Here is a 57,671-nt window from a genome sequence, read left to right as displayed (position 1 = left end):
GACCTCGCGTTGCTCTCACTGACTTCACTGCCGTTCCTTATTCATGACTCGGTTATATACAAGAACATTGAAGTTGCAGCGACCAAGCAAATTTTGCGAATTCTGGCAGCAGTGAAGAAGAAACAAATATTCCTTGCGTTCGACGAAGCTTCAAAATATGGATCAGACACCGCGGGCATTTTATTCAAACACACCGCTATAAAACTTAGCCACAATGATCTTCTTTACACTAAAGACTGGCGAGATAAAAAATAGCTAACCGATTGCATGTAGCCTTAGACCATTCTACTTAGACCCAGCTAGATCTCACTCAAGGATTTGTATATGGATGACTTCGAACCAACATTAGACTTCGCTGCACTTTCCATAGACAGCAGTATCTTAAGAGGCCAGCGATACAATTTCGACGGAGGCATACTAAAGCAACTCGAACAATTCGATGGTAGCATTATCCCCATTATCCAACCTGACGTCGTTCATCGGGAGGGGCTAAGACATTTAACTGCAGAAATTGATCAAAATCTAAGATCTGCACGAAGCAGCCTCAAGGCCTTATCTAAATATATGCCCAGTGCAGCCACATCGGATCATTTCTCAGAAAAGCTGAGTTCTACAGTTGTCGCATCTCAGATGGCCACCGAGCGATTTCAGAGCTTCTATTCAAATATCAATGCACAAGTCATTTCGGCGTCTAAAGTTAATGTCAACGAGTTAATGGACCTATATTTCAACACACTACCTCCATTCGAGAATAAGGCTGAGAAAAAAAGCGAATTTCCTGATGCAATAGCTTTACTATCGCTGGAGTGCTGGGCTAGTGAAAATGATAAGGTCATGGTTGTAGTAAGTAAAGATAAAGGGTGGCACTCCTATGCTAAAGATTCTCAGTGGCTCCACGTAGTCAGCGAATTGCCGCATGCACTTTCCTTGTTCCAGCCTCATACCAAAATCACTAAGATAATTGAGCGGCTACGAAAAGACGGAACTCTGGAGAACAGCGGACCATTATATGAAAAAATAATTATTGCATTATCCAACGCCACTGCAAATATGGAGCCCGAAATACAAGCCAATTCTTTTCACCATTATGAGTACGACGATCTCCAACTCGAATATGTTGATCATCAGTTAGCGCTAGCATCTGACACGGACGAGCTTTTAGTCAATATCGTTTCTATCGAAGACAATTCCGCTGTAATAGGGATTAAAGCACTTGTTACAGTGCACGCCACTGCATCATTCAACTTCTCCCAATACGATTCGATAGATAAAGACTACGTAAGCTTGGGCGGAGTAGAGGCCTCGATTGAAACCACATACGAGACCGACGTACTAATCTATTTTGGGGGTAATTGGACTGACTATGAAAGAAGCGTCACTCACGAAGAAATAGAAGTAATTGGTGAGCTAGAGTTCCTTGATTTCGGTGAAGTGTCACCCGACTACTCTAGCGACCGAGATGAAGAGCATTTATGGGAGTGGGAGCAACATAAGAAGGAGGAGGCAAAAGCGGCTACTGACTATAAGCCTTCGAGTTAAAATGCATTGCCCTCCGGACAGGATCGTTTTAGATTGTCATAAACACTTCAGAAATGGGAGAGATTTATTCCTTAAGTGGCGGAAAACAAAAATCCACGCATGAATCAATGCGGGACCTTTCATTTTCCGATCGGAGACAGACGGACGGTTGTGAGCCATGAGGGCCCGGTTTCCGTGGGGTTGGGATTTAGCGGATTTTTTGATGTACCTCATAGGGGATCTATGAACAAATCAGCTAGTTATGGACTTCCTTGGAATCGAATTGGGAATTTTTGCGCTCCCAGGGGTGCTTTCAGCCCATTGCAGCCGTTCACGGGAATGATGGGAGTTTGTATTTAATAGGTATCCCAATGATCGACTCAACATGCGGGGCTGGGTCCGGTATTTTTGGACCCAGCCCTCCATTATCACCGCGGGTAGATCTCGAGCATTGAGTTTCAGAAATGTAGAACCCTATTTTTGGCAAACTTAAGAAATTCCACGTTCCATCCTGCGGAGCAGATATTGTAGGGACACGAAGCACAGCTTCGGAAGAACTCCGAATTTTCAGTCAGCGTCCCCGTCCTTTATAACCGGCGGGTGCAGTTTTTACCTGTTTTGGTGATCGCCCAGGCTTTGTGGATTTGAACCGGGCTGGATCTATTTCAAAAACACTGACCGCAACTTGATTGTTACCATGGATGTGGGCTACTAAGCGTTCATGCTTAGGCAGCGGAACTTGCGCTGTAGAACCACCAAACTCACCTGAGTTTGCTAGCACTACTGGTTGATACATGTGGAAATGTAGTGCCGCCACCATATTGTCGAATGTTTGCACGTCCTGATTCAACGCTGAAACTAGGAATACATCTGAACGGTCTCGTAAATCGGCTACCAGATCAAGATCAGTTGCATCGTAGCAGATCGCTGCCGCTAAGCGTGTTGGCGAAGTTGTACCTATTGGAAGCTCTACCAGCGTTACATGAGGGCGATGCCCTTTAACCCCCATCTGTTGTTCAAGTTTCATGGGATGCAGTTTACCCTGCCACACGTATTGAATATTCCGACCCTGGTCTGGAGCGTCTGTCCGGATTAGCCATAGCCCCTGATTAATTGGACCTCCGCATTTGCTTGAATGCATGAATGTAAGTCCAGTGAAGATATTGGCCTTAAGCATGTCTGAAAGGCGCCGTAGAAAAAAAACGTGCTCTGGATGTACTGCTAATTCAGGGAAAATAATAACATCGATATTCGAGTCCTCATCCTCTCCATCTTTTAGCGGTCGAGATGATACCCAAGCTCGCAGTTTAGCGTGAGCTAGCCGACAAACCTGAGCCAAGTGACGTCGATGCTGTGACAACATCGCTGGAGTCCAGTGGGTAGGGTCCTTAGTATCGAAATCTTCCATCCTAGGACGAAGCGTCTGGACAATCGCAACCCGCAACGGCCGGTCCACAAGGGTGGTACCGTCGCTGGTAGGGATCACGTAGAAAGGGGTTTTACTACGTACCCCATATAATTCCCGCTGTTCTGAAATACGTTTTTCAAGTATTGCTAACAGCTCACCTGGTGTGCGGACGTTGGAAACTGGAGCCGCATCATTGGCTTTAAATTCGATACCAGGCCATTGGAGGAGTATTGAAATAAATCCAGAAAGCCATGGCGAAACCGGCGCAGGTTCGTCCAGCATGCCGCCGCCAGAATTAAGCATTCCAAAGCGACGTTTATACCAACTGCTCCGTATGCCTCTGTAGCGCCCAACCTCCTCTGTTACTAAGAATCTCCGTGCGGTGTAGTCAAAATCACCTGTTAAGGCTGATCTCAGAATTCGACCCAATCCGTACATCCAGGTCCTATCATTGCTAACCCATTCTGGGCTTTCATATAGCGGGTTATTCTCATCTGACTCATCAGACAAATTAACCTTCAAGAACTCAGGATCGCTCGGGAGTGATTGCAACAGATTCCAGTCTGAACATGTAACTGTAATATCAACAGGGCTAAGTCTATCTGAGAGTCTCGCCTCGATGCCCGGCATAACAAGAAGAGCTCTAGCAAGCATTAAAAGCCCATTTTCTTGGCCAAAAGCATTTAATGGATCTTGCATAACTCGAAGCAACTGCCGCGTTGCTACTGCTTTGTTGTCTTTTTGCCTGCTGGCACTGATACGGCCAATTTCAACTATAGATTGCGGGACAAATTTTTTCCATTTTGGTAATGTGGTGCCCCGCTTGCCATTCGCTTCCAGAAGTAAATCAGGCCTTTCAAGAGCTACTAAATTCACAATTTTTTGTATCTGAATAACTGACGTGGTGGAACTAAGACCTTCAGCTAACCAAGCGGCAAAGCGCCGAGGATTTGGATGCATCTGTTGAGCAACAAGTGCATACGGTATTGCCTCTAATAGTTCAACGGAACTGGAACGCTCAAATAAAAGTGCGCTTCGTAGTCTTTGATATGACTCCTCAATCTCAGGCTCTTCGATATCATCAAGGCCTACACTATTATCCCCGATCGAAGCCAAATATAGTAGCGCCTGCTGCACCAAGTACCAAGGCGAACTATTTCGCTCTACGACGATAGCTCTTGCGAAGCTTCCAAGATCCTCTCTGTAACCTTGAATGTCGATATTTTCGGGATAGCTCTCATCGTCCCGGAAGCCGGTTTCCACAATTCCGGCACGTAGTAAGTCTGCGGCGATGTATTCAGCACTTTTAATTTGACGCTGTTCATTTTGACTTGGTTCGCCGGGAGTTTCGAATAGCTTCGCACTCAGTGCCTCAAGTACTGGCGATAGCAATTTGGGGTGTGGGAACAAATCTAGTCCACATCGGAGCAATAATACTAGGGCGGGGTTTTCTGCCCAGCATTTAATTAATTTACGCGCTGTGGATTCGAACTCATGGGAGAGAGCCTCTCCGCCATTCATCCGATCTCCTAAGGACTCGCCTGTATCATCGGGAGCGCTGAGATCAGTCATGGCTAGACGCTGTCTCATTAACTCTACGAGACGAGTTGCAACAAAGCGTTTGACTGTGTCGTCTCGAACGTCTGTTGCGGGGGCAGCGATCGTTGCTAGCCTTAGTTTAGACCTCGGCGGCTCTTGTGATCCTTCAATCTGATCCGATATCCAGAGCAAGCCCTCTAGGCCTCCAGCAGCTTGTGCTAATGAATCGATATCAAATGTTCCGCTCAACTCAGCCCCAAGCACGCTCATCAAGGTTGAAACATTATTCTGAGACGACATTGATCGATAAGGAGTTATAGAACACTTATCTTCTGACAGGACAATCTCTTTTTGGGCGCCGATGACCTTACAATGTTCCTGGAGCCTTTTAGTTACGTAGCTTTTAACTTGATTCAGTGGGGAGCTGTGGCTTGGTGCTTCAATCACAATCCTGATATCATCTACGTAACGGCAATAATCAAGAATTTTTATTTCACTGTCTTCAACTAGCAAATTCTCACGAGTATCTTTGTCGACTATTTTATCAAAGCCGATTAAATATGAATTTGCTAAAAAACCTGATGCTACGAGACCCTGCGGAAGCCCTAGATCGAGGGTTTTACATCCCAATTCATTGAACAGTTCAGCTTGTTCATTATCGCTGTCCCGCCAGCGCCATTTCAATATTTTTTCCGTTTTATCCCAAAACTCTTGGTCGGCTCCGTTGTCTACCTGCACATGAAATTCCCGATTAAACTCGGCCTCAAGGCGTTGCAGCTCATTTATTAATGCCCGACGATCCACACGATCATAAAACGACTTTAAATCAAGAGAAACTACGAACAGCTCTTTTCCTTTAGGTATCCGTTGAGATGACTCGGCACAGATTTGCCGTGGGCGAGATAGGAACGCGCGATAGTCTTGGTAGTACTTACGATACGTCTGGCTATTACCCCAAGAGAAATTGGCTTTAGCGCGGTTTCCAGCACTTTCTGACCATCGGCAGTGAAGCCGATTCCCGTAACTTGTAAGACCACTTGAGCGTGCTTTAACCGCATCAACTTCGTCCGGATTCCCTTGGATTGTCTCTATGGATTCAGCAAGACACATCATGACGGCAGTCGCTAGAGATTGATCACGAATTCCTATATGAGCGAGAGGTCGTAATTTTTGAAGACTAGGGCGATCAAAATGATCATCTTCTTTTTCTGAATCCGGCCCCCAGGCGTGAAATAAAGAGCTGCTAATAGTGGTATCTAAGAAATTGTCCTCTCCCGACTCAAGGTCCTTCTTGAACACCCACCTACCATTTTTTGGGGCAGGCACCAGCATCATTTCCTTAGTTTGAAACCGAGGTCTCTGAATGTCCTTGGCCCACACGATCAATTGCCGTTCTAAGTTTACGGTAGATCTATCGAGCTCAAGGACGTCAGCATACGAGTTGTGGCGACGGATGAAGCCTTGGGTCTTTTTCCAAGCTTGGGCAAGGATGACAATGTCTATGAGCGCCTCGCCACGTGGGTGTAAGACCAGATATTTCGTTTTGATGATGGACATCATCTCTCTCGTGTAGAGCAGTGCGCAGCAGTTTTCAGCTGGCGTGCGTTTGGCTGGTAGCACCGAGAGAGACGAAAGGAGGCATCAAGCCTTCTAGTGAAGGAACCTTCCTTGGTAACGCCCGCATGCCATGATTTCACGGTAACATCATCGTGTTTAATAGCGAAGTCGGCAAGGGTTGGCGTTAGGAGTAGAGTGACTTTATGAAGCCCTTTAGACGCTACGGAGCACAATCTGCTTACTCCTGAATCGCACCGGATTTCTTAGATTGCAAGCGAGCGCCTCTGTCTGGTAGCAGTCCTGCGTGAAGGGTAGCTACGGGTCGATTGCTGGCAGTCGAACCTTTCAAAATCAGATCCTCGCTCAGCAGTTGAACACCCATGTTTTTTGTAAACGACGGGTGAGTAACCGCACAGTAAGAAAATAGTAATACCGCGTCATCTCACTGCGTCGATCTAGGCGATGCTCAAGAAACCAAACCAAATGCTTTCTCTGCCAGGCCCAAGGTGTCTTTCGCTGCCAGCGATTTGCAATTTCAGCTTGGATAAGCGTCGCCTGCCGCAAATGGCGTTGCCGCGTCGTGTGCGACCCGATCAGCACGCCAGCCAAGAACAATTCCATATCGAATGACTTGCTCATGTCCGTCCTCCAATGTAGGCAGCGACCACGTCAATCCGGCCGTGCCCAAGCTCATAGCTGATTCTCCTCCGGGCCTCGCGATCAAGCTTCCTATCTACCTGGCAACATTTGTCACCATTGATTGGCGCGGGGTGCTGGGTGATCTGCTCGTAGCGCTCACATGCGTACGCCGCTCGTAGCTCATGGAAGCCTTTGAGGTTGTGTGCATGCAGGATGTCCCGTGCAGGGCGGATGATTTGTTGCAGAAGATTTAGATAGCTTTCATGTGGCGCGATCAGGTTGCGGCTACCCGCAGGCGACACATGCCTTGCAAACTCAAGTGCACCTCGAACATGGTCGTCCACCGCGATCCAGCGTGGCGCTGAAGCCCCGGCGCGGCCGCCTTTGGTGCCGTCCTGGATGTTAATCCTGCCTAGGTCGTTAACCTCACGGCTCAGCCGTGGCAGGTCAGCCAAGATAGCCTCACGCAAGCGCATGCCAGTGGCTCGCGCCAACAGGACGATCGCGGCGGCCCGTCTCTGGTCACGACTGCAAAGCGCATCGACGATCTGCTTAATCTGTTCGCGGTCCTGGCCCTGCGGAACCGAGTGTCGAACCCCGGTGCGCTGCATACCCAGCGCCTTGCTCGGACTTGGCAATTTCACATACTGATCACCGCGAAGCGCTGCCATGGTCATGTTAACGCTGCTTAGCCGATTTTGTGCGGTGCTGACGGCTAGATCACCGCGCCCAACTATGTCGTGCAGATATGCCGCATAGCCCGCCAATACCTTCCGATCAATTTGCCGCGCATCATTGATACCGGGCCCCTGTTCGGAGCGGCACCATTTGACGAATGCCTGCCACCGATCACTGTGCGCCTTGACCGTGCCGTAGTGGCCGCCGCCGAACATGTCTTTCAGCGCCTGCGGCCCTGCATAGCTCAATTGCCTGCCGTAGCCGAAATTGCGGCCATCGCGTTTACCCACCAATGCCATGTCGCTCACCTCATCTTTCGATCTCCGATCCTCGCCCCACGTCATCCCGCCAAGAATGCTGAGTGTTATCAGGGATCAAGGCCCCTGCGACCTGTGGGGGTGTCCATTACGCAGGACTGGCGGCTCCTTACGACCGGGAGCAAGGGCATCTCATGATCTGGCCTCCTGAGCACCGTTACCGGTGGGCGGGTGGAGGCTGCACTGGCTGACGAGTCCAGTGCCGCGAGATCCTGAGCCGGGTGAACGCAGCAATGCGATGACCGGGGCATGCCTAACTGTCAGTCAGGTGCAGTCCATTCCGTGGTCTGCGGCACCATCATCTGCAGCGCTGTTGCTGGTGACATCGGCGCTTGTCACGCCGATTGTCACAAGGGAAGTTGCCGCAAAGCCAAGTGCGATTAGGGCTGCAGCAGTGCTAGAAGCGCCCGTCTCTTTCCAGGAGAAAGAGACGGGCGCAGGTTGGCGCAAAATTCAGCCAAGCGGATAGGTTGCTGCAGGGCAGCTAAGTAGGAGGTTTGTCTGGCATACGAGGGCCATGATCTGAAGTAGGCGTCCATCACCGGGGAGGTGACCGGGCGAGCTGCCGGACGCGAATCGCCATTTGGGGGAGAACCACCGCGAGAGCGGCGTGACCTTGAAGGTTCGGGTCACCTGGGGTGCTGTCATCGACAGCGCTTGCACGGCCAGTTCTACGCCTGTGGATAAACCCGGTCAAGGGTCGAAACTCAGCGCTACTTGGGAGGTGAAAAGCGGTTATCCACCGATGGAAATGAGTGGTAAATCCCGGACAACGTCTTGGCTTTTAGCTTTTCAAAGTGAGGTCCATCCAAACAGGGCGGCTTTGCAGCCCTGTTTGGATGGACCCGCGTGAAAGAGCAGCCAGCGCCGATCTTGCAGACTCACCCGCGATTAAATGCGCCATGACCATTTAGCAAGGCTGTGACGTTGTCGCCTACCGGATGGGCAAACTCATGCGGAGTGACATGGTCCGATCTGTTGGCATCGATGTAATTACTCCACCAAGCCATGATCAACCGACGCTGCTCCAAAAATTGGGCCTTGTGGATATACGCGGCGCGCACGCGGTTACGCTCCTGATGGCTCATCTGCCGCTCAATCGCCGCGTCCGTCCACAGCCCTGATTCGAGCAAGGCGCTACAAGCCATGGTCCTGAAACCATGCCCGCACACGTCCTTGGTGGTGTCGTACCCCATATTGCGCAGCACCTGGTTAACCGTATTCTCCGACAAGGGTTTCCAGTACCTGTGGTCACCGGGCAACACGAGTTCAGAGAAGCGATTCAAGCTGCGCAGCCGTTCAAGGATCTCGATGACTTGAGACGACAGCGGCACTATCTGAATGTCCCCACTCATCTTGGTCCCGCGTGTGGAATAGCGGACGCCTTCAATCGGCTTGCGGCTATCGGGGATCTCCCACATTGCCCGTTGCAGGTCGAATTCATCCCAACGTGCAAAGCGCAGTTCGCTGGAGCGCACGAACACATGCAGCGTCAGTAGCACTGCGAGCCGGGTCAGCTCGCGACCGGTGTAGTTGTCGATTCGGCTCAATAATTCAGGAAGGCGGTTAAGCGAGAGCGCAGGACGGTGCACGGTACGCGGCGCTTGAATCGAGCCGGCCAGATCGAGCGCTGGATTTTGAGTGATCTGCCGCGCCCGCTTCGCTCCTCGCATGATCGTGGATAGATAGTTCTGCACACGCAGCGCAACATCCATCGTGCCGCGATCCTTGATCCGCTGAGTGACCTCAAGGAGATCATGGGTGTCGAGTTCAGCAATAGGCCGCTGGCCAATCAGTGGAAACACGTGGGTGCGTAACCTGCTCAGCACCGTCTTGGCGTGTCCCTCAGTCCAACGCCGAGACATTTCGATGTGCCACTCCAGGGCAACGGTTTCAAAGAGAAGGCTCGCCCGCTGGGCTGCGATCTTGGCCTTCTGCTTTTCTTCCATCGGATCAAGGTTGTCGAGCAACAGTGCTTTGGCCTCATCGCGCTTGGTCCTCGCAACGGCCAACGAAACGATGGGGTACTTGCCGATAATCAGCGTGCCTTCCTTGCCGTTGGGTTTGAAATACCGCAGCCGCCAAGTCTTCGAGCCACTGGGCGCGACGTACAGGTACATACCCCCGCCGTCGAACAGTTTGTAGGCGCGATCACGCGGTTTTGCCGTGCGGCATTTGAGGTCGCTGAGCGGAATGGCTAGGCGTGGCATAGGGGTACGTTCTCCATTCAGGAAAGACGCTGTACCCCAAAAATACCCCCGGTTATTGGGGATCTAGTTGGTTCCCGACGGAGGGTCGTGGAAACGAAAAACCGGCCAGAAGGCCGGTTTAGAGGGCTTCCAAGGCATTCAGCGGAATGCAGTGGAGCTGGATGTGGTGCCGGAGACAGGAATCAAACAGTGGACGATATGACCAGTATCTACTGGGAAATCTAGCTAATCGCATGAATCCGTATCCCTAAACGTATCCCCAAACCAAAAGTCACCTCACCGGAGTCGAAGCCGGGAGACCGTCTAGGATTAGCTGAACCCAACCCAGAGCACTGCCATATGACTACCACGCCCCAAAATCTCAACACCATGCTGCGCACACTGCTGAAGATGCATGAGGAAGGCCAGGAACTCGAGAGGACATTCATCGAGTCCAATGCGGAAATTTTTGAGCAACTGTGGGCGAAAGGTTACGGATGCTACCGAATCACGAGGATGCAGGCCGGTAACATCAGGCCTCGTAGGGAGTATGCCGGCCTGCTAACCCCACGCGGCATTGAGGCGGCTCGAGCCCTTGGCGGTTAATGCACTGCAACACTCCTGCTGGGATCAATGAGCTGACTGCAAGCGAAGCCTCATTCTTGCAGTTGGCAAGATAATTCGAGGGTTAACCAATCATTTGGGTGGGTTCACCCAGTGAAGCAGTTCACTAAGCTGTGAACGCTCCCGCTAACAAGAAAGCGCGGGTTTCCTGCCCCGTATCTTGCCCCATCTCTCAGGGTCCCCCGGCGACTAGAAACAGGAGTAGCGAGGTCCGTTTTCTACCGCTGAAGGCGCGAACGAATAGGGGATTGGGGATTCGTAGTTAATCGATGCTAAAGCGGTGTAACAGGTGGAACATGTGTAACACACCTGATAACTCATTGATTTTAAAGGTTAATATTGAGTTACACCTCGGATTTCCTTCTGTGGTTTAGCCGTGTAACGGCAGAGGCCGGTGTAACCGAGACTAATGAGCTTTTGTGGCTACGATTGACAAAGGCCTAGGGCACAGCAGGTGGGCTTTTTGACTGGCAGCCATCAACATAGCGATAGCTGGCGGGGGCACTACAGGGCTGCGTCAGAGGTGCCGGGCTGAAAAAGCTCACGGTTGCCCAGCGGGAAAGCAATTCGTTGCCCGTAGCTTCACACCTACCCGCGAAATGGCGTTATTGCATGTTGACGGTGTGATGGCCTAACATAAGAGGTGTAAGCCCCATTGTGACGTCCCACACCAAGCTATTAGAGCTGAAATGTCGTGTCACTTGGGGCTTTGTTTTTTTCAGCGTTCCCACAGTAACAGCCCCGCCGCTTTCCACTTAGCCTCCGGGTTAGGCCCTTCCTTCGCGTACATGCTCGCCACTTCGTTGTAGAACCGTCCACGTCCAATCTGCTTCCTTGCATGCACTGGCACTATCAGGGGATAGCCCCGGTGGGTCTCAAACGTCATCACAACAATGCTTTCGCCACCTTGTACGGTTTGATTGGCTGAGCGATAGATTGCCCGGGGCGCATTCAGGATCTGCGGGAGCCGTTCGATCACCCCTCGCGGTATACCATGGTCGAAGTGCATTTTCCCCACAGTTTTGCCCTTCAGGACGAGATCCAGCCCGCTATAGATTTCTCCACCAGCGCCGATGATGGATGCTGGCGTTGCGCCAAGTTCCAAAAGCAGTTCGTGTCGAGGTCGGCCTACTGCCTCCGCTTGCAGAACGACCTCCACCAAGGTCTTAAAATTTCGATCGCTATCCACTAGCGGCACCCTCTAACCTGTTGTCATATTCGAAGAATAAGGCGGGTCAGAGGCAATTTAGAAGGGCGCCAGCCGCTTGCATGGGGTGTTCTGATGCACCCCACTGGTGAGCATTAAGAGCTCCCAGTGGAGCGCGCTACTGAACACCGAATAACATTCAGCCGAGAAGACTCATCGTCGAACAACACGAGAACATATACTGGATAACGTGGGAGGTGCTGCTGCACCCCAGGGGCTGTCAGGAAACGATTGTTTCCCACACCTACCTCCCATAGCCTTAGGCCATCCATATCGCTGAGGCGTCTATGACTACACCACCTCCTCTTCCAGCAAACGCAAGTCTTCCATCGGCAGTGCCTGAAAATACGAGTACTCCCGCCGTAGTCGTGCCTACAAAGCGCTCGATTGAGGCCAAATGGGGGGGGCCAATCACGAAGGCAGGGTGGACCGGCATTCCCAACATATTGATCCGTCGACAAAGAACGTTGGGAATAGATGCCCTGGACCTGAACATCCTTTTGCATCTGCTGAGCTACTGGTGGGAAGACGAAAATCACCCGCACCCTTCGAAGGAAACCTTGGCACAAGCCATGGCTGTCTCGGCTTCAACGATCCAACGTCGTATCCGTGCTATGGAAGCGGGAGGGCTGTTGAGGCGCATCGAACGCAGGAGAGAAAAGGATCGCAGTGAAACCAATCTCTACGACCTGACACTGTTGCGGGACCTGCTGGAACCTCATGCGGTTGTGGAGTTAGAAGAACGAAATGCTGGCCACGAGCGCCGCCGAAAACGCATGACCACGGTCACGAAGGTGGAGCCTTAGCTCTCTAGGAGTGATCGTCCAGACGTGCGATTGCTCCGCCGTAACTCGCATCGGTGTTAGTGATCGTCCATTTGCAAGCAATCCCGGCAGGGTCTACGGAATGGAGAAATGCATGAAAGTTAAATCTCTGCGCTACGTGAACAGAACGCCATATCCGGGCGGCCTGCCACTTCAGGACTGCGTTTACGCTTCATTGCGCTTAAGACCGCTCCAATCGCCGCTGGACCATGATTGACGGCAAATACTCCTCGCATAGACCTCAGATCTCCAAACGAAAAACAGACGCTTACCAAAGAAAACTCATCGAGAAGGCAGCTCTTAAAGGGATAGGCTACGCTTCACAAAACTACAGCTTCGAGCTGGGTTGTCAGCACCAGCAAGCCCGCCATAGTGCGGGCTAAGCCTGTAGTGGAGGCGCGTCCTGGCGCCTCGATGCTAGGAACTGTGGAATGTCATTTGAGAATGTCGAAGAAGTCGTTGAGGAGCGTGATCCCGTATCGGTTAATAATCGCTTAGCCGAAGGCTGGAGTCTTTTAGCCATTGTCCCCGGATGCGATGCAACAAATAGCCAAGCCTTCACCTGCTACGTGTTAGGCAAAGTGATCAGCGAAACCGATAAGACTATACGAATGATAAAAGAACGTTGTGAGAGCCGCGATAAGAACAAATTCTTATAGAAAACCAAACCCAGCTATACGCTAGACTAAACTCTTGAAGCCGCAAATTGCGATTACAACATGAGCAAGGACAACATGGCACATTATCTTGGTTGGGAAACAGCTACTTCATTGCTACTCAGTTATGAAAGCATGGCACTTGCCCATCGGTCTACCTTACGTAGGGCCAGTGCCGATGGTGCTGAGCCGCATGCCTATTACAGTTACATGCATGCTTTCGGCCTTCTCATTCTCAATGCTTCCTTTGTGGAGGGGACCGTCCGAACAATTCTCACCGAGAAGGTGAAGGCTGAGTTGGACGAAGCTGTAGAAAGGGGTAAGCGCGCCGGCCGTACTGAACATGATTCACCGACACGGCTTCTGCAAAAGTTCCTAATTGAATTGGAGAGTTCTGGGGGATGGGACAACCTCGTCAAATCAGCAGGTGTCTCGTATTACGGAAACGCGCTTGACTCCGATGTCGACAAGGACGTAAAGGAAGGCATCAACGTGTTATTTACTCTGAGAAACGTACTTGCTCACGGTACGGCCCTGATCCAGCCGACGGTAAAAATGACTGAGGACATGAAAGATATTTACCCCTATTCATGGCAGTCTAAGCTACATGGAGTCGGAATGTACCTCGAACGCCATTTCAAGCGAGGTGGAATGTTCGAGAACCTGGCAGACCCTGATCTCCCAGAGCACTTTATCGATATCACAAAAAAGTATTTTGAGCAGCTAACTCCGAAGTTCACCCCTCTACCAGAACGTGCTCAGAAAACCATAGACATGATTCGAGGTTATAGCTTCGGCTTCGTTAATCACACTCGCTAGTGTCCTGCATGGTTAGTTCGTTTATCTACCTAATTTGTTCAGCCCAATGATTCCAGGGCTTTTAGATTAACGAATTAACCGAGCGGGACACTAGCTATACTGAAAAGTATCCTGCTGTGCCCTTGGGCGAAGCCAGCATATAGCGGACGCTCCTTTGTGTCGAAACTAGGAGCTTGGAGCGCACTGACATGACGGATGCCGAAGCAAGCGCAGCCAAATACCAATTTAAATTATTCCCTTGCATCAATTGCAGTTACTCAAGGCGCAGAATGATAGAAAGGGGCCAAACTAGCGCCCGGCTTATCCTAGATGCACAGCCTCACCCTAGATAGCCAAAGGCTTAGTATCGCTTTGGCTACTGATACACTGATCGCCAATCTAGGACTCTTGCTGGCGTATAAATCAAATACTACTTGGCCCGACTCGTAACACCCGGTTACCCAGACCATCAGCGAAAAAAATATGACATTCCAACTGCCTCGGGACAACAATCAATTAAAGCCTCATAGATTTTTAGAACTTTAATTTCAAAATCCCATTTAATATCTGATGACAAAAAATGAACAAGACCAGAGACAACCATTATGTCGCACAATGGTATCAAGAAGGCTTCATGGATGGGCGAGACAACCAACTATGTTATCTCACGAAGCGAAACATAAGCTTAAAAAATGGAGAACACAAGACGGTACATTCAAAAAAGTGGCACACAACCGCTCAAAAGCTTTATGAGATAGATCTGTACTCAACTTTTTTCGGGACCGAAATTAACGACGACATTGAAAGAAAACTATTTGGCCCAATTGATGACAATGGATCAAAAGCTGTTAAAGCGTTCCTAACCGACGACCACGGAGAGTGGCATAAAAACTTTGAGGATTTCTTCGTTTATCTTGATGCACAAAAACTACGAACCCCAAAAGGATTGGACTGGATCAAAAGCAAATACCCAGAATTGAGCCAGATTCAGCTAATGATGGAAATGCAATCATTACGGTCAATACACTGCACATTATGGGCCGAAGGTATTAGAGAGATTGTCTCCGCCGAAGATTCAGACACCAAATTTATAACATCTGACCACCCTGTCACCATCTACAACTATGCTTGCCCACCTAACTCAGAATTATGTAACTATCCTAACGACCCTGACATTGCACTAAAGGGAACACAAACAATATTCCCGCTGAGCAAAAATCGCTGCTTGATCTTAACAAACCTGGAATATGCCAAAGATCCAGAAAATGTCAACCCACTTTCACAGCGAACCAATGCGAAACGCGTACGCTACAGCATGGTCAATACGATTGAGTTTATAAACTGCCGCAAGCTTACATCAGAGGAAGTCACCAAAGTAAACCACATCATTAAAAGCAGATCACACTCTTGCGTTGCCGCTGGTAGAGAGGAATGGCTTTATCCTGAAAATCAGGCAGCTTGTGATTGGGCTGAGTTAAAGCACGTACTGCTCCCACCATCTAATCAACCTCTTGGATTTGGTGGCGAATTATACGCCCAATTCGAAAACGGTTCCGTTTACTATCAGGATGCATTCGGCCGAGCAGATCCACCGAACGACTTCTTACGTAAAAGCACTGACGAATCTCAAATAGGCCGCAATGATCACTGCGGCTGTGGCAGCGGTAAAAAATATAAAGCCTGCTGCCGTGATATGTCTGCCGACATGCGTACAAGCTGGGATTCAGTAAGCATTCGAGAGCGAAATCTTGCTCTCTGCAACTGTATCCGAAGCGTACTCGGCCTAGACAATGGCAAAACCTGGACTGACATCAGACGCGAATTAACCAACAATCAAGTTTCAGAAATTTATAGCTTTTATGCAGCTCTTTGGCCACGCGACACCGACATATACTCACTACTGCCCAAGCCAGATGGAAAGTTTAGAGCATTATACACTGGAACTATAGACCCCCGAACAATCAGCCTACGGGCTCTGCCTACGGCATCTTTATTTGACGAATTCCTTATAGAGTCACCAATACAAAACCCGAACAATGTTAAGCCAGAGTTCAGCCCTGTTAAATCACCCGCCAAGTTCAAATACCAAGCATTGAAAGACTTTTTATTTATGCTGGAAATAGAGCCTTTTATTGCACTTAACATTGTAAACCTGATCCCCAGCTTGATGGAATTCGATTCCGATCTAATGGAGGCCGCCATGGAAATTGCTGCAGCGCGAGCTCCAACAAGGAATATATGCGAAGTAGACAGGAAGCGTTATTTTGAGTTAACCACCGAGGATCTACTGAATACAGTCGCAATAATGCCTCAAGATGTGAAAATACAAACATTGACTCAACAATTTGGGCTAACCGAAATAGATGCAAAGCGAGCTATTTCCGATTTAGAGAGCCAGGCGGAGTCATCGCATCTCATGATGCTGCAACGTTTCGACTCAGGCGAAGAGGGTCAGTTCCTCCTTTTTAAAATGGCTCCAAACTACGAAATGTCATTATTAACAGCACAAGCCACCGGATCAGTACTAATAACTGACAGTGGTTCGAGGTGGCAAGAATTAGTAAGGGCGCAGCATACCAATCAGGGAGTTGTTAACTATCCGTGGAATAGTGCCCTTCAGCACGTCCATTCGAGCCCACTTGACTATCAACTACTGGAAAACGTTCAGAAGTCACAAGGCCCATTCGCGACACTTAGGCGGCTAATGAAAACGACCGACTGCATGATTTTGACGAACGATCGAAATGCTGAAAAAATCAAGTCCATCTCCGACCAAGCAAAAACTCTAATGAACCAAATAAAAGACACAACCGACCACTCGAATAATTGCGCCCTGACGATATTAAGCCCTGAAGGCGGGCTCTATGACACGAACGTCCAAAGACTTCTAGCGAGGTCCAATTGCCCACGATACGAGCATCAAGTAAGGTCTATCTACGGCATTGGTCTTCCCAGTCAACCTTAACTCCACAGACGATATGCCACCAGGCCATAGTACATATTCAGGGGAGCAGTATTAGCCACCCACAGCAAGGGTCTGTCAACAATCTGCCACACCAAGCGCATCACGAAATAAAGTTAACATGATGCGCTTTGGCTTCACTCACGCAGCTTTGTTAATCCCATCTAAAGCCGGAAGATCAATATCAATAATCTGCTCAGCAGAATATTTGTAGCTCATCGTTATCAGATCCCCTTCACCCCAGTGCGTGAAGCTCTCGAGTTGACTACTCACGTGGAACCGATGGAATGCCATCCCTTCGCGCCCCATGTAACGCTTCGCCGCATATAGCTTGGACCCCAGATTAAGAAGTTCTTTTACCGACACATCCCACTGTTCTTCCAAACGCTCAAGGGCCACTACAATCGCTGAGCGTTCTGCCCTGAGTATTTCTTGAACAGCTTCTTCGATGTGCGCATCAATAGTTTCAATTTCCTGATCCATCGCAGCGATGATCGAGCTTTGGCGACGCTGATTTTCCATCGCCGAGCTCAAAGTCGTTGCCGCATTCTGCGCAGCCTCTGCGGCCTTTTTCTCACCCTCAACGTCGCTCCAGGCAACCGATTGGGCATAAGCTCGAGCGGCCTCCTCCTCACCCTGACGAGCTTCGGCAATCATTCTCTCAGACTCGGCTTTGGTTTCAACCAACCGAGTGCTTAGTACCTTGCGCTTGCCCTCAAGATCAGCTTTGTCAATTGCCCAATTATTCATTGTTTCTTTATATTCAGCCATCAGTACGGATGAATTAGCTTTTCGGTTAAACCAAGCAATGTCTTGATCAATTACAGCAATTTTGTATTCGATGCTATCGACTTTCGATCTAGTCTCTCGGATAGATACCTGAAGACTCTGACCGGTCGGCTCTTCGGCGAAAACTGGGTCAGCCAGATGCGCCTCCCATTGGGTGATCTGCTGTTCCAGCTCTTGGAGATCCGCATGGTATTGGTTACGTTCAGTGTTCAGTTGTTCAAGGCTTTTCATTGATCTGTCATCCTAGAATTAAGGTTATAGGTAGAGCGGCTGGCGAGGCCGGACACGCCGGCGTATGCCTCATATGGAAGAGCTGCTTTTAGGCAGCCGTCGCCTCAGCCAGCGGATCCTCGATGCTCGGCTCACTGAGCACCACATAGCAGCGCTGCATTCCCATACCTGGCAGTCTCACAGTGCAGGACGCCTTTCCGTCCTTACCGCTCTGTAGGACGCCTCGCTCTATCAACTCGCGGTTAACGGCCGTGATGTTCATTCCACGGAACACTTCAGAACGCCATGCCTCCGGAAGCACGTAGTAGGTGATGGTCGTATGCATGGTGTCACCCATTCCGTGCTCCATGGTTTTGCGGAAGCCTAAGCGGTCGATCGTGCGGGGGCCGTGCTCATCGATCTTCGCAGCGATGGATTCCCAACGCGTGAACCGGCTCTCGCCGAAGCGCTCAATGACTTGCCGCAGGCGTGCCATGATGGCTTCCCCCTCCATATTCCCAGCACCGCCTCGCTCCGCCAGCCATGCGTGCAGGCAAACGCGAGCTGCCGTGAGCGCAGCTCCGTCTGGCCAGCCGGTCACGCCCAAGGCAGTGGCGAGCTCGCCCGCGGCCCCGGCTAGGCCGAAGCGAAGAGCAGCACGCTGGACCTGCCCACTTGCTGACGCCGGGAGGTTCTGTGCAATGAACTGCTCGACAGTACGACGCAAGATGCTCACCAGACCGGGAAGCTTGCCGGGAGCGCACAGGGCATCCAGGAATGCTGTGAGCGGCGTACCGTAGAATTTGCTCACCCGCAGCTTGAGCGCATCTGAGAGCGCTGCGGCATCTTCAAATCCACACAGGGTGTCGAACATCCCTAACCCTTTGCTGGCGTTCGCCGGTACCGCCAGCATGCGAACCTCCATGCCAGCCTTGAGCTCTTTGTTGGCTTCAGCCATGTGCTGCGCCAGCGTCTTCTCACCGGTCGACAGAAACAGCAGGCGCCATTCCTGTACGGTACGGCCTGCTTGTCCTCGATCATTCGCCCGGGCTTTGCCGGTGCCATTGCCGAGCATGTAGACGGTCTCGCCGATAATGCGAGCGTCGCACATGCCGATTTCATCCAAGATCAGAAGTCCATCAGAATGCGCCGCAGCGATTGACTCCAAGGCGTTGTCGGTGGACCGCCAAGACCGTACCAATCGTGGTCCGCCGTATACTGAGGCAGCCACTTGCAAGTGCGTGGTCTTCCCGCCGGAACTGTCACCATAGAGGTGAAAACCGCCGGACTCGTGTCCCAGTAAATGAAGCAAGGGGCCGGCAAAAGCGGTGCTGACCACAAACGCCAACCGGTGATTACCGACACAAAGAGCGCCAATCTGGCTCTGCCACTGTTCAAGGGTGCCCGCTTCGTTGATTGGCGGCAGCTGGGCTCCAGCGTCATAGAAATGCAGGTGCTCCCCATGCTGACCGACCTGACGATCAGGCAGCAGGAATGCATTGTTGTGCCAGCCCAAACGGGTAACCAGTCGTGCTCGCTGTGAGCTATCAAAACCCTGCAGATAGCTCTGCAGGTCGTTGCGCGCATGCCTACCTGACCTAGATCCAGCCAGGCGCAGCCCCATGTCGACCAAGGGGCCCAATACGTCTTTGCCAAAATCGCCGGTCATAGTCCGAGCCGGGATGTTCCAGCGCTTCTTTTCACCGTCAGGGTCGTCGAACTCGACGAGCAGCCCCCAGTTGTGCCCTTTCTCGTCACGGGTGCGCGCAAGAATTTCAAGGGGTGAACATACGGGGCGTGCCTCACCATCTTCGGTGGCGTAGAACACACCTTCTTCTGTCAGGCGGAAGCCAGTCGGGAGTAGATCCCGATTGAGGCGGGCCTTCCCTTTCTCCGCTTTGCTTGGCTTCGCATCATCCACCCCGCCAAGCGATGGAGTGCTCTGGTTCGAGCCGCCGAACAGCTCACCGGTACCAGCAAGCAATGCGATATGCGCAGCAGTCCACCCTTTCTCCAGTGCATCGGCGGCGTCGTCACCGTCGCCCCAGCGTCCGCCCTTGGTAAAGCTCGGCGTTTCGCCCTGGAGCACAGGCTTGCGCTTGAACACTGTTAGCTCGATGGTTTGCACTGCGCAACCAATTTCCACCAGCTTGGCGGCTACCGACTGCATGCACTTTGCACCGCTGTCATCGTTATCGGGCCATAAGAACACCCCACGGCCCCGCAATGGGGTGAAGTCCGCCTTATGCCAAGAGTTGGAGCCGTTCGGCCAGCAGGTGGCCACGTGACCGGGCAGAAGCACCTGGGCAGCATCAGCGGCCTTCTCGCCCTCGCACAAAATCACCGGCGCGTCTGGCTTCTTTTCCAGCTCGTCCAAGCGTAACAGTGGGCGTGGCTCAGCCAGTCCCTGCCAGCGCCATTGGGCCGGCCCCTGCTCGCCACGCATGCACCATGTGAGCGGCGCAAATACCTTCTTGGCGGGTTCTTCTGGACTACCGCCGACATCGAAGCGATAGAGAACCATCAAGGGCTCGCCTTGGCTGTTGCGGTAACACCAAACTTTCGACGGAACCCCATGCTGTCGGTGCTTGCTTGGGCATTTAGTCATCGCCTCAGCGGGGATCGGTAATACCGCCTGCCATTCAGCAGTGGCGGGCTTTTTCGCCGACTGAGCCGAGATTGCCGTACGGGGATCAATACGTAGAAACTCGATGAGCTTCTGGCATGCGTCAACATCGGAGCAGCTTTCGAGATAGCGCACTAGGTCGATCAGATCGCCGCCTTTGTCACCCGTGGCAAAGTCAGCCCATGTCCCCTTGGTCAGGCTGATTTTCAAAGAACCGGCGTGCTTGTCATTCCGAGTGGGGTTCGGTGCGGTGTACTCCTTACCGCCGTCTACCCGTTTACCGCCTGGCAACCAGTTAGAAAGGACTTGGTCGATTGACTTGAGGGAGGCGTGTTTGACTTCGGAAAAGCTGGGGCGCTTGCTCATTTTCCCGCTCCATGCACCAGCTGGTACGTGGACTTATCGCCGTGTAAAGCCAGCGACCGAATCAGTCCCACTGTCCCTTGGACGTCCCAAATAACATTCGCTATTACTGAGTCAGACAACCTCTCAACATCCGGACCGGAATTGAACTGTGCCATGAGCAAGTGCAAAACGGCGTCGACGCGGGAGCAAGCCGCAGTGATGGCATCAATTGGCACACCGGTAGCATTGGTGGCGCATACGGATAGAAGGTCTTCGGGGAGACGCCCCTCAAGTCCCTTGGATGCAGATAATTTCATTGCGCACCCCCGACGGTTTCCAGAGAGCGAGCAATGCTCATATGTCGGTTGTAGCGTGCGAGGCGAGTGGCAAGGCTGGAGTTTGCGTGTAGAGCGGCGAGAGCCATTGCCCGGTGGGCGGCGGCGCGAACTTTGGACGGATTGAGGGCATGCATGTGAAGCTCCTATTGTTGAGGAGCTGCCACGGATCGTCGCCAAACGATTAAGGGTGGCAGCTGTACGCGGGTTGGCGAACCGGGACAATAGGAACCCGGCAGACCCGAAGGTCTCCCACGCACAGCCGCCATAACGCAGACATGCGGGCACAAAAAAAGCGCCAGCAATCGATATGGGGGCGCCTGTGCGCCTATTGTTTCTCGGGTCGCCAAACCCGGTCACTGAATTTGCAGCGACGGACGCAGCATAGCGGCTCGATTTGATAAGAGCAATACGCGGGGCTTGCGCGATCACGCACGACGACATAGATTGAGGGGGCATACGAATTACCTCTAACGCCTCCGGTTGCAGCCGGGGGCGTTTTCGTTTGAGCAGTGAGGCCGGTGCTGTCAGTTGCCGGATGTCTGTGAGATCGCTTCGCCTTTCAGCCAGGCAAAGATCCTTGCGTCTTCCTTGCACCGGCGGCGGTACTCTTCAGTGAGCCACTCTCCACGTTTTGCAACGCATTCAGCCACGAAGGAATCCAAATCTGTCTGGTCTCGTCCGAGCGCATGGCTTTGTTCGCTGGTGACTTGCTCTTGCACCAGGTCATTCGCTACCCAAACGTCCCAAACCTCTGGATCGTTCGAATAGGGATAGCTCTCATCGGTGAACCAGTAGGTAACCCATTCGGCCAGCTGGCACGATGTGAGGCACGAGCGGCGCTGTTTATCCATCGCGAAGGGCCCATCACCGTGAATGGTGGAGAACTCGCGACGCACCTCATGCTTTCGCAGGAAGGCGGGCATCTCCCAAGGATTAGCGCGGAGCGGAATGGCTAGGCCATCTGGGTTGAAAAAGAACGCCTCTTGGGATTGGCCGTTCCAACTCACGCCAGCAATGATTCGGTGCCGCCAATTGATGTCCCCAGGTTTGTAGAGGCAGAACGCTGCACCATATGGATCATGGAATGGGCCAGTGAAGTGATAGCGGCGCACGCTCATGCTGCCACCCGATCACGAGCCTGAATGCGGCTACGCGTCCATGCTTGAACCTCTGAAAGAACCCAGGCTACGGGGGCACCTCGGGCGGTGCTGTTGCTCAGCTTCACTGGCAGCGGGAAGCCACTCTCGGCTTGCTGCATCAGCTTGTAGATCGTGGGACGGGCCAACCCTACGATGGCCATCACCTCAGTGATGCGTATCAGAGTGGTCTGTGGGTCGCGCTTAGAATGGAGGGAGGTTGCTGCGGAGAAAGTGGTCATAGTCGTGCCTATATCTACAGAGACAGGCACAGACTAAAAACTCAAAAACGAATCAACACGGTCCGCTCGTTTTTCTTTTTTTCCTAGGACCGTACTCTCCCAGCTCTCTGAGATTTTCCCTAATCGTGTCCCGCGTCCCGAGTCCCTCTAAACCGACAAGCATGGACAGCAGCGCCTTAGGCTCAATTTTAGGGTGGGCCTTCTTGATGCGCTCAACGGCGACCCGGGTGAGCTCCCGTTTCTTGGCCTTTCCATCTTGAGTAGCGGTACCTGGCCGACTGTTTCCCTTGCCAGCCAAGCGAGCCCTCTCGGAGTTTTTCACGGTGTAGATTTTGTCGATCATCGTCGGGAAAAAACTACCTGGCTGAAGCGTCCCAGAGCTCAACGCGACTTCAGACTGGCGATGAAGGTCAGCAAGCATCAAAACCTTTTCCGATTCAGCAACCCACTGGGCAAAGCTCTCTCTCACCTCAGCTTCCCTGCCCGGTTGGGTACGACGCTGGTGCTCAACCATGGTTTGGAAAAACTCGGGATCATTCAGCCTTAGGTATTCGGCTAAGTCAGGGTTGATGTCGTACACATTGAGCTCAACACTCCCCAGCCAATCAGCCAGCATCTGAACAGCGTCCAGCGCTTGCACGAAGGCGTAGCTCGCCGCCATTCGAGTGCTAGTAATAGCTTCAACTTGACCTAGCACCTCACGCACTACATCCGGCAGCGAAAACGACTGGGCATAGCACAATCGCTCGTAAATGAGATCTCGCTGCATGAACGTCTCATGGATTACCCGCCTTGCTTGACTGGAATACCCCAAGCCTTCCTCGAGCCAATATGAAGCTGCCTCGTTTATCACATCAAATGCTTGGCGAAAGTGCTCACGAAACTCAGGGAAAAGTGCAGCTTCCGCTACAGCATCCTCCATCATCTGGATCTCATCGAGCAGGCTAGTGATATCAGTATTCGCAAGCTCGAACGTGAATTGCTCCACCTCATTCTCGGACCAGATCACACCCCACGCCCCCTTGATCGAAAACTGAGCCTGCGCGATAGATGATCGTTAAGTTGCCGACAGGGCCGAGAGGCAACAATGGTGCGATACACCATGTAGCGTTGATACACCTGCTTTTCCGCATGGACCAGCGATGTGTTTCCAGTCCGGAGTCCAGCATTTTCAACGGCTCCACCGCCCCCGAAACACGAGTTACACATGAAACACCCCGATTGGTGGCTGCGATACACAAGCAGTGACGACCCTAACGCATCGCTGGGTCTTGATGCCTTATGCGTCTCTTGAAGTCTCAAACGTCGCTCGCTACAGCATCTCGGTGGGCAAAATCGTACGGGGTGATCGCTTCCATTCGATTGGCGTCTAAATAATCTGCCCACCACTGCACCATGAGCCTTCGCTCCTGAATGTGTTCTGCTTTGTGGATGTACGCTGCGCGCACCGTGTTTCGCTCCTGATGGCTCATCTGTCGTTCGACGGCGTCTTTACTCCACAACCCCGACTCAACTAGTGCTGAACAAGCCATTGTCCTGAAACCGTGGCCGCACACCTCTGTCTTCGTGTCATACCCCATGCGTCGAAGGGCCTTGTTGACGGTGTTTTCGCTCATGGGTTTCCAGTGATGGTGATCACCTGCAAATACCAAATCGAATCGGCCGGTGAGATCGCGGATTCGCTCCAGGACGCTAAATGACTGGCGACTGAGCGGAACCAAGTGTGGTGTGCTCATCTTCGAGCCGCGATGGGAGTTCTTTACGCCCTCGATAGGCGCTCGCTCACCAGGGATTTCCCACATCAACCTCCGCATGTCGATCTCACCCCAGCGAGCGAATCGGAGCTCACTAGAGCGGATAAACACCAGTAAGGTCAGCTGCACCGCGAGCTTGGTCACACCGCGCCCGCTGTCGGCATCTATCCGCTGGAGAAGCTCAGGTAAGCGCTCGAATGGCAAAGCAGGCCGGTGCGCTGTTTTGCGGGTAGCCGTGGCGCCTTGCAGATCGATCGCCGGGTTGAAATCCAGATGGCCATGCTGAACCGCCATGCGGAGGATGCCCGTCATGTACTGGCGTAGGCGTGCAGCCGTATCCAAGGTATCCCGCTTTTCCGCCGCTTTCAGCGGAACTAGCAGATCCCGTGTTTTAAGCTCCGCAACCGGACGATCACCGAGAGTGGGCAACAGGTGGGATTCAATGCGTCGCCACACAGTGGAGGCATGACCCGGTGTCCACTTACGAGCGCAGGCCGCATGCCATTCCTGTGCAAGCAAACGGAAAGTATTCGACCGGGCGTTTACCGCTTCCTGCTTGTCCAAGCGCGCCTGCTCGATGGGATCTTTACCAGCAGCCAGTAGCTCAAGCGCCTGAGCGCGTCGCTCCCTGGCCGCCTTCAAGCCGAGCGCCGGATAGTTGCCAAACGTTGCTAAACCATCACGGCCGTCAGGTTTGGTGTACTTCATACGCCAAGTCTTGACCCCTGACGGCTTCACCAGCAGGTAGAGGCCTTTGCCATCGAACAGCTTGTAGTCCTTCTCCCGAGGCTTGGCCGCATCACATTTGGGATCGGTAAGAGGCACCACTGTGCGCGCCATAGGGATACGTTTCCTTGTCGAACCGAGATATCCCTAACCATATCCCTAAATCGCGGAGATGCCCAGAGACAAAACGAGACAGGCAGAAACAACAAAACCCGCACCAGGCGGGCTTTGCGGGGTGTTTCGTAGACAGTCATAGACTTCTGGAAACTGGTCTCTGGTGCCGGAGACAGGAATCGAACCTGCGACCTTCGCGTTACGAGTGCGCTGCTCTACCGACTGAGCTACACCGGCGTGTAGCGCAACGTACCACTGCTCGCACCCGTTACGCAAACCCCTGTTTCCTCTGGTTTATTACCCAACCTTCAAGGCGCCTTGCACCCTTTCGGCGCCAGGTCTTCCTCGATGTCGGTGGTGCAGCCCCAACCGGTAGCCGATCGGGTCAGGGTGACGGCCTTGCCCAGCACAGTGGCCGGCGCATCCACCAGCGTGCAAACGATGCTGCCGGTGCCATCCGCCGCCTTGCCGCTGGCCGTGATCGCACAGTTCGCCGTCGCCGGCTGGCCACCCAGCTCGGCCACGCCGGCCACGTCCTTGCCGTCATTCAACCGGAGATCCATCGCTGTTTTTAGCGCGCTGATCTCCAGCAACCCGGCTGCCGCCTTGGTGCGTGACTGGTGGTTGGTGTACATCGGTAAGGCGATGGTCGCCAAAATGCCGATGATCGCCACGACGATCATCAGTTCGATCAGGGTGATACCGCGTTGCCCTTTCATGAACGTTTTCCTTTTTGATACGCGTATTCGTTGAGGTCAGGCGCGCCCCAACCGGCAGCGGCGCAGTAGGCCTGAACAGACACCTTTTGTCACCCCTGCCCGCTTGGGCGTCATCTTCGCTGAACTACTCTAGTGAGCATCACGGACGCACGCCCTTGCAGGGACGCGGCAAGCTGTTTCGAGGCTTGTCGCTGGGGCAAAAAAAGGACCTTTGCATGAACCCATCAACACACCTTTACAGCTGGCATGGCACCGACGCCAACGGCACGCCTGTCAGCGGCCAAACGGCTGGGCGCAGCCCGGCTTATGTGCGGGCTGGGCTGATTCGCCAGGGCATCAAGGTGGCCAGCTTGCGGCCTGCCGGCGGGCTGAGGTTGAGCTTGCCAAAACGGCGGGAAAAGGCCGACCCAGCGGGGTTCAGCCGGCAGTTGGCAACCTTGCTAAGGGCCGGGGTGCCGCTGTTGCAGGCGTTCGAGGTAATGGGGCGCAGTGGCTGCGATGCGGCGCAGGCGGGGTTGCTGAACAGATTGCAACAGGATGTGGCCTCGGGCCTGGGGTTGGCGGATGCCATGCAGCGCCACCCGGGGTGGTTCGATGGGCTGTATTGCAACCTGGTGCGGGTGGGTGAGCAGTCCGGCACGCTGGACCGGCAGCTGGAACAGTTGGCGGGCATGCTGGAACAGCGCCAGGTGCTGCACAAGAAGGTGCGCAAGGCGATGATCTACCCACTGCTGCTGTTGCTGACCGGGCTGGGGGTGTCGGCGATTTTGTTGCTGGAGGTGATACCGCGGTTCGAGCGTTTGTTTGCAGGCTTCGATGCGCAGTTGCCGGCATTTACCCGCTGGGTGATCGACTTGTCCACAGGCCTGGGGCGGTATGCGCCGCTGTTGCTGGTGATGGGCGTGGTGTTAGGTTTTGCGGTGCGCCAGCTATACCGCCAGCATGCGCCAACGCGCTTGTGGATATCTCGCCGGGTGTTGGGCTTGCCGGTGTTCGGCAAGCTGCTGGGGCAGGCGGCGCTGGCGCGGTTTGCACGCAGCCTGGCAACCGCCTATAGCGCCGGGGTGCCGTTGCTGGATGCGCTGGGCACGGTGGCCAGGGTGAGTGGCGGTGACCTGCATCAGCAGGCGGTGTTGCGGCTGCGCCAGGGCATGGCCAATGGGCTGGGGCTGAACCAGGCGATGGCCACTGAGCCGCTGTTTCCGCCGTTGTTGGTGCAACTGACGGCCATTGGTGAGTCCAGCGGTACGTTGGACCAGATGCTGGAAAAAGCCGCCAGCCATTACCAGGACCAGGTCGGCCAGGCGCTGGAGCAGTTGACCAGCCTGCTGGAGCCGGCCATCGTGCTGATTCTGGGCCTGCTGGTGGGCGGCCTGGTGGTGGCGATGTACCTACCGATCTTCCAGTTGGGTAGCTTGATCTGACATGACTTTATGGACTTTGCTGGCTGAGCAGCCGGCGTACTTTTTTACCCTGGCCGCCGTGCTCGGCCTGCTGGTGGGCAGCTTTCTCAACGTGCTGGTATATCGCCTGCCGATCATGCTGGAACAGCAATGGCAGCGTGAGGCGCAGGAGGTATTGGGGCTGCCGACCACGCAACACAAGCGTTTCGACCTGTGCCTGCCGGCCTCGCGCTGCCCGCATTGCGCGCATCAAATTCGCCCGTGGGAAAACATCCCGGTGGTCAGCTACCTGGCCTTGCGCGGGCGGTGTTCAGCCTGCAAAACCCGCATCAGCCCGCGCTACCCGTTGGTTGAGGTGGCCAGCGCGCTACTGTCGCTGGTGGTGGCCTGGCGCTTTGGCGCTTCGGTGGAAGGCTTGCTGGCACTGCCGCTAACCTGGTGCCTACTGGCCCTGAGCCTGATCGATGCCGAGCACCAGTTGTTGCCGGATGTGCTGGTGCTGCCGATGCTGTGGCTGGGGCTGATCGTCAACGCCTTTGGCTTATATGCACCGCTGACCGATGCGCTGTGGGGGGCAGTGGCCGGTTACCTTAGCCTGTGGACGGTGTACTGGGTATTCAAGCTGGTCACCGGCAAGGAAGGCATGGGTTATGGCGACTTCAAGCTAATGGCGCTGATCGGGGCCTGGGGTGGCTGGCAGGTGTTGCCGTTGACCCTGCTGCTGTCGTCGGTAGTCGGTGCGCTGGTGGGACTGTGCCTGCTGCGCCTGCGCCGCTATGCCATGGGTACGGCTATTCCGTTTGGCCCTTATCTGGCGATTGCGGGGTGGATTGCTGTGCTCTGGGGTGATGAAATATACGCCTCCTACCTACAACTGCTTGGATTGTGATGACCACTGCGGCCTTTACCCCTTGGATTCTCGGCCTGACCGGCGGCATCGGTAGCGGCAAGAGCGCTGTTGCCGAGCGCTTCGTCGAGCTTGGCGTGCACCTGGTCGACGCCGACCAGGCCGCGCGCTGGGTTGTCGAGCCCGGCCGCCCGGCCTTGGCCAGCATCGTCGAGCGCTTTGGCGCGGGTGTGCTGCAGCCAGACGGCCAGCTCGATCGCACTGCCCTGCGCCAGCTGATCTTCGCCGACCCGGCGCAGCGCAAATGGCTGGAGCAATTGCTGCACCCACTGATTGGGCAGGAGATTTTCAGCTACCTGGCCAAGGCGGAATCGCCGTATGCGGTGTACGTGTCGCCGCTACTGATCGAGTCCGGGCAATACCAGAAGACCCAGCGCGTGCTGGTGATCGACGCGCCGCAGGCGCTGCAGGTGGCGCGTACTCTGGCCCGCGACAACACCAATGCCGAGCAGGTGCAGGCCATCCTCAAGGCCCAACTGGCCCGTGAAGAGCGCCTGCGCCATGCCGACGATGTGTTGGTCAATGACCGTGACCTGGCCGCACTGCATGAGCAGATCGACCGTTTGCACCACTTTTACCTGACTTTACGAGGAGGCCAGCCATGAGCCAGCCATTGACCGTCGATTGCCCGACTTGTGGCGCACCTGTGGAATGGAACGAGAAAAGCCCGTTCCGGCCGTTTTGCTCGGACCGTTGCAAGCTGATCGACTTGGGCGCTTGGGCTGCTGAAGAACACAAGATTCCGGGGGCGGAAGAGTCCGAGGATGAGCTGTATTCGGGGGACCTGGAGCCGCGGCATTGAGTTGATAACACGGTGGCTGTACCGGCCTCTTCGCGGGCACGCCCGCTCCCACAGGTGTTGCACCAGCCTTGAAAACCGTGGGGGCGCTGGGGGAGCGGGTTCGCCCGTACAGCCAACACAAAATCACCGCTCTTCGTCCTTCCAGGGTGCCTGCAGGTAGCGGGTGCGGTTGAAGGTTTCGAGCCACTCCGGGCAAAACACCACCAGCGCACTGATCAGCATGCCGTTGATGAACGCCTCGGGGAACATCATCAGCCACAGGTAGCCGACAAAGTCGCTGAGCCATTCCGGCATAGCGAAGCGCCCGTCCAGCCATAACAACCCGAGCGCCGCTGGCACGCAAATCAGCACCGTCAGCGCGGCGGGGAAAAAACCCGAACAGAAGATATAAACGAACAGGTTGCGCGGCTGCGCGCGCTCGACCAATAACGCGCACACTTCGGTAATCAGCACCGGCAAACCGACCAGCAACAAGCCATTCACCCCCAGCGCCGCCAGGTCCTGGCGCCCCAGCGCCAGCAAACCGAGCTGGGCCATGCAGCCACCTAGCACCGCCAGTGGCCAGTCCAGCAACAGCGTTACCGCCGTCATGCCAAGGAAGTGGTACGACACCCCGGTATCGAAATCGCGCCTGACCAACCACAGCGCGAATAGGCAAAACACCGTGCCAAACAGCAGATGCTGCCGGCGCCGATCAGTGAACAGCTCCACCCAGCGAACCCGGCTGACCGCCCACACCAGTAACGGTACATAACCAAGCCAACCAAGTGTAAGGGTGGTGCCCGACAACACCTGCGCGCTGATCACTTGACGAATGCCCCTTGCGACCATGTGGATAAAGCCGAGTCTACACCCATTCACCGTTTCATTCGGCTGCGGTAGGCTGGGGCCTTAACTCAATGCAGGAAGCATTGCTCATGCCGGAAGGAATCAACCTCACCTTGCTGCTGGCAGCAGCACTCAACGCCAGCATCGGCGTGCTGCATTTGGCCATCATCGCCGTTGGGCCGCGCTGGTACAGTTTGTTCGGGGCCGGCGAGCGGATGGCCGTGGCCGCCGAAAACGGTCGCTGGTACCCGGGGCTGGTCACGGCAGCCATCGCCTGCGTGCTGCTGGCCTGGTCGGCTTATGCGTTGTCGGCTGCCGGGGCGATCGGGCGGCTGCCGTTGCTGCTGCCGGGCATCTGCCTGATCACGCTGGTGTACCTGCTACGCGGCCTTTTGGGGCCGGTATTGCTGGCGGGCACCGGGCGTTCGCGGCGTTTTATCGTGGTCAGTTCGCTGATCTGCCTGGGGTTTGGCCTGGTGCACGTGGTCGGGGTAGTACAGCAGTGGCCAGTGCTGGGCTGATTCCCACGCTTAAACAGCATCTTACCGTCATCGATTAACGGCTAAGCTTGTCTGCATGGATGACTCAGACTACTTGCGCCTGCTTACCATCCAGGCCGAACAAGCCAATGCCTTTCTTTCCAATGCACGCAAATGGGAGCGTGAGCGTTGGGTGTGCCAGCGCCTGCTGCAAGGGCTGAACATCCCCTACCGCAGCGAGGACTTCACCCCAGCAGGGCAAGAACCGCCCGATGTGCTGTTCCGCGATGCGGCCTTCGAGGTGTTTTTCGTACTTGACGAGGGCCGCCGGCTGAACGATGAATGGCGCGAAGAACTGCAGCGCCGTCGCAGTGCATTTTCCCTGGCACAACTGGTGCGCCGCGAAGCGCGGCCGCGGCGTATCAGTGCCACCGAACTGCTCGGCCGCCTGGCGCCGACCTTGCGCAAGAAGGCGCACAACTACCGGGAACGCGGGCTGGAGCTGAACGAGCTGGACATCATCGCCTTTGCCAGCCTCAAGCGCGAAGTGCTCGACCTCAACACCCACTTCCCGCCGCCCACCGAATACCTGCGCCAGGGCTGGCGCTCGCTGTCGTTGGTGGGGCCAACGTTCGCCCGGGTGCTGTTCGCCCACCCCGACGCGCCGGATTTTCTGCGCGGCAACCTGGGCCGCAGCATTGTTTTCGACGTGGGCATCAGTCTTTGATCCAGTGCAGCGACTGTTTGCGATGGCGTACACTCGGCGCCAGAGATAGAAAGCATTATCATTTGTTTCAAGCGCCTGCGTGAACACTGTAGCGTTTACGCAGTCACAAACGTCTACCTGACGAGGCCCCACCATGACCAGCCGCCTGAATCCAGAAGATCAGCGTCGTGTCGATGAGTATCTGCGAGCCCCCCAGCACCAAGTTGAGCGCAGGCCATTCCGGCCGTGGCTGCTCCTGGTACTGGTGGTGGCCGTGACCATCGGGTTGGGCCTCATCAGCCGCCTGCTCAGTGGACTGGTGCTATGAGCTGCCTCGCGCTCGCCCTCCCCTCGTGCAGTTTGCGGCCGGCCCTTGCGGCCCCGAATTCCGTAAACCTTATGAGATATCCCCATGACTCATCGCATCGTGATTGTCGGCGGCGGCGCCGGCGGCCTGGAACTGGCGACCCGCCTGGGTAAAAGCCTGGGCAAGCGCAAGCAGGCCGAAATCACCCTGGTTGACGCCAACCTCACGCACATCTGGAAGCCGCTGCTGCACGAAGTGGCCGCCGGCTCGCTGAACTCCTCGGAAGACGAACTGAACTACGTGGCCCAGGCCAAGTGGAACCACTTCAACTTCCAGCTGGGGCGCATGAGCGGCTTGGACCGTGAAGGCAAACAGATTCAACTGGCCGCTACCCTCGACGAAGAGGGCCGCGAGCTGCTGCCTGCACGCACCCTGGGTTACGACACCCTGGTCATCGCCGTGGGTTCCAACACCAACGACTTCGGTACCCTGGGTGCGGCACAGCACTGCCTGTTCCTCGATACCCGCAAGCAGGCCGAGCGCTTCCATCAGCAGCTGCTTAACCACTACCTGCGCGCCCATGCCGGCGATGTGGCCAGCGAGAAGATCAGTGTGGCCATTGTCGGCGCCGGTGCCACCGGTGTGGAACTGGCGGCCGAGCTGCACCACGCTGCCCACGAGCTGGCGGCCTATGGCCTGGACCGCATCCAGCCCAAGGACATGCAAATCACCCTCATCGAGGCGGGCCCGCGGGTACTGCCAGCGCTGCCAGAGCGCATCAGCGTACCGGTGCACAAAACCCTGGAAAAACTCGGGGTGAAGGTGATGACCAACGCCGCCGTCAGTGAAGTGACGGAAGATTGCCTGAAAACCAAAGACGGTGAAGTGATCCAAGCCAGCTTGAAGGTATGGGCAGCGGGTATCCGTGCACCGGGCTTCCTCAAGGACATCGATGGCCTGGAAACCAACCGCATCAACCAGCTGGTGGTGCGCCCTACCCTGCAAACCACCCGCGACGATAATATCTTTGCCTTCGGTGACTGCGCCGCCTGCCCGCAACCGGGCAGCGACCGCAACGTGCCACCACGGGCCCAGGCTGCCCACCAGCAGGCTTCGATGTTGGCGCAAAGCCTGAAGGCACGCCTGGAAAACAAGGCGCTGCCGACCTATGAGTACAAGGACTACGGCTCGCTGGTGTCGCTGTCGCGCTTCTCGGCGGTGGGCAACCTGATGGGTAACCTGATGGGCAGCGTGAAGCTGGAAGGTTGGCTGGCGCGGATGTTCTATGTGTCGCTGTACCGCATGCACCAGATGGCGTTGTATGGGTTTTTCCGCACGGCGTTAATGATGCTGGGCAGCAAGATTGGCCGGGGTACTGAGCCGCGCCTGAAATTGCACTAACAAGCACCAGCAGCCCTGTAGGAGCGGGTTTACCCGCGAATGCGATGGTGAGACCGCCGCCGCATTCGCGGGCAAACCCGCTCCTACAGAGGCAAAAGAAAAAGGGCATCTCTTTCGAGATGCCCTTTGTTCATGGTGGGTCGTGTAGGATTCGAACCTACGACCAATTGGTTAAAAGCCAACTGCTCTACCAACTGAGCTAACGACCCAAAAATGGTCGGGGTGAGGGGATTCGAACTCCTGACATCCTGCTCCCAAAGCAGGCGCGCTACCGGACTGCGCTACACCCCGAGTGTTACAAAGAAAAAGGGCATCTCGCGGAGATGCCCTTCTTGCATGGTGGGTCGTGTAGGATTCGAACCTACGACCAATTGGTTAAAAGCCAACTGCTCTACCAACTGAGCTAACGACCCGGAAAATGGTCGGGGTGAGGGGATTCGAACTCCTGACATCCTGCTCCCAAAGCAGGCGCGCTACCGGACTGCGCTACACCCCGAGATGGCTCCGCGACCTGGACTCGAACCAGGGACCCAATGATTAACAGTCATTTGCTCTACCGACTGAGCTATCGCGGAACTGAACTTCGGTACTACTTTCCGATTTACTACTCCGAAGACTGTGTTCGCTTCGGACTCTTTAGCTTCGCTGCTTTCGCTTTGTCGCTGCTGAGGCCGGCTATTCTACATTCTTCGTTTTGCTTGTCAACCACTTTTTTTCATTCAACTTACTGATTTGTAAGTTGTTTTGCGGTCACCGATGCTGCTGGTGATTCGCTTAGTGCCTGACAACGCGGCGTATATTAGGGGCACTCGAATCTTGATGCAAGCAGAAATTTCAAAAATTTCAGCAAGTTACCCAGAGAAGCCAGAAAGCCCCGGTTTTGCTGGGTTAGCACTGGTCAAAAGACAAAAAAAGCCCCGCGGGTGCGGGGCTCATGGGTGCAACAAAAATCAGCCAAAGACGATTTCGTCGCCTTCCACCTTGGCGGTAATCGCCGAACCTGGCATGAACTTGCCGGCCAAAATCAGCTGCGCCAGCGGGTTTTCGATCCAGCGCTGGATTGCCCGCTTCAGCGGCCGTGCGCCGTACACCGGGTCGTAACCTACGGCAATCAACTTGTCCAAGGCTTCCGCGCTCAGGCTTAGCGACAGTTCGCGCTCCAGCAAGCGGCTGCGCAGGCGGCCCAGCTGGATTTCGGTAATGCCGGCAATCTGTTCGCGGCCCAATGGCTCGAATACCACCACTTCGTCGATACGGTTGATGAACTCTGGGCGGAAGTGCGAACCCACCGCATCCATCACCGCCGCACGCTGTGCCTCGCGGTCACCGACCAGTTCCTGGATCTGCGCCGAGCCCAGGTTGGAGGTCATCACGATCACCGTGTTGCGGAAGTCCACAGTGCGCCCGTGGCTGTCGGTCAGGCGGCCGTCTTCCAGCACCTGCAGCAGCACGTTGAACACATCTGGGTGGGCCTTTTCCACCTCGTCCAGCAGCACCACCGCGTAAGGCTTGCGCCGTACTGCCTCGGTCAGGTAACCGCCCTCTTCATACCCGACATAACCTGGCGGTGCACCAATCAGGCGAGCCACGGAGTGTTTCTCCATGAACTCGGACATGTCGATACGCACCATCGCCTCTTCAGTGTCGAACAGGAACTCAGCCAGCGCCTTGCACAGCTCGGTCTTGCCCACACCGGTCGGGCCAAGGAACAGGAACGAGCCACTGGGCCGGTTCGGGTCGGACAACCCGGCACGCGAGCGGCGCACGGCGTTGGCCACGGCGGTTACCGCCTCGCCCTGGCCGATCACGCGCTGGTGCAGCAGCTCTTCCATCTTCAGCAGCTTCTCACGCTCGCCTTCGAGCATCTTGGCCACGGGAATGCCGGTCCACTTGGAAACCACTTCGGCAATTTCCTCCTCGGTCACCTTGTTGCGCAGCAACTGGTTTTCGGTCTTGCCGTGCTGGTCGACCATCTGCAGGCTGCGCTCCAGGTCCGGGATTACCCCGTACTGCAGTTCGGCCATGCGGCTCAGGTCACCTTTGCGACGGGCGGCTTCCAGCTCCTGGCGGGCTTGTTCGATCTTTTGCTGGATCTGCGCCGAGCCCTGTACCTCGGCCTTCTCGGAGGCCCAGATTTCTTCCAGGTCGGCGTACTCACGCTCCAGCCGCTCGATTTCTTCGGTCAGCTTCTCCAGGCGTTTTTTCGCCGCTTCGTCCTCTTCCTTCTTCAGCGCCTGCGACTCCACCTTCAGCTGGATCAGGCGACGGTCGAGGCGGTCGAGCACTTCTGGCTTGGAGTCGATCTCCATGCGGATACGGCTGGCCGCTTCGTCGATCAGGTCGATGGCTTTGTCCGGCAGCTGGCGGTCGGTAATGTAGCGGTGGCTGAGCTTGGCCGCAGCGATGATGGCGCCGTCGGTGATGGCCACCTTGTGGTGCACTTCATAGCGCTCTTTCAGGCCACGCAGGATGGCGATGGTGTCTTCCTCGCTCGGCTCTTCGACCAGCACCTTCTGGAAGCGGCGCTCCAGGGCGGCGTCTTTCTCGATGAACTGGCGATACTCGTTCAGCGTAGTGGCGCCCACACAGTGCAGTTCGCCACGGGCCAGCGCCGGTTTGAGCATGTTGCCGGCGTCCATGGCGCCCTCGCCTTTACCGGCACCCACCATGGTGTGCAGTTCGTCGATGAACAGGATGATCTGGCCTTCCTGTTTGGACAGCTCGTTCAGCAGCGACTTCAGGCGCTCTTCGAACTCGCCACGGTACTTGGCACCGGCGATCAATGCGCCCATGTCCAGCGCCAGCAGCCGTTTGCCTTTCAGGCCATCTGGCACTTCACCATTGATGATGCGCTGCGCCAGGCCTTCGGCGATGGCGGTTTTACCTACGCCAGGCTCACCGATCAGCACCGGGTTGTTTTTGGTACGGCGTTGCAGCACCTGCACGGTACGGCGGATTTCGTCGTCACGGCCGATCACCGGGTCCAGCTTGCCTTCTTCGGCACGCTTGGTCAGGTCGACGGTGTACTTGTCCAGCGCCTGGCGCGATTCCTCGGCGTTGGCGTCATTCACCGCCGCACCGCCGCGCAGGTTGTTGATGGCGTTTTCCAGGGCCTTTTTGGTCACGCCCTGGCTCAGCAGCAGCTTGCCGAGTTTGCTGTTCTCGTCCATGGCTGCCAGCAGCACCAGCTCGCTGGAAATGAACTGGTCACCTTTCTGCTGGGCCAGGCGGTCAGCCTGGTTGAGCAGGCGCGCCAAGTCCTGCGACATGTTCACGTCGCCGGTGGGGTTCTGGATTTTCGGCAGTTGGTCGAGTTCTTTCACCAGCGCCTGGCGCAGGTTGTTGATGTCAAAGCCTACCTGCATCAGCAGCGGCTTGATCGAACCGCCCTGCTGCTCGAGCAGTGCCTGCATCAGGTGCACGGGCTCGATGGCTGGGTGGTCCATGCCAACGGCCAGGGATTGGGCATCGGATAGTGCAAGCTGCAGCTTGCTGGTCAAACGGTCTATTCGCATGGTGTACCTTCCTTTAAAGGGCAGGTCGGAGCGATGGACAGCGCCTGTTATGAAGAAACCTGCCTGAGATGACCTTATAGATAAGGCTGATTCTGGGAGATTCAAGCGTAGCGGGATTGACCAAAGTCAACCTGTTAGATTGCATGGGGCCCATTCGCGGGCATGCCCCCACAGGTTTCAAACTTTGCACATACCCTGTGGGAGCAGGCGCGCCCGCGAAGAGGCCGGTACAGGCTAGCGAGGCTCCAGCCACACCAAGGAAGCAAACCGCCCACCCTGCGGGGTACGGCGATAGGAGAAGAACCGCGCATCACTGACCGTGCACAAGCCACCGCCATAAACAGCGGTCACCCCACGCGCCGTTAGGCGAATGCGCGCCAGTTCATAGATGTCGGCCATCAGTTTGCCCGGCCGTTCGCCATCGACAAAAGCCCGAGCTGCTTCAGGGTGCACTGCGGTAAAGGCATCACGCACTTCCAGCCCTACCTCGAACGCCTGCGGGCCGATGGCCGGCCCCAACCACACCAGTACCTCTTCCGGCGCCAGCGCCAGGCGGTCCAGCGTAGCCTCCAGCACACCGCCCGCCAGCCCACGCCATCCCGCATGCGCCGCAGCCACGCGCGTCCCTGCCCGGTCGCAAAACAGCGCGGGCAGGCAGTCGGCAGTCATGACGGCACAGGCAATACCAGGCTGGTTGGTCCAACTGGCGTCGGCCTCGGCCACCACGGCCGGGTCGGCATCCGCCACCACCAGGCCATGCACCTGTTTTAGCCAAGCCGGCTGGATGGCGAATTCGTCGCCCAGGCGACGGCGGTTCTCGGCGACCGCTACAGGGTCATCCCCTACATGATCGCCAAGGTTGAAGGATTCATAGGGCGGCAGGCTGACGCCGCCCTGGCGGGTGGTGACACAGGCGCGCACCGAGGCCGGGGCCGGCCAGTCGGGGAACAACAGCGACTGTGTCAGGCCACTCATCCGATAAAGCTCTCGCGGTCCTGGTTCAGCAGCGACAGCAACCAGACGAAGTCATCCGGCAGTGGCGATTCCCACTTCATCACCTCACCGGTAATCGGGTGGGCCAACGCAAGGAAACGTGCATGCAGCGCCTGCCGTGGGAAGCTCTTGACCGCTTCGACCATGGTTGGGCTGGCAGCCGGCGGAATGCGGAAGCGCCCGCCGTACGTCTGGTCGCCGACCAGCGGGAACCCCACATGGGCCATGTGCACGCGAATTTGGTGGGTACGGCCGGTTTCCAGCTTCACCCGCACATGGGTGTGCGAACGGAAGCGCTTGAGCACACGGTAGTGGCTGACCGCCGGCTTGCCACCGTCGGTTACCGCCATGCGCTGGCGCATACCGCCATGGCGGCCGATCGGCGCATCGATTTTGCCACCTGCGGTCACCACACCAATCACGATGCACTCGTAAATGCGGCTGACCTTGCGGCTTTGCATCTGCTCGACCAGTTTGGTCTGCGCTTGCAAGGTCTTGGCCACCACCATCAGCCCGGTGGTGTCTTTATCCAGGCGATGAACGATACCGGCACGCGGCACGTTGACGATGTCGGGCACGTGGTGCAGCAGTGCATTGAGCAGGGTACCGCTGGCATGCCCGGCGGCCGGGTGCACAACCAGCCCGGCAGGCTTGTTGATCACCATGATGTGGTCGTCTTCGTAGACGATATCCAGCTCGATGTCTTCGGCGATCCACTCACCCTGGGCCTCTTGCTCGGCCTCCAGCATGAGCTGCGAACCACCATGGACGATGTCTCGAGGGCGCACGACTGCGCCATCGACCGTCAGGCGGCCCTCTTTGATCCACGAAGTTAGCCGCGAACGCGAGTACTCGGCGAACAATTGGGCGGCGACCTGGTCGAGGCGTTGACCGCCCAGTTCGGACGGTACCTCTGCGCTAAGTTGAATGATCTCGGACATGCTCGATTCGGCGGGCGCACAGCCTTTGGTTTCGGCTGCGAGCTTGTGGTTAAATACGGCTTCTTTTGTCCCGGGGTTGGCCGGGGCGCTCATCATAACAGGACGGCTCCGCCCAAGACAGCGGCCGTCAAAGGGACACAAGCCGCCATGCAAGTGAAACACCTGCTGCTGATCGCCATCCTCGGGCTCACCGCGGCCTGTTCCTCCAATAAGGAAGTGATTGACGAGAACCTCAGCGAGGCCGAGCTGTACCAGCAGGCGCAAGCTGACCTGGACAACTCCAGCTATACCAGCGCCGTGAACAAGCTCAAGGCCCTGGAGTCGCGCTACCCGTTCGGCCGCTATGCCGACCAGGCGCAGCTCGAGCTGATCTACGCCAACTACAAGAACTCCGAGCCGGAGGCTGCCAAGTCGGCTGCCGAGCGCTTCATCCGCCTGCACCCGCAGCACCCGAACGTCGATTACGCCTACTACCTCAAGGGCCTGACCTCGTTCGACCAGGACCGTGGCCTGCTGGCGCGCTTCCTGCCGCTGGACATGACCAAGCGTGACCCGGGTGCCGCCCGCGACTCGTACAATGAGTTCGCCCAGCTGACCAGCCGCTTCCCTAACAGCCGCTACGCACCCGACGCCAAGCAGCGCATGATCTACCTGCGCAACCTGCTGGCCGCGTACGAAATTCACGTGGCCGACTACTACCTGAGCCGTCAGGCGTATGTGGCCGCCGCCAACCGTGGCCGTTACGTGGTGGAAAACTTCCAGGAAACCCCATCGGTCGGCGACGGCCTGGCGGTGATGGTCGAGTCGTACCAGAAGATGCACCTGGACGAATTGGCCGCTACCAGCCTGGAAACCCTCAAGCTCAACTACCCCGACCACCCGAGCCTGGTCGATGGCGAGTTCCAGCCCAAGCAGACCGAGTCTGATGGCCGTGGCTGGCTGTCCAAGGCCACCCTGGGCCTGATCGAAACCGACGCCCCACTGCCGCCGGGCGAAACCCGCGCCAACCAGGACGTGGTCAAGCAGTTCCAGGACGCCCGCGACGAGATGCCGCAAGAGCTGCTGCCAAAGGACGAGAACGGTGACCCGATCGTGCCGGAAGGGCCGAAGGAAGCCGAGAAAGACCGCTCGCTGTTCAGCTACATGACCTTTGGTCTGTTCGACTGACACACAGCGGCATGTGAAAGGGAGGCCTTGGGCCTCCCTTTTTTATTGGCCGCGTCCTAGACTGTTGGCTTCTTCAACCGACAAGCTGGACACCATGGTTCGCCTACTTTTCTGGATCGCCCTGATCGCCGCCGCGTTCTGGCTGTGGCGCAAGTTCAAAGTCAGCCAGCAGTCGCACCCTGAGGCGAAGCTGGATGCGCCGCTGCAGATGGTGCGCTGCGCCCATTGCGGCGTGCACTTGCCCAATGACCGGGCACTGCAGCAGGGTAATGAGTGGTATTGCAGCCAGGCGCACTTGCAGCAAGGCCCTGGCCGCCAGGGTTGAACACAAAACCTTGTAGCAGCGGGTTTACCCGCGAATGCTGCTGTGAAGCTACCGACGCATTCGCGGGTGATCCCGCGCCTACAGGGGTCGAGCAGTTCTCAAAACCTGTGCTGTATCAGCCCAACCGCCCTTCTGGCGCATACGGCGCCGGGTCGATGATCGGCTCGGCCCCGGTCAGCAAGTCGCTAAACAGCTGGCACGAAGCCGGCGCCAGCACCAGCCCATTGCGGTAATGCCCGCAGTTCAGCCACAACCCTTCATGCCCTGGCACCGGGCCGATGTAGGGTATGCCTTCGGGCGACCCCGGCCGCAGCCCGGCCCAATGCGCCACCACCGTGGCCCCTTCGAGTTCAGGCAGCAACTCCAGCGCCGACGCCTTCAAGCTCTCCAGCGCATCCACGGTTGGGGTCTTGTCATACCCGGCATGCTCCAGCGTGCTGCCCACCAGAATGTGCCCATCGCGCCGTGGGATCGCATACCGCCCTTTAGCCAGCACCATGCTGGGCAAGAAGTCCGCGGCACACTTGAACAGGATCATCTGGCCCTTCACCGGCTCCACCGGCAGCTCAAGGCCAAGCGTACGCAGCAGCTCGCCACTCCAGGCGCCCGCACTGAGCACCACCTCATCCGCCGCCAGCACGCCGTCAACCGTTTGCACGCCGGCCACGCGCCCGTCGCGCTGGACAAAGCCGGTAACCTGGCAGTGCTCGCGCAAGGTAACGTTTGGCAGCGCCAGCAATGCCGCCTTGAGTGATTTAACCAGGCGCGGGTTGCGCACATTGGCCACACCGGCCATGTAGATGGCGCGCTTGAAGCCCGGGCCAAGCACCGGTACCGCGTCATAGGCTGCCGAGATATCCACGGCACTCAACGGCCGCTGCTCGCGCACGGCCCAGGCCAATGCCTCGGCTTCGTCGTCCAGGTCGAGCCAGTACAGGCCTGTGGTGTGCACTTCAGGGTCGACACCGGTGCTGGCGAACAAACGCTCGCCCAACTGTGGGTAGAAGTCCTGCGACCAGTGCGCCAAGGCGGTCACGGCCGGGCTGTAGCGCCACGGGTACAGCGGCGAAACAATGCCACCGCCAGCCCAGGACGACTCGCGGCCGACCTCGCCCTGATCACACACCACCACCTGCCCGACCTTGGCCGCCAGGTTGAACGCCGTCAGCAGGCCGATCACCCCGCCGCCGATCACCACTACTTGCTTGCTCATCTGTCGATCCAACACCTGAAGTAAAACCGCGATGCATCGGGCACCATTCAACCTTCAGCTTCCCCAGCAGTGCTCGCTGCCCGCTTCGGCACCCGGATTGCTCCGCACGCCGGCCTGGTCGAGCTGAAAATCGCCACAGCGGTCTTGCGCCATCAGCCCGCTCGGCAGACGCCGGGCGCGCAACGTGAAGGTGTCGCTGTCGCGCTGGGCCTGCAGGCTGTAGTAGCGGTTACCGGCAGGCAAGGCCGGGTCGCCCTCGGCGTATTGGCCGGTGCGCACACGGTGGCGCTCCAGGCGCAGGGCAGCATCATGCAGCAGGCCAACCACTTCGCTGCGTGCGGCTCGGCGAAGCGGGTCGCTGTAACTGGGGTAGGCAATGGCTGCCAGAATGCCGGTCACGGCCAGCACAATCAACAATTCGATCAAGCTCAAGCCTTGCTGCATGTCAGTCTCCTCGCAGTCTTTGCCGCCAGCTGATGCGTTGGGTGAGGCCGTCGGCCACGGCATAGACCGCTTCCAGTACATGTCGCGACTGGGTTTGCTTGCTGACAGCGGTTATCCGGAACAGGGTGACCGGCTGACCTACCGGCAGGTGCGCAGCGCGATGGCTCTGGCCTAGGTTCTGTAGCTGGAAGTAACCGTTTTGCGTGCGCTGCCACTGCCCAAGCAAATCATGCGGTCGGTTTGGCGGCAGGCACACGGTACAAGGCTCAGGGGGGGCCCGCTCAAGCTCGCCCTTCCCAGCCAGCAACGCAGCTTCGGCCTCGTCCAGTGCCAGCAGGCCATCGCTTAGGTAACCCGTCATCCGCGTTTCCACTATCGCATCGCCCAGGGCAGATGCAGCCAGCAGGGCCAGCAGCATGCTGAGTACCAAGGCCAACAACAGAACCACGCCACGTTGGCGGCTCATGAAGCAGGTACCGGGTTGCGGATTGCCACGCTCAGCGCGTGGTGCTGCTCAATTTTGAAAAAGGGCTCGTACAACGTCAGAGCAATGTCCACCCTGCCCCCTTTCGACGTTTGCACACGCTCCACGTGCATCTCCCGCACATTCTCTACCAATGGCTGGAAGCTTTTTCCGCGCTTGAATTTCAGCGTATTGCCTTGAAGCTGGTAGACATACTGGCTGACGGGGTATGCCAGTGGATAAAGCTTGCCCTCGTTTCGCACTTTCTCCACGACTACCTTTTTTAGGCAGTCCGTTTGCACGAACCAGTCAGGCGCCCCCACCTGCCCGGGCAGTTCCGCCACAACCAGGCTCAGGGTAGATTGCCCCACGTCCACCGGCCGAGCGAAGGCCTGCTGCGCGACTGTGCTTCTGAAGTCGGCAGGCTGCAGACGCAGGCAGCCGAACATGCCTGCCATGCGGATATCCTGGGCCATGCGCAGCAATGCCAGGCGGGCTTCATCCTGCATGCGCACGGAGGTGCTTTGCAGCCGCCAGGCCTGGTGAGCGGAGGCAAAGAGTTGGCTGGCCGCCGCCAGCAGCATCAAACCGGTAGCCAGCGCCAACATCAGCTCAAGCAAGCCAAAACCGCGCTGGGCGCGGCTCATAACCGCCCCCTCTCTTGCTCGCTGTGCGCCGCCATCGCGGCCTGCCCCGCGCGGCGCGCGCTGTCCGCAGCCTGCAATGCCTGAAGCTGCAACCCCGCCGCTGCAAACATGCCCACAGCCACTACCAGCATCGCCAATAACACTTCCAGGAGCGTCATGCCCCGTTGCCTTGCGTGCATCCCTGCACCTCCTGCGACTTTTCCCGCGATTGCTTTGAACTCGGACGACTGGAGCGCGTGTCCATCGTCGGTGAAGCTACAGCCAAGCACTTCCAGGGGGGAATGCACGGTGAAGCAACGCGGTGTAACACTGATACAAATGTTGTCGGCCTTGGCAGTGGCCGTCTTGCTGACACAGCTCGGCATACCGGCCTACGCCCGGATGAGCGATGACCTACACCGGGCGGCTGTGGCCCGTGATTTGGCGCAGACACTGCGCAGTGCGCGCAGCCATGCCATGCTGCAAAGTCAGCCGGTGCTGGTGCAGGCGTTGGATGGCAACTGGGGGAATGGTTGGCGGGTGGCACTGGAGCATAACCGGCAGGTGCTGCGTGAGCAGCGGCTTGCCCGACCGCTGAAAATTACCAGCAATGGCGGTGAGCAATTCAAGTTCAGTGCGCAGGGGGTGCCAATGAATCGCGGTAACGGTTGGTTTGCCGTGTCGCTGGAAGTGTGCGAGCGCTCATCCGCCACCAGCCGTTATCAAGTGGTGATGGCATCGTCTGGAAGAGTCAATTTGCTTACAGAGGACCGCAACAATAACCGCTGTGCCGGTTAGTGCGGTCGTGATAGGAGCCGCGTAATCCCGAACATCGTGCAGATGCAAGGGACCACGCAATCTCCGGGCAGGATCAGATCAGCGAGCGAACCCGCAGCTCTTTGGGCATGGAGAAGGTGATGTTCTCTTCCCGCCCATCCAGCTCTTCAGCGCCGGTGGCGCCCCAAGCCTTGAGCTGCTCGATCACGCCACGCACCAGCACTTCGGGTGCCGAAGCCCCGGCGGTAATGCCAATGCGCGCTGCCTGTTCGAACCAGACTTGTTGCAGGTCCTCGGCACCGTCGATCAGGTAGGCCGGGGTGCCCATGCGCTCAGCCAGTTCACGCAAGCGGTTGGAGTTGGAGCTGTTCGGGCTGCCAACCACCAGTACCACGTCGCACTCGTCCGCCAGTTGCTTCACCGCATCCTGGCGGTTCTGGGTGGCATAGCAAATGTCGTCCTTGCGCGGGCCACCAATGTTCGGGAAGCGCGCACGCAGGGCATCGATAACGCGACTGGTGTCGTCCATCGACAGCGTGGTCTGGGTCACGAAAGCCAGATGATCGGGGTCACGCACGTGCAGGTTGGCCACATCCTCCTCGTCTTCGACGAGGTAGATGGCACCACCGTTGCTGGCGTCGTACTGGCCCATGGTGCCTTCGACTTCCGGGTGCCCTTCGTGGCCGATGAGAATGCACTCACGGCCATCGCGGCTGTACTTGGCTACTTCGATGTGCACCTTGGTCACCAGCGGGCAGGTGGCATCGAACACTTTCAGGCCACGACCAGCGGCTTCCTGACGCACAGCCTGGGACACACCGTGAGCACTGAAGATGACAATGACATCGTCCGGCACCTGGTCCAGCTCTTCGACGAAGATGGCCCCACGGTTGCGCAGGTCTTCTACCACGAACTTGTTGTGCACCACTTCGTGACGCACGTAGATCGGCGGGCCGAAGACTTCCAGCGCGCGGTTGACGATCTCGATGGCCCGGTCGACCCCGGCGCAGAAGCCGCGAGGGTTGGCGAGTTTGATTTGCATGCTCAGCTCCAGGCTTACAGGGCCTTGACCTCGAGGATCTCCACCTCGAAGGTGAGGGTCTTGCCAGCCAGTGGGTGATTGAAGTCGATGGTCACCTGGTCATCATCGAACGCTTTGACCACACCCGGCAGCTCGGTGTTGGCGGCGTCGTTGAAGATGATCAGCAGCCCATCGGACAGCTCCATGCCCTCGAACTGCGACCGTGGCATGACTTGCACGTTCTGCGGGTTGGGCTGGCCGAAGGCGTTCTCCGGGGCTACCACCACGGTGCGCTTGTCACCGGCCTTGAAGCCGAACAGGGCGTTTTCAAAGCCAGGCAGCAGGTTGCCATCGCCCACCTTGAAGGTGGCCGGGGCTTTGTCGAAAGTGCTGTCGACGGTGTCGCCGTTTTCCAGGTGCAGCGCGAAGTGCAGGGTGACTTCGGTGTTCTGGCCGATACGGGTGTCAGTCATGGACCGGATCCTCAGACTTCTTGCTCTTGAACATATCCAGCGCCAGCATCACCGCACCAACGGTGATAGCGCTGTCGGCCAGGTTGAAGGCCGGGAAGTAATGACGGTTTTGCCAGTGCACCAGGATGAAGTCGACCACATGGCCCAGCACGACGCGGTCGTAGAGGTTGCCGATCGCGCCCCCCAACACCAGCGCCAATGCCACCGCCAGCCAGGTCTCATTGCGCCCCAGGCGCTTCAGCCACACCACCAGCACAGCACTGACCACCACGGCGATCAGGGCGAACAGCCAACGTTGCCAGCCGGCGCCATCAGCGAGGAAGCTGAATGCGGCACCGGTGTTGTAGGCCAGGGTCCAGCTGAAGTAGTCAGGGATGACGACAATCTGCTGGTACATGCTCAAGGCATTGTTGAAATACAGCTTGGTGGCCTGGTCGAGGACCAGTACCACCAGGCTCAGCCAAAGCCATGCAAGGCGCCCGAAGCGCCCCGCTACAGGGTTAGGCATAGTGGCGCACCTCTCCCGAGCCGCTCAGGTTGTCGACGCAACGGCTGCAGATTTCCGGGTGCTCCGGGTGGCTGCCGACGTCGGCGCGGAAGTGCCAGCAACGGCCGCACTTGGCGTGGCCGGACTTGACCACTTTCAGCTTGAGGCCTTCGACTTCGGTGGCTACGGCGTCTGCCGGGGCCTGCACGAACGGCACCACGCTGGCTGCCGAGGTAATCAGCACGAAGCGCAGCTCGTCACCCAGCTTGCCCAGGTCGGCGCTCAGGCCTTCGTCAGCGTACAGGGTAACTTCGGCCTGCAGGTTGCCGCCGATGACCTTGGCGGTACGTTGGTTTTCCAGCTCCTTGTTGACCGATGCCTTGACGGCCATCACGCGGTCCCAATAGGCGCGGTCCAGCTCGGTGCCTTGCGGCAGCTCGCTCAGGCCTTGGTACCAGCCGTTAAGCATGACCGACTCGTTGCGCTCGCCTGGCAGGTACTGCCAGATTTCGTCAGCGGTGAACGCCAGGATTGGCGCGATCCAGCGCACCAGCGCTTCACTGATGTGGTACAGCGCGGTCTGGCAAGAGCGCCGGGCGACACTGTTGGCGCCGGTGGTGTACTGGCGGTCCTTGATGATGTCAAGGTAGAAGCCGCCCAGTTCCTGTACGCAGAAGTTGTGCACTTTGGAATAGACGTTCCAGAAACGGTACTCGCTGTAGTGCTCTTCCAGTTCGCGTTGCAGCAGCAGGGTGCGGTCCACGGCCCAGCGGTCCAGCGCCAGCATGTCTTCCGGGGCCAGCAGGTCGCGGGCCGGGTCGAAGCCGGACAGGTTGGACAGCAGGAAGCGTGCGGTATTGCGGATACGCCGGTAGGCGTCGGCACTACGCTGCAGGATCTGCTCGGAAACGGCCATTTCACCGGAGTAGTCGGTGGCCGAAACCCACAGGCGCAGGATGTCGGCACCCAGGGTGTTGTTGACCTTCTCCGGCTCGATGGTATTGCCCAGCGATTTGGACATCTTGCGGCCGTTCTCGTCCACGGTGAAACCGTGGGTCAACAGCTCGCGGTACGGCGCGTGGCCGTCGATGGCGCAACCGGTCAGCAAGGACGAGTGGAACCAGCCGCGGTGCTGGTCGGAACCTTCCAGGTACAGGTCGGCGCGCGGGCCAGTGGCGTGGCCGATGTCGTGCGAGCCGCGCAGCACATGCCAGTGGGTGGTGCCCGAGTCGAACCACACATCCAGCGTGTCGCTGATCTTGTCGTACTGGTCGGCTTCAGCGCCCAGCAGTTCGGCGGCGTCCAGCTTGAACCAGGCCTCGATACCTTCCTGTTCGACGCGCTTGGCCACGGCTTCCATCAGCTCGACGGTGCGTGGGTGCAGCTCACCGCTCTGTTTGTGCAGGAAGAACGGGATCGGCACGCCCCAGTTACGCTGACGCGAAATGCACCAGTCCGGGCGGTTGGCGATCATCGAGTGCAGGCGCGCCTGGCCCCAGGCCGGGACGAACTTGGTGTCTTCGATGGCTTTCAACGCGCGCTCACGCAGCGGCTGACCGGTGCTTGGCTGCTTGTCCATGCCGACGAACCACTGCGCAGTGGCGCGGTAGATCAGCGGGGTCTTGTGGCGCCAGCAGTGCATGTAGCTGTGGCTGATGGTTTCGGTGTGCATCAGCGCACCGACTTCGCTCAGTTTTTCGACGATGGCCGGGTTGGCCTTCCAGATGAACTGGCCGCCGAAGAACGGCAGCGACTCGACGTACACGCCGTTGCTCTGCACCGGAGTGAGAATGTCGTCATTGACCATGCCGTAGCGCTTGCAGGTGACGAAGTCGTCCTCACCATAAGCAGGCGCGGAGTGGACCACACCGGTACCGGCGCCCAGCTCGACGTAGTCAGCCAGGTAGACGGGCGACAGGCGGTCGTAGAATGGGTGGCGGAAGTTGATCAGTTCCAGCGCCGAACCCTGGGCAGTAGCGATAACTGTGCCTTCCAGGTTGTAGCGCTTGAGGCTCGATTCGACCAGCTCTTCGGCCAGCACCAGCAGGCGCTCGCCGGTGTCGACCAGGGCGTACTTGAACTCTGGGTGGATGTTCAGCGCCTGGTTGGCTGGGATGGTCCATGCAGTGGTGGTCCAGATCACGATGGCCGCTGGCTTGGCCAGCGCAGCCAGGCCGAAGGCAGCGGCCAGCTTGGCCTCATCGGCAACCGGGAAGGCCACGTCGATGGTCTGGGATTTCTTGTCGGCGTATTCGACTTCCGCTTCAGCCAGCGCCGAACCGCAATCGAAGCACCAGTTCACCGGCTTCAGGCCCTTGAACACGAAGCCTTGCTTGACCATTTCGGCCAGGGCGCGGATTTCACCGGCCTCGTTGGCGAAGTTCATGGTCTTGTACGGGTTGTCCCAGTCACCCAGCACGCCCAGGCGAATGAACTCGGTCTTTTGCCCTTCGATCTGCTCGGCGGCGTACTCGCGGCACAGCTCGCGGGTGCGGTCGGCGGTCAGGTGCTTACCGTGGGTAACCTCGACCTTGTGCTCGATCGGCAGGCCATGGCAGTCCCAGCCCGGCACGTACGGCGCATCGAAGCCGGCCAGGGTCTTGGAACGGACGATCATGTCCTTGAGGATCTTGTTCAGCGCATGACCGATGTGAATCTTGCCGTTGGCATAAGGCGGGCCGTCGTGCAGGACGAACTTGGGACGATCCTTGCCAATTTCGCGCAGCTTCTGGTACAGGCCAATGCTGTCCCAGCGCTGCAGGATCTGCGGTTCGCGCTGAGGCAGGCCGGCCTTCATGGGGAAGGCGGTGTCCGGAAGGTTAAGCGTGGCTTTGTAGTCGGTCATTTCAGGCTCTTCGTTAACGGTTGAGCGTGCCAATGTGCACGTGCGGCGGCGATATCCGCATCGATCGCCGACTTCAGCGCCTCCAGGGAGGCGAATCGCTGCTCTTCACGCAGCTTGTGGTGGAACTCCACCGTCAGGCGCCGGCCGTAAAGGTCGCCAGCATAATCCAGCAGATGAATCTCTAGGTGCGGGCGCCCGTCACCGGCAACGGTGGGGCGCACGCCAATATTGCCGACACCCGGCCAGGCCTTGCCGTCGATCTCGATGCTGGCCAGGTAAACCCCGGACAGCGGCACGCGGCGGCGCTTGAGCTGGATGTTGGCGGTAGGTGTGCCGAGCTGGCGCGCCAGCTTCTGGCCATGCAGCACACGGCCAGTGATGCGGTACGGGCGGCCCAACAGGTGCTCAGCCAGCACGAAGTTGCCTTCGGCCAAGGCCTTGCGCACTTCGGTGCTGCTGACCCGCAGGCCGTCCTGAATCACCGTATTGGCAGCCTCGACGGTAAAACCGTAGTGCTTGCCCGCGCCCACCAAAAAGGCGAAGTCGCCGGCACGGTCGCAGCCAAAGCGGAAGTCATCACCCACTTCGAGGTGGCGCACGCCCAGGCCGTCAACCAGGATGGCCTTGACGAACTCATCGGCGCTGAGCTTGCTCAAGCGCTGATTGAAGGCCAGGCACAGCACCCGGTCGATGCCTTCGCCAGCCAGCAACTCGATCTTGTCGCGCAGGCGGGCCAGGCGGGCCGGCGCGGTATCAGGGGCGAAGTACTCGCGTGGTTGTGGTTCGAAGATCACCACGCAGGTCGGCAGGCCCAAAGCCTGGCCGCGCTCGCGCAGGCGCGCCAGGATCGCCTGGTGGCCGCGGTGAACCCCGTCGAAGTTGCCAATGGTGGCGACACAGCCCCGGTGCTCGGGGCGCAGGTTGTGAAGACCTCGAACCAGCTGCATAACGCGCTTCTTGCTCATAAAGTGGCCGATTATAACCACACCCGGGCGCTGGTGACAGGCAGCAGCGCCCAAGGGCGGCGTGGAATGCGAAAAACCGACGCCTGACCCGCCCGATGCCTCAGTGCAGGGCCTTGCGGGCAAAATGTCGCGGCCGGAAGCCGCACAGGTACAGGCAGCCAAAATAGGTCACGACGCCCGCCAGGATCAGCGCGCCAAGGCGCATGAAACGCTCAAGCATGATGCCCTGCTCCCAGGCCGGCATATAGTGCATGCCCGCCAACAGTACTGCGGACATCAGCGCCACTGCCAAAATCAGCTTCAGCAGGAACATTGCCCAGCCCGGCTGCGGCTCGAACAACTGCTGAGTACGCAGCTTCCAGAACAGCAAGCCGGCATTCAGGCAGGCGCCGAGGCTGATCGCCAATGCCAGGCCGGCATGCGCAAGCGGGCCGACCAAAGCCAGGTTGAACAACTGGGTGCAGACCAGGGTAAACACCGCGATCTTCACCGGCGTGCGGATATTCTGCTGCGCATAGAAGCCCGGTGCCAGTACCTTGACCAGAATGATCGCCAGCAAGCCAACGGAATAGGCTATCAGCGCGCGCTGGGTCATGGCCGCATCGAACGCACTGAACTTGCCATATTGGAACAGCGCAACGGTCAGGGGCTCGGCAAGAATGGCCAGGGCCAGGGTGCAGGGCAACACCAGCAGGAAACACAGGCGCAGCCCCCAGTCGAGGATCCGCGAGTATTCTTCGCGATCCTTGTTGGCATAGGTCTTGGCCAGGGTTGGCAGCAGGATGGTGCCAAGGGCCACGCCCAGCACGCCCGAAGGCAGCTCCATGAGGCGGTCGGCGTAGTACATCCACGACACCGAGCCGGCCACCAGGAACGAGGCGAAGATGGTGTTGATGATCAGCGAGATCTGGCTCACCGACACCCCAAGGATCGCCGGCAGCATCTGCTTGAGCACCCGCCACACGCCGGCGTCACGCAGGTTCAGGCGCGGCAGCACGAGCATGCCGATCTTCTTCAGCGCTGGCAGCTGGTACAGCAACTGCGCCAGGCCACCGGCCAGTACGCCCCAGGCCAGGGCCATGATCGGCGGATCGAAGTACGGCGTGAGCAGCACGGCGAAGGCAATCATTGCCACGTTCAGCAAAGTCGGCGTAAAGGCCGGCACCGAGAACCGGTTCCAGGTATTGAGGATCGCCCCTGCCAGCGACGACAGCGAGATCAGCAATATATAGGGAAACGTCACGCGCAACAGGTCGGTGGTCAGCGCGTATTTTTCGGCGTTGTCGACAAACCCCGGGGCTGTCGCCCACACCACCCACGGCGCCGCCAATATGCCAATAGCGGTCACCAGGGCCAGGACCAGGGTCAACAGGCCGCTGACATAAGCGACGAATGTACGGGTCGCCTCTTCGCCTTGCTGGGTCTTGTATTCAGCCAATATCGGCACGAACGCCTGGGAGAACGCACCTTCGGCGAAGATGCGCCGCAACAGGTTGGGCAGTTTGAAGGCGATGAAGAAGGCATCGGTGGCGACGCCAGCACCAAAAATGCGCGCCAGGATAGTGTCGCGAACGAAGCCCAGCACCCGCGAAATCATGGTGATCGAGCTTACCGCAGCCAGGGATTTGAGCAGGTTCATCGAAAAGTTTCACGCCAAGGGCAGAGGACGCTGCCAGACAGCGTCCGAATGTGCGATACTCCCGCGCCTTCGCAGGGGAGCCAAAAATTCCCGAGTTTACAGGTCGCGCAGCAGAAAGGAATATTTCCCTCTTGTTGGCGCACCGCTCGGCGGAACCTTGCAGGTGGCCTTGACATCCGCTCGACTGATCGGCATGATTCGCGGCCTATTTTGTTTGCTATTTACCTAAAGTCTTTCGAGGAGCTCGACGGTGGCCAACACACCTTCCGCCAAGAAACGTGCAAAACAGGCTGAGAAGCGTCGCAGCCACAACGCCAGCCTGCGTTCCATGGTCCGCACCTACATCAAGAATGTAGTTAAAGCCATTGACGCAAAAGACGCCGAAAAAGCACAAGCTGCTTACGTTCTGGCTGTGCCTGTAATCGACCGTATGGCCGACAAGGGCATCATCCACAAGAACAAGGCTGCTCGTCACAAAGGCCGTCTGAATGGCCACATCAAGGCACTGAAAGAAGCTGCAGCTGCCTAAGCGATGCGCCATTCGAAAAACCGACCCTAGGGTCGGTTTTTTGTTGCCTGCGATTTATGTTTGCGAGCACGCCCTTTGTAGAAAGGGCCGTTCCTATAAAGAGCAGGGCCGCGCTTGGCAGCCCTGCTTTTACATCACTTGGCAATCTGAATCTTCGGCGCCCACTGCAGCCACTCATCCTCGGCCTTTTCGAACAAGGCAAAGGTCTGCTGCGGCCGCGCCGGGTTACCCATTTGCTCGCCATCCGGCGTAGCGAAGGCGATACCGCCGTCGATCATGGTCTCCACCGACTCGGTACGCACCGTAGCCCCCTTGAGCAGCCCCCACTCGAAACCGAAGCCGCTACTGTTCCAGAAGCGGCTGCCACTGCGCACCAGCGCGGCATAGCGCGGCTCGATCAGGATATGGATCAGCACACGGTCAGCGCTCTGGCCCAGCTCGAAGCCTGTCACCTTGCCCACCGCAACCTCGCGATAGGTCACCGGCACACCAGGCTTGATCGAGCCGCGGCGCGGGGCGCTTAGCGTCAACGGCAAGCCGACTTCTGGCCCGGCCACCTGCGGGGCGTCGGCCAAGGCAATGAAATCACGCTGCGGCCCGCGATCTTTGGCAGCCGGTTGCACTTCCAGGTACTGCCCACCCACCAAGGTATCGAGGTTCTGGGTACGCACCAGGCCAAAGGCTGGCTTGACCACCCAGAACTGCGTACCGACGCGGGCGATACGGTCTGCCGCTTCGGTAATGCGCGCCCGCAGCAGCACCGCCTGCAAGTCATTGGTAAGGTCGACGCTCTCGATACTGCCCACATCCAGGCCGCGGAAGCGAATCGCCGTGCCTGGTTTCAGGCCATCGGCACGGTCCACGCGAATAGTGATCAACGTACCTGAGCGGTTGACCGCCTCCTGGCTGTCATGCAGGCGGAAGCGCGGAATGTGGCGCTTGAGCGCTACATCGGGCCGTGGCGTGTCGAACGCGATACCGCCAGCCATCAGGGTCTGCAGCGACTCACTCTTGATCTTGATGCCCGACAGGCCGCCGGTCAGGGTAATGCCACTGACGTTCCAGAAGCGCGACGAACCGTTGACCAGCTTTTCGTATTCCTTCTCGATATGCACACCGATCAGGATACGGTTGCTGTTGCGGGCGAACTGGTAGCTTTGCACGCTACCAACCTTCACTTGGCGGTACATCACCGGACTGCCGATTTCCAACGACCCCAGGGTATCGGCGAACAACACCATGTGCAGGCCCGGCGCCTTGAGGTCCAGCGGCGGCGCCTTGGCGCGGGCCTCAAACTCGCGCTCGGGCCGCTGCCCTTTTTCACCGGGGCGAATGGCGATGTAGTTACCTTTGACCAACGCTTCCAGGCCGGTGATACCCGCCAGGGAAATCGACGGCTTCACCACCCAGAACTGCGTGCCCTCGACCAGATAGTCCTCGGTTAACGGGTCGAGCGTGAGCTCAGCCGATGCACTGGCCAGGCTGTCTTCCATCTTCAGGGCTTTCAGCGAGCCCACCTGGATGCCCTTGTACATGACCGGCGTGCGGCCCGCCTGCAGGCCTTCATAGTCGCTCAACTTCACCTTGACCCGAATACCGGCCTGAGCCGCATCGAAGTCTTCATATAGGCGGAACGGCAGGCTCGAGTCGGTGGGCGGGCTGTCCTTGCGGTATTCCGGCGTGGCAAAGGCGATACCCCCGGCGACAATGCTCGACAGCGATTCGCTGCGCACTTTCACGCCCGAGAGCGATGCATCGATACTGACACCACTGGCGTTCCAGAAACGCGTGTGCTTGCGCACCAGGCTGGCATAGGCCGGCTCGATGAAGACTTTGATCTCGACAGTACTCTGGTCATCGGACAGGCGATAACTTTTCACCCGGCCAACCTGGATCTGCTTGTAGAACACCGGGCTGTCACGGTTAAGCGAACCCAGGCGGTCGGCCTTGAGGGTCAGGTGCAGGCCCGGCTCCGTGTCCGACAGCGGCGGAGCCACCTTCAAGGCGGTAAAGCGCTTGGTACGCTCCCCCTCCCCCGGGCTTACGGCGATGTAGTTGCCCGATACCAGCGTCTCCAGGCCAGAAATACCCGCCAGGCTGACGCTTGGCTTGACCAGCCAGAAGCGCGTGCCTTTGGTCAGGTGGGGCTCGGCAGCCTTGTTCATCTCGATGGTAGCGATTACCCCCTGGTTGTCGCCCTTGGCATCGAGCACCAGGCTTTTGACCTTACCAACCGGCATGCCCTTGTAAATCACCTCGGTCTTGTTGGCGACGATACCCTCGCCCGACTCGAAGCGGACTTCAATTTCCACACCAGCATCCCGGTAAGCCTGCCATGCAAGCCAGCCACCGATCATTAAAGCGATCAGTGGCAGGATCCAGATAGCCGACCAGTTTGAGGCTGGTCGGGTTTTAGCCGTTGGCAGGTCACTCATGGTCGTCATCCGACTCCGTGTTATCCCAAATCAGTCGGGGATCAAAAGTTAAAGCGGCAAGCATTGTCAGGATCACCACAGTTGCGAAGGCGACAGCGCCCAAGTTGGCTTCGACACTGGCTATGCGGCCGAAATTCACCACCGCCACCAGGATGGCAATGACAAAGATATCGAGCATGGACCAGCGCCCAATGAATTCGATGAAGCGGTACATCAAGATCCGTTGCCGCGCCGAAAGCGGCTGCCGACGCTGAACGGAGTACAACAGCAGGCCAATACCCACCAGCTTGAACGTCGGCACCAGAATACTGGCAATGAACACCACGGCAGCAATGGGCACCATGCCATGCTTGAGCAAGGTGATGACCCCGGACATGATCGTGTCGGGGCTGCCTTGGCCGAGGGTGCTCACGGTCATGATCGGCAGCAGGTTGGCCGGGATGTAGAGGATCGACGCCGCAATCAGCAGCGCCCAAGTGCGCACGATACTGTTCGGGCGGCGAGCATGCACAATGGCGCCGCAGCGTGTGCAGGTCTGTGAAGCACTGCCCGGCTCTTGCCTGTTCAGCTCATGACATTCATTGCAGACCAGAATGCCTGCATCAATCGCCCGCATGCAGGTCCTCCCCCGATAGCGCACTCCAGATCTGGTGCGGTGACATCACAACTTCGAGCCACACCTGGATCAATAAAAGGCTGATGAAGCAGAACAACCCCAAACCCACAGTGAGTTCGGCGAGGTCTACCAGTTTGACGATGGCCACCAACACCCCCATGAAATAGACCTCGAGCATGCCCCAGTCACGCAAGTGGTGATAGATGCGATAGAACAACAGGCCGAAATTACGGCCTACGTTCAGGCGAATGCTCAACAGCACAGCCAGCTGGCACAACAGTTTTGCCAGGGGTATGGCCATGCTGCAGAGGAATACCACCACCGCCACGCCACGCATTTGCGAGTTGTACAGGCCCACCACGCCGCTCCAGACGGTATCGTCCGAGGTCTGGCCAAGCAGATGCAGCTGCATGATCGGCAGGAAATTGGCTGGCACGAACAGCAATAGGGCAGTCAGTACCAACGCCAGACTGCGGTTGACCACATTATGCCGGTGGGCATAGAGCTCGTAGCCGCAGCGCGGGCATTGGGCCTTTTCATCATGCTCAAGCACCGGCTTGCGCAGCAGCAGGTCGCATTCGTGGCAAGCGACAAGCTCATCCAGCGGCAACTGGGCCAGGGTTTCAGGTTCGACAGGATTGGGCATATAGCGCTTCTGAATAGGTGCGTGGGTCTATTCTAGTGTTCTGGCTCGAATTGTGGGAGGCGATGCAACAGCAGGCTTGCGCAATCCCTGTGGGAGCGGCGTAAGCCTGGGGATTTTTGCGCCACAAAGACAAAACCCCTACCTGCATGCGCAGATAGGGGTTTTGCGAAATGAATCTTGACGATGACCTACTCTCACATGGGGAAACCCCACACTACCATCGGCGATGCATCGTTTCACTACTGAGTTCGGGATGGGATCAGGTGGTTCCAATGCTCTATGGTCGTCAAGAAATTCTGTAGCCAGAATGTCCAGATGGACAGCCCAGCGAATTCGGATATGTGATATTTGTGGTTCGTTGCGAACTTTCGGTTCGTATCATCTTCACCACCACAATTTGGCTTCGTGCGCAAATTGCTTGGGTGTTATATGGTCAAGCCTCACGGGCAATTAGTATTGGTTAGCTCAACGCCTCACAGCGCTTACACACCCAACCTATCAACGTCGTAGTCTTCGACGGCCCTTTAGGGGATTCAAGATCCCAGTGAGATCTCATCTTGAGGCAAGTTTCCCGCTTAGATGCTTTCAGCGGTTATCTCTTCCGAACATAGCTACCCGGCAATGCCACTGGCGTGACAACCGGAACACCAGAGGTTCGTCCACTCCGGTCCTCTCGTACTAGGAGCAGCCCCTCTCAAATCTCAAACGTCCACGGCAGATAGGGACCGAACTGTCTCACGACGTTCTAAACCCAGCTCGCGTACCACTTTAAATGGCGAACAGCCATACCCTTGGGACCGGCTTCAGCCCCAGGATGTGATGAGCCGACATCGAGGTGCCAAACACCGCCGTCGATATGAACTCTTGGGCGGTATCAGCCTGTTATCCCCGGAGTACCTTTTATCCGTTGAGCGATGGCCCTTCCATACAGAACCACCGGATCACTAAGACCTACTTTCGTACCTGCTCGACGTGTTTGTCTCGCAGTCAAGCGCGCTTTTGCCTTTATACTCTACGACCGATTTCCGACCGGTCTGAGCGCACCTTCGTACTCCTCCGTTACTCTTTGGGAGGAGACCGCCCCAGTCAAACTACCCACCATACACTGTCCTCGATCCGGATAACGGACCTGAGTTAGAACCTCAAAGTTGCCAGGGTGGTATTTCAAGGATGGCTCCATGAGAACTGGCGTCCCCACTTCAAAGCCTCCCACCTATCCTACACAAGCAAATTCAAAGTCCAGTGCAAAGCTATAGTAAAGGTTCACGGGGTCTTTCCGTCTAGCCGCGGATACACTGCATCTTCACAGCGATTTCAATTTCACTGAGTCTCGGGTGGAGACAGCGCCGCCATCGTTACGCCATTCGTGCAGGTCGGAACTTACCCGACAAGGAATTTCGCTACCTTAGGACCGTTATAGTTACGGCCGCCGTTTACCGGGGCTTCGATCAAGAGCTTCGCTTGCGCTAACCCCATCAATTAACCTTCCGGCACCGGGCAGGCGTCACACCCTATACGTCCACTTTCGTGTTTGCAGAGTGCTGTGTTTTTAATAAACAGTCGCAGCGGCCTGGTATCTTCGACCGGCATGGGCTTACGGAGCAAGTCCTTGACCCTCGCCGGCGCACCTTCTCCCGAAGTTACGGTGCCATTTTGCCTAGTTCCTTCACCCGAGTTCTCTCAAGCGCCTTGGTATTCTCTACCTAACCACCTGTGTCGGTTTGGGGTACGGTTCCCAGTTATCTGAAGCTTAGGAGCTTTTCTTGGAAGCATGGTATCAACCACTTCGTCGCCTAAAGGCAACTCGTCATCAGCTCTCGGCCTTAGAATCCCGGATTTGCCTAAGATTCCAGCCTACCACCTTAAACCTGGACAACCAACGCCAGGCTGGCCTAACCTTCTCCGTCCCTCCATCGCAATAACTGGAAGTACAGGAATATTAACCTGTTTTCCATCGACTACGCTTTTCAGCCTCGCCTTAGGGACCGACTAACCCTGCGTCGATTAACGTTGCGCAGGAAACCTTGGTCTTTCGGCGTGCGAGTTTTTCACTCGCATTGTCGTTACTCATGTCAGCATTCGCACTTCTGATACCTCCAGCAAGCTTCTCAACTCACCTTCACAGGCTTACAGAACGCTCCTCTACCGCATCATCATAAGATGATACCCGTAGCTTCGGTGCATGGTTTGAGCCCCGTTACATCTTCCGCGCAGGCCGACTCGACTAGTGAGCTATTACGCTTTCTTTAAAGGGTGGCTGCTTCTAAGCCAACCTCCTAGCTGTCTAAGCCTTCCCACATCGTTTCCCACTTAACCATGACTTTGGGACCTTAGCTGACGGTCTGGGTTGTTTCCCTTTTCACGACGGACGTTAGCACCCGCCGTGTGTCTCCCATGCTCGGCACTTGTAGGTATTCGGAGTTTGCATCGGTTTGGTAAGTCGGGATGACCCCCTAGCCGAAACAGTGCTCTACCCCCTACAGTGATACATGAGGCGCTACCTAAATAGCTTTCGAGGAGAACCAGCTATCTCCGAGCTTGATTAGCCTTTCACTCCGATCCACAGGTCATCCGCTAACTTTTCAACGGTAGTCGGTTCGGTCCTCCAGTCAGTGTTACCTAACCTTCAACCTGCCCATGGATAGATCGCCCGGTTTCGGGTCTATACCCAGCGACTAAACGCCCTATTAAGACTCGCTTTCGCTACGCCTCCCCTATTCGGTTAAGCTCGCCACTGAATATAAGTCGCTGACCCATTATACAAAAGGTACGCAGTCACCTAACAAAGTAGGCTCCCACTGCT

The 57,671-nt window shown here is 57.0% G+C and carries 48 protein-coding genes, 6 tRNA genes and 2 rRNA genes (2 of these 56 cut by a window edge); 18 read left to right on the top strand and 38 right to left on the bottom strand.

Features of this window, described 5'->3' with window-relative positions:
* Together DV532_RS03450 and DV532_RS03445 are read left to right on the top strand one after the other, a co-directional pair.
* Positions 1-255, top strand: the final stretch of a protein-coding gene (locus DV532_RS03450; protein WP_056795322.1) for a DUF2326 domain-containing protein. 1,365 nt of this gene lie to the left of the window's left edge; 255 of the gene's 1,620 nt are visible here — the last part of the coding sequence; its start codon lies off the left edge, out of view; the stop codon is at positions 253-255.
* Positions 256-324: 69 nt separating this feature from the next.
* Complete coding sequence (locus DV532_RS03445; protein ID WP_056795319.1) at positions 325-1,539, top strand: PIN domain-containing protein; 1,215 nt, start codon at positions 325-327, stop codon at positions 1,537-1,539.
* Between the two features lie 550 nt (positions 1,540-2,089).
* Here the strand turns inward: DV532_RS03445 and DV532_RS03440 are convergent.
* From DV532_RS03440 to DV532_RS03410, 5 genes are all read right to left on the bottom strand, one after another.
* Complete coding sequence (locus tag DV532_RS03440) at positions 2,090-6,022, bottom strand: reverse transcriptase domain-containing protein (RefSeq protein ID WP_082476758.1); 3,933 nt, start codon at positions 6,020-6,022, stop codon at positions 2,090-2,092.
* Positions 6,023-6,385: 363 nt separating this feature from the next.
* The gene (locus tag DV532_RS03435) at positions 6,386-6,661 is read right to left on the bottom strand and encodes a hypothetical protein (RefSeq protein ID WP_056795316.1); all 276 of its coding nucleotides are present in this window, start codon (positions 6,659-6,661) and stop codon (positions 6,386-6,388) included.
* The gene (locus DV532_RS03430; protein ID WP_056796688.1) at positions 6,658-7,638 is read right to left on the bottom strand and encodes an integrase domain-containing protein; all 981 of its coding nucleotides are present in this window, start codon (positions 7,636-7,638) and stop codon (positions 6,658-6,660) included. The genes DV532_RS03435 and DV532_RS03430 overlap by 4 nt, the downstream gene beginning before the upstream one ends.
* An 899-nt stretch (positions 7,639-8,537) precedes the next feature.
* On the bottom strand, positions 8,538-9,866 hold the full coding sequence (locus tag DV532_RS03420) for an integrase arm-type DNA-binding domain-containing protein (RefSeq protein WP_056795313.1): 1,329 nt from the start codon (positions 9,864-9,866) through the stop codon (positions 8,538-8,540).
* A gap of 1,321 nt (positions 9,867-11,187) precedes the next feature.
* On the bottom strand, positions 11,188-11,658 hold the full coding sequence (locus DV532_RS03410) for a hypothetical protein (RefSeq protein WP_156675858.1): 471 nt from the start codon (positions 11,656-11,658) through the stop codon (positions 11,188-11,190).
* A 305-nt stretch (positions 11,659-11,963) separates the two neighbouring features.
* Between DV532_RS03410 and DV532_RS03405 the strand changes: the two genes are divergently transcribed.
* The 4 genes from DV532_RS03405 (at position 11,964) to DV532_RS03390 (ending at position 16,919) form a co-directional block, all read left to right on the top strand.
* The gene (locus DV532_RS03405) at positions 11,964-12,482 is read left to right on the top strand and encodes a helix-turn-helix domain-containing protein (RefSeq protein ID WP_120715296.1); all 519 of its coding nucleotides are present in this window, start codon (positions 11,964-11,966) and stop codon (positions 12,480-12,482) included.
* A 449-nt stretch (positions 12,483-12,931) separates the two neighbouring features.
* Complete coding sequence (locus tag DV532_RS03400) at positions 12,932-13,159, top strand: hypothetical protein (RefSeq protein WP_120715295.1); 228 nt, start codon at positions 12,932-12,934, stop codon at positions 13,157-13,159.
* Between the two features lie 60 nt (positions 13,160-13,219).
* Positions 13,220-13,975 carry a hypothetical protein gene (locus tag DV532_RS03395; RefSeq protein ID WP_156675857.1) on the top strand — a complete coding sequence of 252 codons (756 nt, stop codon included), beginning with the start codon at positions 13,220-13,222 and terminating at the stop codon, positions 13,973-13,975.
* A 559-nt stretch (positions 13,976-14,534) separates the two neighbouring features.
* Positions 14,535-16,919 (top strand): DUF4238 domain-containing protein, encoded by a 2,385-nt coding sequence (locus tag DV532_RS03390; RefSeq protein WP_082476743.1) that lies wholly within the window; start codon positions 14,535-14,537, stop codon positions 16,917-16,919.
* 138 nt (positions 16,920-17,057) lie between these two features.
* On the opposite strand, the gene DV532_RS03385 is transcribed toward DV532_RS03390, so the two are convergent.
* The 8 genes from DV532_RS03385 to DV532_RS03340 all read right to left on the bottom strand — a co-directional run bounded on the left by DV532_RS03385 (position 17,058) and on the right by DV532_RS03340 (position 25,915).
* On the bottom strand, positions 17,058-17,936 hold the full coding sequence (locus tag DV532_RS03385) for a hypothetical protein (protein WP_056795299.1): 879 nt from the start codon (positions 17,934-17,936) through the stop codon (positions 17,058-17,060).
* Between the two features lie 88 nt (positions 17,937-18,024).
* Complete coding sequence (locus DV532_RS03380) at positions 18,025-20,907, bottom strand: DUF927 domain-containing protein (protein ID WP_056795297.1); 2,883 nt, start codon at positions 20,905-20,907, stop codon at positions 18,025-18,027.
* A gap of 841 nt (positions 20,908-21,748) precedes the next feature.
* The gene (locus DV532_RS03365; RefSeq protein ID WP_056795290.1) at positions 21,749-22,342 is read right to left on the bottom strand and encodes a hypothetical protein; all 594 of its coding nucleotides are present in this window, start codon (positions 22,340-22,342) and stop codon (positions 21,749-21,751) included.
* Entirely contained in the window at positions 22,339-22,602 is a 264-nt protein-coding gene (locus DV532_RS03360) for an AlpA family transcriptional regulator (RefSeq protein WP_056795289.1), read from the bottom strand. The genes DV532_RS03365 and DV532_RS03360 overlap by 4 nt, the downstream gene beginning before the upstream one ends.
* 52 nt (positions 22,603-22,654) lie before the next feature.
* Positions 22,655-23,611, bottom strand: a complete 957-nt coding sequence (locus DV532_RS03355; RefSeq protein WP_056795286.1) for a hypothetical protein — start codon at positions 23,609-23,611, stop codon at positions 22,655-22,657.
* A 289-nt stretch (positions 23,612-23,900) separates the two neighbouring features.
* A complete protein-coding gene (locus DV532_RS03350) occupies positions 23,901-25,196 on the bottom strand; it encodes an integrase arm-type DNA-binding domain-containing protein (protein WP_056795283.1) in 1,296 nt (431 codons plus the stop codon).
* A gap of 161 nt (positions 25,197-25,357) precedes the next feature.
* A tRNA-Thr gene (locus tag DV532_RS03345) sits at positions 25,358-25,433 on the bottom strand.
* 71 nt (positions 25,434-25,504) lie between these two features.
* Complete coding sequence (locus DV532_RS03340; protein WP_056795281.1) at positions 25,505-25,915, bottom strand: pilin; 411 nt, start codon at positions 25,913-25,915, stop codon at positions 25,505-25,507.
* Between the two features lie 215 nt (positions 25,916-26,130).
* Between DV532_RS03340 and DV532_RS03335 the strand changes: the two genes are divergently transcribed.
* From DV532_RS03335 to yacG, 4 genes are read left to right on the top strand one after another with little or no spacing between them, the layout of a single operon-like run.
* Entirely contained in the window at positions 26,131-27,339 is a 1,209-nt protein-coding gene (locus tag DV532_RS03335) for a type II secretion system F family protein (protein WP_056795278.1), read from the top strand.
* Between the two features lies 1 nt (position 27,340).
* On the top strand, positions 27,341-28,207 hold the full coding sequence (locus tag DV532_RS03330; RefSeq protein ID WP_056795276.1) for an A24 family peptidase: 867 nt from the start codon (positions 27,341-27,343) through the stop codon (positions 28,205-28,207).
* Positions 28,207-28,830 (top strand): dephospho-CoA kinase, encoded by a 624-nt coding sequence (gene coaE, locus DV532_RS03325; protein ID WP_056795272.1) that lies wholly within the window; start codon positions 28,207-28,209, stop codon positions 28,828-28,830. Before DV532_RS03330 ends, coaE begins: the two co-directional genes overlap by 1 nt.
* Entirely contained in the window at positions 28,827-29,027 is a 201-nt protein-coding gene (yacG, locus tag DV532_RS03320; RefSeq protein WP_003260624.1) for a DNA gyrase inhibitor YacG, read from the top strand. Before coaE ends, yacG begins: the two co-directional genes overlap by 4 nt.
* Before the next feature lie 123 nt (positions 29,028-29,150).
* Here the strand turns inward: yacG and DV532_RS03315 are convergent, their stop codons facing one another.
* The gene (locus DV532_RS03315; RefSeq protein ID WP_056795269.1) at positions 29,151-29,858 is read right to left on the bottom strand and encodes an energy-coupling factor ABC transporter permease; all 708 of its coding nucleotides are present in this window, start codon (positions 29,856-29,858) and stop codon (positions 29,151-29,153) included.
* Between the two features lie 86 nt (positions 29,859-29,944).
* Here DV532_RS03315 and DV532_RS03310 point away from each other — a divergent pair, with 86 nt between their 5' ends.
* The 4 genes from DV532_RS03310 (at position 29,945) to DV532_RS03295 (ending at position 32,748) form a co-directional block, all read left to right on the top strand.
* Positions 29,945-30,376 carry a hypothetical protein gene (locus tag DV532_RS03310; protein WP_056795267.1) on the top strand — a complete coding sequence of 144 codons (432 nt, stop codon included), beginning with the start codon at positions 29,945-29,947 and terminating at the stop codon, positions 30,374-30,376.
* A gap of 55 nt (positions 30,377-30,431) precedes the next feature.
* A complete protein-coding gene (locus DV532_RS03305) occupies positions 30,432-31,061 on the top strand; it encodes a DUF1780 domain-containing protein (protein ID WP_013970766.1) in 630 nt (209 codons plus the stop codon).
* Between the two features lie 133 nt (positions 31,062-31,194).
* Positions 31,195-31,368 (top strand): DUF3094 family protein, encoded by a 174-nt coding sequence (locus DV532_RS03300; RefSeq protein ID WP_013970765.1) that lies wholly within the window; start codon positions 31,195-31,197, stop codon positions 31,366-31,368.
* 84 nt (positions 31,369-31,452) lie between these two features.
* Positions 31,453-32,748 (top strand): NAD(P)/FAD-dependent oxidoreductase, encoded by a 1,296-nt coding sequence (locus DV532_RS03295; RefSeq protein WP_056795264.1) that lies wholly within the window; start codon positions 31,453-31,455, stop codon positions 32,746-32,748.
* A 133-nt stretch (positions 32,749-32,881) separates the two neighbouring features.
* On the opposite strand, the gene DV532_RS03290 is transcribed toward DV532_RS03295, so the two are convergent.
* The 8 genes from DV532_RS03290 to rluD all read right to left on the bottom strand — a co-directional run bounded on the left by DV532_RS03290 (position 32,882) and on the right by rluD (position 38,197).
* Positions 32,882-32,957: transfer RNA gene (locus tag DV532_RS03290), tRNA-Lys, on the bottom strand.
* 5 nt (positions 32,958-32,962) lie between these two features.
* A tRNA-Pro gene (locus DV532_RS03285) sits at positions 32,963-33,039 on the bottom strand.
* Between the two features lie 46 nt (positions 33,040-33,085).
* Positions 33,086-33,161, bottom strand: a tRNA-Lys gene (locus DV532_RS03280).
* Between the two features lie 6 nt (positions 33,162-33,167).
* A tRNA-Pro gene (locus DV532_RS03275) sits at positions 33,168-33,244 on the bottom strand.
* A gap of 3 nt (positions 33,245-33,247) precedes the next feature.
* Positions 33,248-33,323 (bottom strand) — tRNA-Asn (locus DV532_RS03270).
* 375 nt (positions 33,324-33,698) lie between these two features.
* Positions 33,699-36,263: an ATP-dependent chaperone ClpB gene (gene clpB, locus DV532_RS03265; RefSeq protein WP_056795262.1), complete on the bottom strand. Its 2,565-nt coding sequence runs from the start codon at positions 36,261-36,263 to the stop codon at positions 33,699-33,701.
* 234 nt (positions 36,264-36,497) lie between these two features.
* On the bottom strand, positions 36,498-37,238 hold the full coding sequence (gene pgeF, locus DV532_RS03260; protein WP_056795259.1) for a peptidoglycan editing factor PgeF: 741 nt from the start codon (positions 37,236-37,238) through the stop codon (positions 36,498-36,500).
* The gene (gene rluD / locus DV532_RS03255) at positions 37,235-38,197 is read right to left on the bottom strand and encodes a 23S rRNA pseudouridine(1911/1915/1917) synthase RluD (RefSeq protein WP_056796685.1); all 963 of its coding nucleotides are present in this window, start codon (positions 38,195-38,197) and stop codon (positions 37,235-37,237) included. The genes pgeF and rluD overlap by 4 nt, the downstream gene beginning before the upstream one ends.
* Before the next feature lie 147 nt (positions 38,198-38,344).
* Here rluD and DV532_RS03250 point away from each other — a divergent pair, with 147 nt between their 5' ends.
* Together DV532_RS03250 and DV532_RS03245 are read left to right on the top strand one after the other, a co-directional pair.
* Positions 38,345-39,364, top strand: a complete 1,020-nt coding sequence (locus tag DV532_RS03250; RefSeq protein ID WP_056795257.1) for an outer membrane protein assembly factor BamD — start codon at positions 38,345-38,347, stop codon at positions 39,362-39,364.
* A gap of 94 nt (positions 39,365-39,458) precedes the next feature.
* Positions 39,459-39,689 (top strand): PP0621 family protein, encoded by a 231-nt coding sequence (locus DV532_RS03245; RefSeq protein ID WP_056795253.1) that lies wholly within the window; start codon positions 39,459-39,461, stop codon positions 39,687-39,689.
* A 115-nt stretch (positions 39,690-39,804) separates the two neighbouring features.
* On the opposite strand, the gene thiO is transcribed toward DV532_RS03245, so the two are convergent.
* From thiO to DV532_RS03220, 5 genes are read right to left on the bottom strand one after another with little or no spacing between them, the layout of a single operon-like run.
* The gene (thiO, locus tag DV532_RS03240; RefSeq protein WP_056795250.1) at positions 39,805-40,902 is read right to left on the bottom strand and encodes a glycine oxidase ThiO; all 1,098 of its coding nucleotides are present in this window, start codon (positions 40,900-40,902) and stop codon (positions 39,805-39,807) included.
* A 54-nt stretch (positions 40,903-40,956) separates the two neighbouring features.
* Positions 40,957-41,346, bottom strand: coding sequence for a type IV pilin protein (locus DV532_RS03235; RefSeq protein WP_056795248.1), 390 nt, complete (start codon positions 41,344-41,346; stop codon positions 40,957-40,959).
* A 1-nt stretch (position 41,347) separates the two neighbouring features.
* Entirely contained in the window at positions 41,348-41,812 is a 465-nt protein-coding gene (locus DV532_RS03230) for a hypothetical protein (RefSeq protein ID WP_056795245.1), read from the bottom strand.
* Positions 41,809-42,456, bottom strand: a complete 648-nt coding sequence (locus DV532_RS03225; RefSeq protein WP_056795243.1) for a PilW family protein — start codon at positions 42,454-42,456, stop codon at positions 41,809-41,811. The genes DV532_RS03230 and DV532_RS03225 overlap by 4 nt, the downstream gene beginning before the upstream one ends.
* Positions 42,453-42,635, bottom strand: a complete 183-nt coding sequence (locus DV532_RS03220; RefSeq protein ID WP_056795241.1) for a prepilin-type N-terminal cleavage/methylation domain-containing protein — start codon at positions 42,633-42,635, stop codon at positions 42,453-42,455. Before DV532_RS03220 ends, DV532_RS03225 begins: the two co-directional genes overlap by 4 nt.
* Before the next feature lie 109 nt (positions 42,636-42,744).
* Here DV532_RS03220 and DV532_RS03215 point away from each other — a divergent pair, with 109 nt between their 5' ends.
* The gene (locus DV532_RS03215; protein ID WP_056795239.1) at positions 42,745-43,233 is read left to right on the top strand and encodes a GspH/FimT family pseudopilin; all 489 of its coding nucleotides are present in this window, start codon (positions 42,745-42,747) and stop codon (positions 43,231-43,233) included.
* Positions 43,234-43,306: 73 nt separating this feature from the next.
* Here DV532_RS03215 and ispH read toward each other — a convergent pair whose 3' ends face one another.
* The 6 genes from ispH to murJ all read right to left on the bottom strand — a co-directional run bounded on the left by ispH (position 43,307) and on the right by murJ (position 50,642).
* Positions 43,307-44,254 (bottom strand): 4-hydroxy-3-methylbut-2-enyl diphosphate reductase, encoded by a 948-nt coding sequence (gene ispH, locus DV532_RS03210; RefSeq protein ID WP_056795237.1) that lies wholly within the window; start codon positions 44,252-44,254, stop codon positions 43,307-43,309.
* A 14-nt stretch (positions 44,255-44,268) separates the two neighbouring features.
* Complete coding sequence (fkpB, locus tag DV532_RS03205) at positions 44,269-44,706, bottom strand: FKBP-type peptidyl-prolyl cis-trans isomerase (RefSeq protein WP_056795234.1); 438 nt, start codon at positions 44,704-44,706, stop codon at positions 44,269-44,271.
* Positions 44,699-45,214 (bottom strand): signal peptidase II, encoded by a 516-nt coding sequence (lspA, locus tag DV532_RS03200; protein WP_056795232.1) that lies wholly within the window; start codon positions 45,212-45,214, stop codon positions 44,699-44,701. Before lspA ends, fkpB begins: the two co-directional genes overlap by 8 nt.
* Complete coding sequence (ileS, locus tag DV532_RS03195) at positions 45,207-48,038, bottom strand: isoleucine--tRNA ligase (protein ID WP_056795229.1); 2,832 nt, start codon at positions 48,036-48,038, stop codon at positions 45,207-45,209. Before ileS ends, lspA begins: the two co-directional genes overlap by 8 nt.
* Positions 48,035-48,985, bottom strand: coding sequence for a bifunctional riboflavin kinase/FAD synthetase (gene ribF, locus DV532_RS03190; RefSeq protein ID WP_056795226.1), 951 nt, complete (start codon positions 48,983-48,985; stop codon positions 48,035-48,037). The genes ileS and ribF overlap by 4 nt, the downstream gene beginning before the upstream one ends.
* Positions 48,986-49,103: 118 nt before the next feature.
* Positions 49,104-50,642 (bottom strand): murein biosynthesis integral membrane protein MurJ, encoded by a 1,539-nt coding sequence (murJ, locus tag DV532_RS03185; protein ID WP_056795222.1) that lies wholly within the window; start codon positions 50,640-50,642, stop codon positions 49,104-49,106.
* 250 nt (positions 50,643-50,892) lie between these two features.
* Between murJ and rpsT the strand changes: the two genes are divergently transcribed.
* On the top strand, positions 50,893-51,171 hold the full coding sequence (rpsT, locus tag DV532_RS03180; protein WP_003247625.1) for a 30S ribosomal protein S20: 279 nt from the start codon (positions 50,893-50,895) through the stop codon (positions 51,169-51,171).
* 134 nt (positions 51,172-51,305) lie between these two features.
* Here the strand turns inward: rpsT and DV532_RS03175 are convergent, their stop codons facing one another.
* The 5 genes from DV532_RS03175 to DV532_RS03155 form a co-directional block, all read right to left on the bottom strand.
* Entirely contained in the window at positions 51,306-53,606 is a 2,301-nt protein-coding gene (locus DV532_RS03175; protein ID WP_056795219.1) for a PqiB family protein, read from the bottom strand.
* Positions 53,599-54,222, bottom strand: a complete 624-nt coding sequence (locus tag DV532_RS03170; RefSeq protein ID WP_056795217.1) for a paraquat-inducible protein A — start codon at positions 54,220-54,222, stop codon at positions 53,599-53,601. Before DV532_RS03170 ends, DV532_RS03175 begins: the two co-directional genes overlap by 8 nt.
* A complete protein-coding gene (locus DV532_RS03165) occupies positions 54,209-54,868 on the bottom strand; it encodes a paraquat-inducible protein A (RefSeq protein ID WP_056795214.1) in 660 nt (219 codons plus the stop codon). The genes DV532_RS03170 and DV532_RS03165 overlap by 14 nt, the downstream gene beginning before the upstream one ends.
* 175 nt (positions 54,869-55,043) lie before the next feature.
* Positions 55,044-55,159, bottom strand: a 5S ribosomal RNA gene (gene rrf, locus DV532_RS03160).
* 138 nt (positions 55,160-55,297) lie between these two features.
* Positions 55,298-57,671 (bottom strand): 23S ribosomal RNA (locus DV532_RS03155) (it continues 519 nt past the right edge of the window).

Source organism: Pseudomonas sp. Leaf58 (assembly GCF_003627215.1).
In the GTDB taxonomy this organism is placed as follows: Bacteria; Pseudomonadota; Gammaproteobacteria; order Pseudomonadales; family Pseudomonadaceae; genus Aquipseudomonas.
This window is presented reverse-complemented; position numbering and strand designations above follow the sequence as displayed.

Bases quoted from the DNA above. Each gene is read 5' to 3' on its own strand.
- DV532_RS03165 (WP_056795214.1), bottom strand. From the start codon at position 54,868: ATGCCCAATCCTGTCGAACCTGAAACCCTGGCCCAGTTGCCGCTGGAT.
- DV532_RS03365 (WP_056795290.1), bottom strand. From the start codon at position 22,342: ATGAGCGTGCGCCGCTATCACTTCACTGGCCCATTCCATGATCCATAT.
- lspA (WP_056795232.1), bottom strand. From the start codon at position 45,214: ATGCCTAACCCTGTAGCGGGGCGCTTCGGGCGCCTTGCATGGCTTTGG.
- DV532_RS03220 (WP_056795241.1), bottom strand. From the start codon at position 42,635: ATGCACGCAAGGCAACGGGGCATGACGCTCCTGGAAGTGTTATTGGCG.
- pgeF (WP_056795259.1), bottom strand. From the start codon at position 37,238: ATGAGTGGCCTGACACAGTCGCTGTTGTTCCCCGACTGGCCGGCCCCG.
- DV532_RS03300 (WP_013970765.1), top strand. From the start codon at position 31,195: ATGACCAGCCGCCTGAATCCAGAAGATCAGCGTCGTGTCGATGAGTAT.
- DV532_RS03440 (WP_082476758.1), bottom strand. From the start codon at position 6,022: ATGTCCATCATCAAAACGAAATATCTGGTCTTACACCCACGTGGCGAG.
- DV532_RS03420 (WP_056795313.1), bottom strand. From the start codon at position 9,866: ATGCCACGCCTAGCCATTCCGCTCAGCGACCTCAAATGCCGCACGGCA.
- DV532_RS03360 (WP_056795289.1), bottom strand. From the start codon at position 22,602: ATGACCACTTTCTCCGCAGCAACCTCCCTCCATTCTAAGCGCGACCCA.
- ileS (WP_056795229.1), bottom strand. From the start codon at position 48,038: ATGACCGACTACAAAGCCACGCTTAACCTTCCGGACACCGCCTTCCCC.
- rluD (WP_056796685.1), bottom strand. From the start codon at position 38,197: ATGTCCGAGATCATTCAACTTAGCGCAGAGGTACCGTCCGAACTGGGC.
- clpB (WP_056795262.1), bottom strand. From the start codon at position 36,263: ATGCGAATAGACCGTTTGACCAGCAAGCTGCAGCTTGCACTATCCGAT.
- DV532_RS03430 (WP_056796688.1), bottom strand. From the start codon at position 7,638: ATGGCATTGGTGGGTAAACGCGATGGCCGCAATTTCGGCTACGGCAGG.
- DV532_RS03245 (WP_056795253.1), top strand. From the start codon at position 39,459: ATGGTTCGCCTACTTTTCTGGATCGCCCTGATCGCCGCCGCGTTCTGG.
- DV532_RS03380 (WP_056795297.1), bottom strand. From the start codon at position 20,907: ATGAGCAAGCGCCCCAGCTTTTCCGAAGTCAAACACGCCTCCCTCAAG.
- DV532_RS03435 (WP_056795316.1), bottom strand. From the start codon at position 6,661: ATGAGCAAGTCATTCGATATGGAATTGTTCTTGGCTGGCGTGCTGATC.
- coaE (WP_056795272.1), top strand. From the start codon at position 28,207: ATGACCACTGCGGCCTTTACCCCTTGGATTCTCGGCCTGACCGGCGGC.
- DV532_RS03225 (WP_056795243.1), bottom strand. From the start codon at position 42,456: ATGAGCCGCGCCCAGCGCGGTTTTGGCTTGCTTGAGCTGATGTTGGCG.
- DV532_RS03395 (WP_156675857.1), top strand. From the start codon at position 13,220: ATGAGCAAGGACAACATGGCACATTATCTTGGTTGGGAAACAGCTACT.
- DV532_RS03330 (WP_056795276.1), top strand. From the start codon at position 27,341: ATGACTTTATGGACTTTGCTGGCTGAGCAGCCGGCGTACTTTTTTACC.
- DV532_RS03295 (WP_056795264.1), top strand. From the start codon at position 31,453: ATGACTCATCGCATCGTGATTGTCGGCGGCGGCGCCGGCGGCCTGGAA.
- DV532_RS03400 (WP_120715295.1), top strand. From the start codon at position 12,932: ATGTCATTTGAGAATGTCGAAGAAGTCGTTGAGGAGCGTGATCCCGTA.
- DV532_RS03385 (WP_056795299.1), bottom strand. From the start codon at position 17,936: ATGAAAAGCCTTGAACAACTGAACACTGAACGTAACCAATACCATGCG.
- yacG (WP_003260624.1), top strand. From the start codon at position 28,827: ATGAGCCAGCCATTGACCGTCGATTGCCCGACTTGTGGCGCACCTGTG.
- murJ (WP_056795222.1), bottom strand. From the start codon at position 50,642: ATGAACCTGCTCAAATCCCTGGCTGCGGTAAGCTCGATCACCATGATT.
- DV532_RS03390 (WP_082476743.1), top strand. From the start codon at position 14,535: ATGAACAAGACCAGAGACAACCATTATGTCGCACAATGGTATCAAGAA.
- DV532_RS03170 (WP_056795217.1), bottom strand. From the start codon at position 54,222: ATGCGGGCGATTGATGCAGGCATTCTGGTCTGCAATGAATGTCATGAG.
- DV532_RS03335 (WP_056795278.1), top strand. From the start codon at position 26,131: ATGAACCCATCAACACACCTTTACAGCTGGCATGGCACCGACGCCAAC.
- DV532_RS03235 (WP_056795248.1), bottom strand. From the start codon at position 41,346: ATGCAGCAAGGCTTGAGCTTGATCGAATTGTTGATTGTGCTGGCCGTG.
- DV532_RS03305 (WP_013970766.1), top strand. From the start codon at position 30,432: ATGGATGACTCAGACTACTTGCGCCTGCTTACCATCCAGGCCGAACAA.
- DV532_RS03445 (WP_056795319.1), top strand. From the start codon at position 325: ATGGATGACTTCGAACCAACATTAGACTTCGCTGCACTTTCCATAGAC.
- DV532_RS03230 (WP_056795245.1), bottom strand. From the start codon at position 41,812: ATGAGCCGCCAACGTGGCGTGGTTCTGTTGTTGGCCTTGGTACTCAGC.
- DV532_RS03175 (WP_056795219.1), bottom strand. From the start codon at position 53,606: ATGAGTGACCTGCCAACGGCTAAAACCCGACCAGCCTCAAACTGGTCG.
- DV532_RS03310 (WP_056795267.1), top strand. From the start codon at position 29,945: ATGCCGGAAGGAATCAACCTCACCTTGCTGCTGGCAGCAGCACTCAAC.
- ispH (WP_056795237.1), bottom strand. From the start codon at position 44,254: ATGCAAATCAAACTCGCCAACCCTCGCGGCTTCTGCGCCGGGGTCGAC.
- DV532_RS03250 (WP_056795257.1), top strand. From the start codon at position 38,345: ATGCAAGTGAAACACCTGCTGCTGATCGCCATCCTCGGGCTCACCGCG.
- thiO (WP_056795250.1), bottom strand. From the start codon at position 40,902: ATGAGCAAGCAAGTAGTGGTGATCGGCGGCGGGGTGATCGGCCTGCTG.
- DV532_RS03340 (WP_056795281.1), bottom strand. From the start codon at position 25,915: ATGAAAGGGCAACGCGGTATCACCCTGATCGAACTGATGATCGTCGTG.
- DV532_RS03315 (WP_056795269.1), bottom strand. From the start codon at position 29,858: ATGGTCGCAAGGGGCATTCGTCAAGTGATCAGCGCGCAGGTGTTGTCG.
- DV532_RS03405 (WP_120715296.1), top strand. From the start codon at position 11,964: ATGACTACACCACCTCCTCTTCCAGCAAACGCAAGTCTTCCATCGGCA.
- ribF (WP_056795226.1), bottom strand. From the start codon at position 48,985: ATGCAGCTGGTTCGAGGTCTTCACAACCTGCGCCCCGAGCACCGGGGC.
- DV532_RS03350 (WP_056795283.1), bottom strand. From the start codon at position 25,196: ATGGCGCGCACAGTGGTGCCTCTTACCGATCCCAAATGTGATGCGGCC.
- fkpB (WP_056795234.1), bottom strand. From the start codon at position 44,706: ATGACTGACACCCGTATCGGCCAGAACACCGAAGTCACCCTGCACTTC.